This is a genomic window from Hymenobacter mellowenesis (genome assembly GCF_030581005.1).
In the GTDB taxonomy this organism is placed as follows: Bacteria; Bacteroidota; Bacteroidia; order Cytophagales; family Hymenobacteraceae; genus Hymenobacter; species Hymenobacter mellowenesis.
The window spans coordinates 1-55,047 of sequence record NZ_JAUQSX010000005.1 but is presented as its reverse complement, the minus strand read 5'-3'; the positions used below and the strand labels follow the sequence as shown (position 1 = coordinate 55,047).

Below are 55,047 nucleotides of genomic sequence, written 5' to 3'. Positions count from 1 at the left end.
CCGGCCCAGCTCATGACCACCCAAACCGACCGCAAGCTGGCCGAGGAGCAGCGCAAAACCTACGAGGTGCAGCAGGCCGCCCAAACCCAACGCCAAGCCCTGGTGCGCGAAACCAGCATCGCTGACATCCAGAACTCGCTTGTGCAAAGCGAACAAGGCGTGAACATCGCCGAGCTACAAGCCAACGCCCAGGTGAAAAAAGTGCGCGGCGAAGCCGAAGCCGCCAAGCTGCGCGCCGGCGGCGAGGCCGAAAGCACCCGCCTCCGCGCTATCGCCGATTCCGAAGCCACCCGCCTGCGCGGCGTGGGCGAGGCCGAAGCCATCCGGGCCATCGGCAACGCCAAGGCCGAAGCCTACCGCGTGGGCGTGGAGGCCCTGGGCACCCGCGAGTTCACCGGCCTGCAGCTGATGCAGATTATCGGCGACCGGCAGGTGAAAATCGTGCCCGAGGTGCAGGCCAACGGCGGCGGCACCGGCGCGGGCGGCGGCCTAGTGGAGGCACTGATTGGCCTGCTGGCCCAGCAGCAAACCGCTCAATTGGGTGCCCCGGCTCCGGTTGTTCCTCACACCGCACCGGTCGACGCGCCAGAAACGCCCACGCCGCCTGCAGCGGTTTAGGCACTTAAATTAAGAACGTCATGCCGAGCGTAGCCGAAGCATCTCGCGTGCAGTAGTAATCCATTCGACAGGTTTACTATAGCACGCGAGATGCCTCGGCTACGCTCGGCATGACGTTCTTTTTTACTAGGCCAGGCCAGCGCTTAGGTCAGCTGCGTGGGGCGGTTCACTACTTCCTCCAGCGAAATGAGGGTTTCGGTGCGCTCGATGCCGTCGATGGGCTGAATGCGGTCGTGGAGCACGTCGCGCAGGTGCTGGGTATCGCGGCATACGAGGCGAGCGAATACGCCGTAGGCGCCGGTGGTGAAGTGAATGCTCACCACCTCCGGAATTTCCTTCAGTTGAGTCACCACGCTGGTGTATACTGAGCTCTTCAGCAGGTAAATGCCCAGGAAGGCACTCACGCCGTAGCCAAGCTTCTGGTAGTCAATGCGCAGGGTGGCACCCTGTACAATGCCGATTTCTTCGAGGCGGGCCATGCGCACATGCACGGTGCCGCCCGAAACGTTGACTTTGCGGGCAATTTCCGTGTACGGCATTTTGGCATCCTGAATCAATAGATTCAGAATGTTCCGGTCAGTGTCATCAAGTTCGTAATTTCTAGCCATTTTTTGCAGGAGTGTATTGAATGCATTACAAAATTAAGGTGTCAATATTAATTTTATTGCAAATTTTCAGTTGAACAACAAAAATATTTGCACCACCTCACTTCTCCTCTTACATTTGTCACAATCCAAGGCAGAAGGCCACGGCGCAAACGTTGCAAAAGATGAGCTCGCAAAGAAACGGAGGATATCCGGCCTAATTGCAAGCTTGCCACCTCAATGAGGACGGGTTATTTTCGCAACTGCCGTGGTTGGATACGAAGGAGAAGAGGGGAAAACGAGGCAGCGCATCTGGGTGGGTGCGCGCCTCACACAAGTGAGAGGCGACCTCTGGGTGGGGGTCGCCTCTTCGTGGTTTAAAACGATTGCGGAAATAAACACCTTCTAAAAATCAGCGGGTTAGCGCGCTGTATTAGCGGGCCGCCACGGGGGTGCGTTGGCTCTGATATTGTTTCACACCTGCCCGCAAGAACGCGCTGAACTGTGCCACGTTGGGCTCGTAGGCAATGGGCGTTACGAGGGGCTTACTGGTAGTAGCGTCGGGGTCGAGCAGCACGTAATATGGCTGAGCATTAAAGCCGTAGCGCGTAATTTGCAAGTCGGCGTTTTGCTTGCCGAGCGTTTTTTTCACCTGCTGGTCGTGGGCGGAGGTATACCATTCTTTCTCCGGCAGTTCGGTTTTATCATCTACGTACAGGGCCACCACCACGTAGTCGTTGCGCAGTTGTTCCAGCACCTGGGGGTCGCTCCACACCGTGGCTTCCATCTTGCGGCAGTTCACGCAGGCGTGGCCGGTGAAGTCGATGAAAATGGGCTTGTGCTCCAGCCGGGCTACGCGCTTGGCCTGCTCCAGGTCGAAGTAGCCGTTGAGGTTGTGGGGCAGTTCCAGAAACTCGCCGAAGCGCGGTGCCTCGCGGCCGACGCTGGCCGGCACCACGGCGGCACCACCGGCGCTGGCCAGCGAAAAATCGTGCTTGCTCTGGGGCGGCAGGTAGCCGGCCAGCAACGGCAGCGGCGCCCCAAACAGGCCCGGCACCAGATACACAGTGAAAGCGAAAGCCAGCACAGCCATTAGCAGCCGGCCCACGCTGAGGTGGTCGAGGGGCGAGTCGTGCGAGAGGCGGAACTTGCCCAGCAGGTAGAAGCCCAGCAGGGCCGAGAGCACCACCCAGAGCACGATGTACACGTCGCGGTTGAGCAGGTTCCAGTGGTAAGCCAGGTCGGCGGTGCTCAGGAATTTCAGGGCCAGCATCAGCTCCACGAAGCCCAGCACCACCTTCACGGTATTGAGCCAGCCGCCGGAGCGGGGCAGGCTTTTCAGCCACGAAGGGAAGATGGCGAACAACGTGAACGGTAGCGCAAACGCCAGCGAGAAGCCCAGCATGCCCACGATGGGCTGAATGCGCTGCCCCCGCGCCGCCATGCCCAGGATGCTGGCCACAATGGGCGCCGTGCACGAAAACGATACCACCACCAGCGTGAGGGCCATGAAGAAGATGCCGGCCCAGCCGCCTTTATCGGCCTGCGCATCTACCTGGTTCACAATCTGGTGGGGCAGCGTGATTTCAAACAAGCCCAGAAACGAGAGGCCGAACACCACGAACACCACAAAGAAAATCAGGTTGGGCAGCCAGTGTGTGGCAATCAGGTTCGGGCCGTCTTCGCCCAGCAGCACCGATACGAGCACGCCCATCAGCACGTAAATACCGATAATGCTGGCCCCGTACACCAAGGCTTTAAAAATGCCGCGCTGCCGGCTGTCGTTGCCGCTCGTGAACAGCGAAACCGTCATTGGCACCATCGGGAATACGCAGGGCGTGACCAGCGCGGCCAGCCCCAGCGTGAACGCCAGCAGCGCAAAGCCCCACAGCCCGCCGGCTTCCTTCACGGGGTCTTGGGCCGTGGCCACGGCGGCGCTGGCGGGCGCGGCGGCTATTTCGGCCGGCGCCACAGCAGCTTGCACGGTAGCGGCTGAATCCGTCACTACAGTAGCCGCTGTGGCTGGGGTGGTGGGAGCTACAGTCGGAGTGGCTGCTTCGGTCGGAGTGGCTGATGAATCGGCCGCCCCCAGAATAACCGGCGCGATGCCGCGAACGGGCTTACCCTTATCAGGTGGCGCCACGGCACCGGTGGATTTGGCCGGGGCAGCACCCGCCGCGCCCGTCACGGTGAGGGGGCCGAAGGTGATGGTTTCGTTGCCGGGTACGCAGCGGCCGTCGACGGTGGTGCAGGACTGGTAGTCGGCAACGCCACTGATGGTGAGCGCGCCGGGCTGCAAAATCTTAATACGCTGGCGTAGCTGGCCGGTTTTTTCCCAAAACGCCACTTCGCCTTTGAACACCTCGTCCTGCTCGTGGTGCGACTTCACGGACTGGAGCTTGCCCACCAGTGCGTAGCCCGGGCCGGGCTTAAAGGCCATGGTGAAGACCACGGGCCCGACTTCGTCGCTGAAATCGGAGGCGTAGAGGTGCCACTTGTCGTCGATGCGGGCGTTGATAATCAGCTCTACCTCCTCGCCCACTTTGGCGGTGGGCTTGCTGAGGGCCGTGGTCAAGTGCGTGGGCGTGAGGATTTGGGCGCCGGCCGACGTAGCCAGCCCCAACCAGAGCAACAAGAATTTAAGTATCCGGGAAGTATTCATTCGTGCTAGATAGCCGGCCCCCAAGCGGGCGGGGCGGGGTGGGTAATAACCGAAAAAGCTCGGTCCTCGTTGCAGCATTCGCCTCTGAGGTCCGGAAGCCGCCGCCGCAACGGGTGGCCGCAAGTCTGCTTTAGGCTTCACAAAATAAGGTTGGCCTGATGACAAATGGATGAGCCAAAAGTTCATCAAGCCAACTACCTGCGCCAAACTGCGTACTTTTGAAGCACAATGGCCCCCAGACCGACCGCGTCGCGGGGGCCGCCAACATGGGTTTAAAAATACTAATCACCATTCTGCTCGTTTTGCTGAATGGCTTTTTCGTCGCCGCCGAATTCTCCCTCATCCGGGTCCGAATGTCGGCCATTGAGATTAAAGCGAAGGAAGGCAGCCGCCTGGCCAAGCTGGTTCTGAGCATTCTGCACAACCTCTACGCCTATCTGTCGGCCACGCAGCTGGGCGTCACCATCGCCTCCCTGATACTGGGTGCCGTGGGCGAGGAGGTGACCACGGAGCTCATCAAGGGCGCCGTGGAGAAATCGGGCTTTACCATTGCGCCGGCCGCCGCGCACACGCTGTCGGTGGTTATCGGCCTGATAATCATTACTATTCTGCACGTGCTGTTTGGCGAGCTGTTCCCGAAGGCACTGGCTATTCAGCGTTCCGAATCGGTGAGCATGGCCCTGGCGCTGCCGCTGCGTATATTCTACTACGTGACGCTGCCGCTGACGTGGTTTTTGTCGAAGGCCTCCAATTTCATGCTGGGGCTGGTGGGCGTTACCAACCTGCACGGTACCGAGGCGCACACCTCTGACGAATTGCGCCTGCTGCTGGACCAAAGCAAGGAAAGCGGTGAGATTCAGGACTCCGAGCACGAGCTGATTGAGAACGTGTTTCAGTTCAACGACCGGATGGTGAAGCAGATAATGGTGCCCCGCACCAAGCTCTCGGCCCTGGACGTGAACGCGCCGGCCGACCAGATTCTCGACATTATTTTCAGCGAAGGCTACTCGCGCTTGCCGGTGTACGAAGGCAACATTGACAATATCGTGGGCGTGCTCAACGTGAAGGACCTGCTGCCCATCATCCGGCGGCAGGAGCCCGTGGACCTGGCTCGCATCATGCGCGCGCCCTACTTCGTGCCCGAAACCAAGAAAATCAACCGCCTGCTACGCCAGTTCCAGCGCAAGCACATTGTGATGGCCATTGTGAGCGACGAGTTCGGCGGCGTGTCGGGCATCGTTACCATTGAAGACATCATGGAAGAGCTGGTAGGCGAAATCCAGGACGAGTACGACAACGAAGTGCCCGTGGTGGAGAAGGTGGCCGAGGACGAGTACCGCGTGAACCCCGCCACGCCCATCTCCGACGCCAACGAGTACCTCCCCTACCCCCTGCCCGAGGGCGAAGACTACGAAACCGTGGGCGGCTTGCTCAACGTCATCTACGGCAGCATCCCCGAGGTGGGCGACGTGGCCGTGCTCGACCCCTACGAATTCCGGGTGCTGCAACGCTCGCGCCGCGCCGTGGAGCTGGTGCAACTGCGCGTGACCACGCCCACCGAGCGCGAAGCCCCACGCGGCGAGCTGAGCGACGAGCTGTAGGCCGGAACCGCCCCGCTTTTCTCCAGGCCCCAAACAGCCGTTTCTGCTCAAACCAAAGTTGCGGTTGGCCGGAAACGGCTGTCTTTTTGCGGCATTGGAATTGAAATAATCCCGCAGGGGGCCGGCCGGTTTATTCCGACTCCTAAAAAACCGATGATTTGAGCAACCTGTTATTCCCGGCGCTTGAGTTTGCCTTGCAAAATCCGAACGGCGTCGACCAATACGTGCAGGTAAGCGTAGCCCAGACCGGCAAAGCCGGCCACCAGCAGAAAAAGAGCAACTGCAAACCCACCCAGCGCACTGCTGATAAACGCCGCGTTTGCCAAGGGAATGGCAACGAGACACAGCGCAACGCAGACCAGCGTGAATAGCAGGTAGTGCCAGGCATCGTCGTTGCGCCCAAGGTAGAACTGGTGTGCGCCAAGAAGCCCCAGCACCACGGCCAGGGCGAAGGCGACGCCCTTGTGGTAGGGCTTAGGGTCGTCTAGCGCGGCCAAGACAGGTGCTGTTTTTTCAGAACGGCGCGAAGCCAAGGCCAGCAGGTGGTGCTTTTTCGCTGCGGTGTCGGCCGTGGCAGGCCGCCACGCCGCCGGATGCACACGCCGCCGGCCAGCCCGCAGCGGTTCGGCCGCCGCCCAGGCCAACGGCCGAATCGCAGCCGTGCCGACAGCCTGAAAGTCGCGTCTTGCAACAGTGGTATCGACCGAAACGTTGGCGTTGGCTGAAACAACGGCCGCTGGCCGCGCCTGGAATGAGTAACCGGCCCGCTGGCATCCAGTCAGCAACCCCATGGCAAACACCAGCCCACTGACCAGGTATTGAATCGTAAAAAGAAAGCGCATAAATAGGGCGTGAAGTGTAAGACAGGCCAGGACGAAGAGGGCAGTTGGCCAGCGTCTACCCAAATCGAACTTGTCGGTTTAAGGACATCGGTTGGAATAATTGCCCACAATCCGCCGGCTCTACCGGCTATCAGTCAGTGATATTACCGGCCAACCAGCGGGTGCAAATCGGACTTTACCGGTTGGCATCGGCCGGTGCAAGCCAGCTGGCGTAGGTCTGGTAATTGGCCGCCGTGCGCTTCAGGCCTTCGCGCTGCTCCTCCGTCACGGGTTTTATTTTCTTAGCGGGCACACCAGCGTAGAGAAAGCCGGGCTCGCACACGAAATTTTCCAACACCACCGCCCCGGCCGCGATGATGCAGCCGGTGCCCACCACGGCATGGTCCATCACGATGGCGCCCATGCCGATGAGCACATCATCTTCTACGGTGCAGCCATGCACCAGCGCCCGGTGCCCGATGCTCACACGGCTGCCGATGCTGAGCGGGGCCTTTTGGTAGGTGCAGTGCAGCACCGCACCGTCCTGGATGTTGGTTTCATCACCAATGCGGATGCGGTGTACATCGCCCCGAATGACAGCCGTGAACCAGACGGTGCATTTCGCGCCCAGCACCACGTCGCCGATGATGGTAGCATTATCGGCCACGAAACAGTCGGCTGGAATTTGCGGAAAAATGCCGTGAACAGGTAATATAAGGGCGGGCATGACGATACAAGAGTTGGTTCGGCCGTAAATATGCGGCGGTTTATGGTTCACCCGTTTTCTATCGACTCATGCTGTTTCAGGAACGTCAGGTTTTCATCCGCCGCTGGTGGCCGTTGCTGCTGGCGCCCGTCATTGTAGTGGGCACGCTGGTTTGGCTGGTGCCAGCCAAGCCCTTCCACGCCGACTGGCCCGCTGTCGTGGCTGGCGTGGCGGTGGCCCTCGGCATTGCCCTGCTGCTCACGCTTCGCCTCGAAACCCGCCTGGACGACGCCGGGGCACATTACCGCCTTTTCCCGCTGCAGTGGAGCTGGCGGCTCCGCCCCTGGACGGAAGTAACCCAAGCCTACGTGCGCGCCTACGACCCGCTGGGCGAGTACGGCGGCTGGGGCCTGAAGGGCCGAAGCAGCAACCGCGCCCTCAACATCTCCGGCGACCAGGGCCTGCAACTGGTGCTGCGCGACGGCAACCGCCTGCTACTGGGCACCCAGCGTCCGGCTGAAATCACGCAGGCGCTTGGGCAACTAGCGGTGTCCGGCCTGAGCACGGTGCCGCCCGTCGGCTAGGCACTCGGTTAGAACGAAGTAGGGGGCGGGGCCTGCCCCCGCCCGTCGTTGAACGGAGCTGTTCAGGCGGCGCGTACGTCCGGGCGGGGGCAAGCCCCGCCCCTACGCTCCAATCAGCCGCTTCCAAGTGCCTTTCTCCCAGTTATACTTGAGCGTACTGGGTAAGGCCTGCCAGAAATATTTGCTGGTTTCGACTGCGAAGCTGGGCTGCATGTAGCAATTGATGGTGCAACCCTCACAGGCAGGCAGGCGGCCTTCGAGCGCGGCCAGGCGCTGGGTTTCGGGGGCGTTGTAGAGGTCGAACAGCTTGCCTTCGATGGGGAATTTCTGCTCGCCGAGGTGGTAGCAGGGCAGCACCAGTTCGTTCGAGGGCGAAATGACCAGCGTGGTGCTGGCGGCCCGGCACACCGGCGCGGCCACGTGATTGCCGCCGTCACGCCGCAGTTGGATGAAGGCCTCATTCAAATACACGCCCTTGCGCTTGCCGAAGGCCGAGAGGAAGTCCAGTTCCTTGGGGGTAAGCTGCTCGCCGGTTTCCACGTCGCCGTACTCGAAGGCGGGATTGAGAATGAGCACGAGGCCGTTGGGCTGGGTAATGTCGCGGTACACGGCCTCCAGGTCCGCCAGGTTTTTGCGAAAGACGGTGAAGAGGATATCCGGCCGCTCGCCCAGCTCTTTGGCCACGCGAATGCTTTCGAGCACAAAATCGTAGCAGGCCACGCCGCGGCCCAGGTCGTGGGTGTCGCGGTCGGCCGAGTCGAGCGAAAAGTGCAGCATATCGACCTTGCCGCGCAGCTTTTCGGCATTCTTAGGATAGAGCAGGCCGTTAGTCGTCACGGTGGTGATAAAACCCATCTCGCGCGCCAGCCCCAGAAACTCGGGCAGTTGCCGGTGCAGCAGTGGCTCGCCGCCAGTGAAATCGATGACGGACACGCCCAACCGCTTGAGGTCGCGTAGGTTCCGGGTCACGTCTTCGAGCGTGATGTAGGGCGAGGGCTTCTCCCAAATATCGCAAAACGCGCACTTCGCATTGCAGCGGTAAGTCACGTAGTAATTGCAGAGGACGGGGTGCTTGACGAGGCGCATAGCGGTAGCGCGGACTTTTAGTCCGCGCATGAACTGACTTTCAACCGCGGACTACCTAGCGCGCGCCTGAATAGTTTTCAACTCGCGGACTAAAAGTCCGCGCTACAAAGCTAATGCGGCAGCTTGCCCCAGGCGGTGGGGTCCCACTGCGTAGGCGTGGCCGCCAGCGCTTCAGCAGTGGCCTCCCCGTGGTGCTCCTGGTAATAATTGCAAAAGCCCTTCAACGGACAGCGGGTGCAGTTCGGCTTCAGGAAAAAGCAAATCTGCTGGCCGTGCCAGTAGTTGTGCTTGTGGAAGTTGAACAGCGTTTCTGCATCAGCCGGCAACAGGGCCAGCAGCACGCTATGCGCCTTCTCTACCGATACTTTCGGCCCCAAAAAGCCCACCCGTTGCGCCACTCGGTGCACGTGTGTGTCGACGGGCAGCACCGGCTTGTGGTAGTTGAAAAGCAGCAGCAGCGATGCCGTTTTCAGGCCGATGCCGGGCATATCCGTGAGCCAGGCCATGCCCTTTTCGGTGGTCCAGTCGCCCAGAAAATCCAGGTCGAACGGCCCGCCGGTTTCGGCCTGAATACGGCGCAGAATCTCCTGGATGCGGGGCGCCTGCGTATCGGGCCAGCGCGTGGTTCGGATGGCGTGGGCCAGTTCCTGGGTGGGCGCGGCCTCCACGCCAGCCCAGTCGCCGAAGGCTTCCAGCATGCGGTCGTAGGCCAATTCCTCGTCGGCGTGGGTGGTACGGTGCGACAGGACCGTCGAAATCAGCTCGCGCATGGGCGTGCGGCGCGGCTCCGGCGGCAGGTGGCCGTAGAAGTGGTCGAGAATCTGATGGTCGGCCCAGGCTTTTTCGGCGGCCGATGAGGTGTAGGTAGCAGTGGGAGAAGGCATTTTGATTGTACCCAAGGCCCAGTCGCAAGGTTGCTTTGGCGCGCCAGTTCGGCCCCCACAGCATAAAAAAAGGCTGCCCGGTTGGGCAGCCTTTTTTAGTTGAATACCGGCTGCGCTTACCGCAGCCGGCTTGGTCTTACAGCTGGCCTTTTTTGGCGGCCTTCTGCATTTTTTCGTTGGCGAAAATGGCTACTTCCACGCGACGGTTGGCGGCTTTGCCGGCCACCGTGCTGTTGTCGCCCACGGGCTGGCTCGAGCCGTAACCTTTGGCCTGAATTCGGCCAGAATCAACACCTTGCGCCTGAATCTCGTTCGACACGGCCTGTGCGCGACGCTCCGATAGGGGCTGGTTGATGGCATCCGAACCCGAGCTGTCGGTGTGGCCTTCGATGATGACGTTGGTGTCGGCGTATTTCTTCAGCGTGGCGGCCAGTTGGTCGATGTTGCCGGCAGCTTCCGGGGTCAGGCTCGACGAGTTGGTGCCGAACAGAATGCCCGAAGCGAAGGTGATTTTGATGCCCTCGCCCACGCGCTCTACCGTGGCGCCTTCCAGGTCGCGGCGCAGCTCAGCGGCCTGCTTGTCCATTTTGCGGCCGATGAGGGCACCACCGGCACCACCCACCACAGCGCCGATGATGGCACCTTTGGCCGTGCCCGACTTGCCACCGATGAGGCGGCCCGCCACGCCGCCGGCCACTGCGCCACCCAGGCCGCCGATGAGGCCGCCTTTGAGGGTTTTGCTCATGCCTTTCGGCTTATCCGTCGAAACGGTAGAAGTTTGGGCCTGCGCAAAGTTGTTCAGCAACAACAGCAGCGCAAACATAAATGCGAGGGACGAACGAAGAAATTTCATGTTTAAAAAAGGGTTTGGATAAAAGAGGCCAGCCACAAGCGCAACTGGAGCAATGAGGCGGCAAGTACGCCATTTGCAACCACCTTGCCAAACTCTACAACTGTGCCGGGCCCGGCATAAAAAAAGGCCCTGCCGCAGAGGCAAGGCCTTTTTAACAGGTGTGGCGCGGGCGCCACGGCCCCGGTTACTTCTTGCCCTTGTAGTTATAATAGCGGGCCGGGTCTTTTTTCTTGTCCTTGTTGCGGCCAATCAAGCCACCGCCTACCACGCCAGCGGCACCGCCAATCAGGGCACCCTTGCCGCCGCCAATCACGGCGCCGGTCACAGCACCGGCACCGCCGCCGATGGCCGCGCCTTTGGCTTTATTGCTCCAACCTTTTTTAGGCGTCTGGGCCTGAGCGGCCGAACCGGCCAGCATCAAAAAGGCCATTACCAGCAGGAAATATATTTTGAAAGTCTTCATGACAACAGTTGAGTTTGGATTGAAAAAAAACAGAAACAACGGGGATTAAACGGAGGCATGGGCCCGCAGGTTTTGCTGCGGTTAGTCTAATCGTTGCCAACCAGAAAAAACCAAAAAAAAGCCGCCCATTCGGGCGGCTTTTTTAATTTCAACCTAAGCTGCCGGGCAGCTTGAGTGTCGATTGATGGCTTACAGACGGCCTTGTTCGGCAGCCTTTTTCATTTTTTCGTTGGCGTAAATGGCAATTTCTACGCGACGGTTGGCCTGACGGCCCTCCACGGTGGTGTTGTCGCCCACGGGCTGGGTCGAGCCGTAACCATTGGTGGTGATGCGGCTGGCAGCCACGCCTTTGGCCATAGTAGAAGTAGCCACGGCTTGGGCCCGGCGCTCCGACAGGGGCTGGTTGATGGCGTCTGAGCCGGTGTTGTCGGTGTGGCCTTCAATCAGCACGTTGGTGTCGGGGTATTTCTGGAGCACGGCGGCCATCTTGCTGATGTCGCTTTCCGAAGCCGGCCGCAGCGTGGCCGAGTTGGTGTCGAAGAGAATGCCCGAATCGAAGGTGATTTTGATGCCTTCGCCCACACGCTCTACGCGGGCGCCTTTCATGTCGGTTTGCAGTTCTTCGGCAGCTTTGTCCATCTTGCGGCCGATGATGGCGCCGGTGGTGCCACCCGCAGCAGCGCCCACAATGGCGCCAATGGCCGTGCCCTTGCCGCCGCCCAGCAGGCCGCCCACTACGCCACCCAGCACTGCGCCGCCACCAGCGCCCAGCAGGCCGCCTTTGGTGGTTTTGCTCATGCCCGTTTTGCGGGCGCCGGTGCCGTTGTTGGTCGAGAGGTCGGGCTGGGTGCTGGCTTGCTGCGACGTGGCGCAGGAGCTAAACAGCAGCACGAAGGCCATCAGGACAGAAAGGAGAGATTTGGAGGTGTTCATGAAGTGAAGAATTGGTGAGTATTTGGCCTTATACGGGAAAAGCCCGTTCCGGTGTCGGAATGGGCTTTTCAAGAAGTGTGCCGAAAGCAAAAAACTGCGCTGGCGAGGCACTAATGGGCTTTTGTGGCGGTGCGGCGGGCTTCGCGCTGCTCAGGAGCGGCGGCCGAAGCGGGGCGGAGCATGCCCAGCAGGTCGGCCAAGCGCTGCTTCATCTCGCGGCGGTCCACAATGAAATCGAGGAAGCCGTGTTCCAACACAAATTCGGCGCTCTGGAAGCCCTTGGGCAGGTCTTTGCCGATGGTTTCCTTTATGACGCGCGGCCCGGCAAAGCCGATGAGCGCGCCCGGCTCGGCAATGTTAAAATCGCCCAGCATGGCAAACGAAGCGGTGACGCCGCCCGTGGTGGGGTCCGTCAGGAGGCTCACGTAGGGCACGCCGGCTTCGCTAAGCAGGGCCAGTTTGGCCGAGGTTTTGGCCATTTGCATCAGCGAGTAGCCGGCTTCCATCATGCGGGCGCCGCCCGAGCGCGAAATCATGAGGAAAGGCGTGCGGTTTTGGCGGGCGAAGTCGATGGCACGGGCAATTTTTTCGCCCACCACCGAGCCCATCGAGCCCCCGATAAACTTAAAATCCATGGCCGCCACCACCAGCGGCTGGCCCGCCGACACGCCATGGGCCGTGCGCACGGCGTCTTTCAGGCCAGTGTTGCGCTCGGTCGCGGCCACGCGCTTCGGATACTCTTTGGTATCGACGAAGTGTAGCGGGTCGCCGGACGTCAGGTTGGCGTCGAGCTCGGTATACTGGCCGCCGTCGAACAGAAACTCGAAGTAATCGGCGGCGTCGATGCGGTCGTGGTGGTTGCAGTTGCTACACACGAACAGGTGGCGCTTGTGCTCGGCCATGGTCACCACGGTTTTGCATTCGGGGCATTTGTGCCAGAGGCCGTCCGGAGTTTCTTTTTTCTGTTCGGTGGGGGTCACAATGCCCTTTTCTACGCGCTTGAACCAGGCCATATAGTTAGCTTTTAGCTGTTAGCTGATGGCTATTAGCTTTTAGTTTTGGGGAGGATTCGCCGATTTCAGGCCGGCGGCAACTGATGAAACAGGGCGTCAAAGATAAGTCAAACGCGGCGCCTGCCGGTGCGGGTTTGGCAAAAGGCCGAGGCCGGGCAACTGTTTACGCGCGTCCGGTTTTTTGGTCGAAGTACGCGGGGCCAAACTCCGGGCCGCCCGGCATGCCGGCAATACCCCTGATGGTTTCGGGACCTCGCAGGCAGACAAATATAGCCCAAACAGGTAGGCAAAACCGCTTTTTGGCCGGCTTGGCCGCGCATTAAGCGCTACCTTGCCCTGCCAACGCGGCCGGGCAGTCCGGCCGCCGATGGCTTGGCCCCGCGCCCCCTTCTGCCCGTGAAACGCTTCTCCCCTGCCCTGCTGGGCCTTTCGCTGCTCGCCGCTTCTGCCCTCAACGGCTGCGTGACAGCCCGCAAATACGACGACCTGAGCGCCCGCCAAAAGGCCGACGCCCAGGGCAAAGAAGCCGCTGATCGCCAGCTCCGCAGCACCACCACCGAGCTGCAAAAAGCCTCCGACGAGCTGGCCCAGCTGCGCCTCACCCAAAAGCGCCTCGTGACCGATTCGGCCGAAACCGGCGCCGCCTACCGCAAAACCCGCAGCCTCTACAACGAGCTGAACAACAGCTACGACAAGCTGCTCAAAAACAGCGACCGGGAGCTAGCCAACAAGTCTTCCGACTACAACAAAGTAGCCAAGGACCTGGCTCGCCGCGAAGCCGAGTTGGGCAGTCTCGAAGTGAACCTGCAAAAAAGCAAAGCCGACAACGACCGCCTCGCCGCCGACCTCAAAACCCGCGAAGCCCGCCTCGCCGAGCTCACCCAGGCCCTGGCCGACAAGGACAAAGCCGTGGAAGACCTGAAGGCCCGCGTGAGCAAGGCCCTGCTCAGCTTCAACAGCAGCGACCTGCAGGTGAAGCTGAAGGACGGCAAGGTGTACGTGTCGCTCTCGGAGCAATTGCTCTTCAAATCGGGCTCGACGAAAGTGGACCCCAAAGGCCAGGAAGCGCTGAAAAAGCTCGCCACCGTGCTCCAGGAGCAGAAAGACGTGAACGTGGTGGTGGAAGGCCACACCGACAACGTACCCATTTTGCGCGGCACCGCCGGCATGACCGACAACTGGGACCTGAGCGCCCTGCGCGCCACCGAAATCGCGCGCCTGCTCACCACCAGCGGCGTTTCGCCGGAGCGCGTCACGGCCTCGGGGCGCGGCCAGTACGTGCCCGTGGCCGCCAACGACACGCCCCAGAACAAGGCCATGAACCGCCGCACCGAAATCATCCTCACGCCGAAGCTGGACGAGCTGTTTCAGATTCTGGGCAGTAATTCGAGCACGTCGGCGCCTGGAAAATAAACGGCCGGCTCGGGCAACTACATTATTTGCTGTTAGCCATTTGCAATTAGATTTGGGGGCTGTCGGCCCCGCCGATGGTGCTGTCACCTTTGCCGTCCTCTTCTCAGCCGATGCTCCGCTTTTCAGCTTTTCGCGACATTCTGCTTCTTTTTTTCTGTCTGGCAAACGCCCTGGCGGCCCACGCTACGCACATATTGGGGGGCGACCTTACCTACGAGTACGTGGGCACTGCGGCTTCCCCAAACCTCTACCGCGTGACGGCGCGCATTTACAGTGACGGCAGCGGGGCGGTGGGCGTAGGTGCGCCGCCCACGGGGGTTTCGCTCGCGTGCAGCCCGAACGGGTGCACCCTGCCCACCATCTCCACCACGCTGACGCGGGCGGCAGGCCAAACGGTTGCTACCTCGTGCACGGGCACCAGCGAGTCGGTCATCATCACCACTCTGCAAGGACTGGTGACGCTTCCTCCCGCCCAATGGCAATTAACCGTCGGCATGGCGTCACGGGTCGCCGGCATCACCAACATAGCCCAATCCGGCACGGTCGGACTTTCCCTGAACGCCGAGCTGGATAATTCGACGGGCCTGGTGAACTCCTCGCCCCGATTCACCGCCTCGCGGCCCGTGCACCTCGTCAGCGCCCAGGCCCAACGGTACAGCCTCAGCGCCTTCGACAGCGAAGGCGACTCGCTGGTGTACGAAGCCGTGCAACCCCTGACGGGCAATTCCCTTCCTACCACGACATGTCCTCCCGCTACCACGGGCGCCGCCGCCCCGCACCTGCAGCTAAACGCCGCCACCGGCGAACTGCTGAACGTGGCCGGCGCGGCCGGACAGCTAGGCATTTACGCCCTGGGCGCCCGCGTGAACGAGTACCGGCGCGTGAGCGGGAACTGGCGAAAAATTGGCAGCGTGATGCGGGAACTGGATTATTATGCCTCGGCCGGCACCAACCTAGCACCGGCCTTCACCCGCGTGGCGTTGGCGGCTGCTCCCACCGGCCAGCTGCTGGGCCAGGAAATCCGCATTGCCGCGGGCCAAACGGCCACGTTGGTTTTCACCGCCACCGATGCCGACGCCGGCCAATCGGTGACGCTGAGCAGCGAAGTAGCCGGGCTGGTGCCCGGAGCCACCTTTCAGCCCCTGGCCAACGGCCAGGGCCAGCTCACCTGGCAAGTGCCTGCCACGCTGCCGCAAGGCCGCTACCAACTCACGGTTTCAGCCCTCGACAATGCTTGCCCGCTGCTGGGCCACAGCGTACTTACGGTGCTTTTTCTGGTCACGCGCACGGGCTTGGCCGCCCGCCCGCGACAGGCGTTGGCGCAGCCGCCTTTCCCGGTGCCATTCAGCGAAGTTGTACAGTTCCAGTTTGCCGGACAAGGCGTGCAGCCCGTCACCATCACCGATGCCCTAGGCCACCAAGTAGCGCAGCTCAGGACGTCGGCCGATGGCCGCGTGGTGTGGCAGCCCACCGCTACCCTGCCCGCCGGCCTCTACTTTGCCCGTAACCCGGCCGGCACGCAAGTGGCCCGGCTGCAGTACAGCGGCAATTAGCGCACGTCTGAACGAGGTACGACCTCGCCCCTACCTCAAACAAAAAAGGCCCTTCAGTATATTGAAGGGCCTTTTTCGTCTCAAAACTGAAATGGTTAGAGCGTGAAATTCACGCGGCCGAAGTAGAAGGCGCCATTAAAGCCGAACTGGTTGGAGTTGTACTGGAAGCGGCCGCGGTTGGTGGCATCCAGGGTGGTGTAGGCCAAGCTTTGCTCGTTGTTGTTGGGGTCCTGGTAGAGGCGGTCGGGGTAGACGTTGAACAGGTTGTTGACGCCCACACTCAAGCCGATGTTCTTGATAACCTGCGCGCTGATGGTCAGGTCGGTCACCCATTTGGCCGAGAAAGTCTGGTCGATGAAGGAGCGGGTGGGGTCAGCGTCCTTGGTCTGCACCTCGCCGAAGCGCACGGTGCGCAGGTTCACGCCGAGGATTTTGTAGCCGTAGTCGGCGCTCAGGTTGATTTTGCTGCGAGGCTGGCCGTTTTCGAGGCGGGCGCGCTGGGCACGGTCAAACAACGTGTTTTGCAGGCTGGCGTTGTTGTCGATGAAGGCCGAGCTGTTGAAGCTGCGCACCAGTGTTTCGTTGAAGTTGGCGGCGGCGGTCAGGGTCAGGCGGCTGTCGGGGCCCAGGGTCAGGCGCTCGTTGGCCACGATGTCGATGCCTTGGGTGCGCGTATTCACGGCGTTGGCGAAGAACTGCACGCCCTGCACCGGGTTCTGGCCGGGGCGCGGGTTGGCGGTGAGAATGCCCGCTACCACAGCATTGGCGCGGCTGAACTGCGAGCTGAGCACAATTCGGTCGCGGATGTCAATCTGGTAGGCATCCACCGTCAGCGTGATGATTTTGAACAAGCGCGCCGTGAGGCCCACGCTGTAATTAGTCGATTTCTCCTGCTTCAGCGAGCCAATGCCGAAGGCCTTGGTGATGGGGTCATCGTTGTTGGTGGTCAGCACTTCGCGCAGCTCGCCGCTGGTGAATTGCGTGCTGGAGTTGGTGAAGTAGCGCTGCTGCAGCGAGGGCGCCCGGAAGCCGTTGCTGAGCGCGCCGCGCAAGGCCAGCCCGTTGAGGATGCTGTAGCGGGCGGCTACTTTGCCGCTCACGTTGGAGCCGAAATCGCAGTATCGTTCGGCACGGCCGGCCACGTTCACCAATAGCTTGTCGGTCAGGTCGCTTTCCAAATCAATGTAGCCCGACACGTTGTTGCGGCTTTGGTTGAGGGCATCGGAGGGCCGGTAACCAGCAAAACCCTGCGAGCCCGCGGCGGCCGGCGTTCCGTTCACCAGGCGCGACCCGAGAATGTAGGAGCCTGATTCGCCGGCGTTAATCTGGAAATTATCGACCCGAAACTCACCGCCGAAAGCCACGTTCAGCGTGGCCAGCGGGCCGATTTCGGTGAATTTGCGCGAGAAGCCCAGGTTGGTGGTGTTCTGCTGGAAAGCCAGCTGGCCGGCATAAAAGCTGGTGGGGCTGGTGCCCGCCGGCAATGAGGCGTTGAGGGTGTTGGTGATGTCGTAGTCCAAGGCATTGCGGCCGTAGGTGTTGCTCAAATCAGCCGCGAAGCCCAGCACCCGGCCGCGCAGGCCCACGATGGCCGAGCCGTCGTTCACAGTGCTGTTGATGAAGGGCAGAAAGCCATTCGGGTAGATGCTGGCGTCGGTTTGCGTCACCTGCGTGGGCAGCCGGTAGAGCGCGCCCGAGCGGCCCGTGCGGCGCGTGAGGCCGCCCGCAAAGTAGGCTTCGAGGCCGATACTGGGGGCCAGCGTGTAGGCCGCGTTCACGAAGCTGCCGTAGGTGCGGGTGTCGGCGCTGCCCACCCGGATGTCGCGGCGGTTAAAGCCATTCTGGGCCACCAGGGCATTATCGCGGGCTTTCAGGTCGAGTTTCTGTACATCGGTGAGGCCGGCCGGGTAGTTGCCGGCGGTGCTGCCCAGGTAGATGAGCGGGGCCGTGTCGAGGCCGCTGCGGTCCACGAAGCTGCGGTTCGAAAACTGGCCGCTCACGTTCACGAAGCCCCGACGGCCCAGGCCGAAGCCTAGGTTGGCATCGGCCTGAAACAGTTGGCCGTCGCTCTTGCTGGTTTGGCCGGCGGTGCTGCTCACGCTCACGCCGGTAGTGTCGTCCTTCAGCTGGATATTGATGACGCCGGCAATGGCGTCGGAGCCGTACTGGGCCGCCGCGCCGTCGCGCAGCACCTCAATCCGCTTGATGGCAGCAGGCGGAATCACGTTCATATCCGTGCCCACCGAGCCGCGCCCGGGCGTGCCGTTGATGTTCACGAGGGCCGAAGTGTGGCGGCGCTTGCCGTTCACCAGCACCAGCACCTGGTCGGGGCCGAGGCCGCGCAGGGTGGCGGGGTCCACGAAATCGGTGCCGTCGGTCACGGTCTGGCGCGTGCTCTGGAACGAGGGCGCGATGTAGGTCAGAATCTGGGTAACGTCGGTCTGGGCGTAGGCCTTGATTTCGCGGGCCGAAATCACGTCTACCGGCGAGGTGGTTAGAATGTTGGAACGGCCCTCCGTAGCGCGCGAGCCCGTCACCACCACTTCGTTCAGCTCGGTCTGGTTGGCGGCGAGGCGGATTTCGAGGCTGGTGCGGCCGTTCAGCGGCACGGTTTGGGTGAGCGAGCCCACGGCAGAAAAGACGAGGGTTGCCGTGCCGGGCACGTTGCTGAGCAAGAAACGGCCATCGCCGTCGGTGCTGGTGCCGTTGCTGGTGCCTTGCTCCAGCACGGTCACGCCGGGCTGGCTCTGGCCGGTGGCGTCGAGGACGCGGCCGGTAACGGTGAGGTTCTGGGCCCAGGCGGCGGCCGTGGTCAGCCACAAAAGCAGCGCCAGCAGCCCGATTCGGGTAGTTGTGGGGTGTGTCATAACAAGAAAAAGAGGGAAATGAAGCGGGATTCCGGCGGCCACACGGGCGTTTCAAACCGGATAATCCCAGAAAAAAGAAAAGCCCAGGCGGCCGTTGGCCGGAGCCCGCCATGCGGCCGCCCCGACGCCAACCGGCGACCTATAAAGCCAATAAATGATTATACCAGAATCAGCCCACAGGCCATAGCGCAGCTACCCGACGGTGCGGCAAGTGGCACCGGGGCAGCATCCCACTTTTTTTCTGGTCTGGCATTCAGCCGGGAGAACTTTCGTTCTGCCCACCGGCTAACGCCCTATCCTAACCACAACAGCAACAGCACCCTACCACAGCCGAGCACATGGGCGCGGACAGGCTGGCAAGGTTCGGGGAAAAGCTGGTGGAAGCCAGCCGATTTCCCAGGAAAGGAGCGGCTGCGGGGGTTTGTATCACGGGGCAAAGATAAAGTCGGATGCCGGGACCACGACTGCGGGCCGGCATCGAGCGGATATAAGCGAGCCGCCGGTCGATTGTTTAAGGCCGGGCTTATTTTTTATTCCCACCAACGCGAATTGAGCGGGCCCGCCGCCACATCCACGCGCTGCCCGGGGGCTGGCAGCAACAGCGGCACCTCAGTTCCAGCTGCTTCAATTAAACGCTGCACGGGCTGCCGCCAGGCATGAAACGCTAGGTTGAACGTGCCCCAGTGCAGCGGCAGCAACGGGCCGCCGCCCAGCAGCCGGTGCGCCGCCAGGGCGTTGTCTGGGCCCAAATGAATGTCGGCCCATTCGGGGTCGGAGGCGCCGATTTCGAGCATCAACAAGTCGAACGGCCCGTAAGCCTCCCCTATCTGCCGGAAACCTTCGTCGAGCGGCCCCGAGTCGCCGCCGAAAAACACTTTATGCGTAGGCCCCAGCAGGCACCACGAGGCCCACAGTGTATCGTTGCGGGTGAGGCCGCGGCCCGAGAAGTGCCGGGCCGGCGTGGCCACCAGCGTGAAGTCGGGCGCCAGCGCCGCCGATTCCCACCAGTTCAACTCGGTGATTTTATCACTGGCCACGCCCCAGCGGCGCAGGTGTGCGCCCACGCCCAGCGGGCAAAAAAACGGCACGCCCGTGCGCCCCAGCACCCGAATAGCTACTGGGTCGAGGTGGTCGTAGTGGTCGTGCGAGAGGACGACGGCGTCCAGCTTCGGCAGCTTATCGAGCGGCAGCGGCGGTGCGAAGAACCGCTTCGGCCCTAGCAGCTGCGAGGGCGACGCCCGTTCGCTCCACACCGGGTCGGTAAGGATGCGGCGACCGTCGATTTCGAGCAGCACCGTGCTGTGGCCCAGCCAAGTGGCGCGCAATGCAGCAGCGGGCACGGGAGCGGCCAGCGCGGCGGCATCGGCCCGGAAAGGACCGAGCGGTTTTGAAGGCTCCCGCTCGGCTTTTTCAAACAGCCAGCGTTTCAGCAGGGCGCCGTAGCCGGAGGGCGGGCCCACGGAAGTGGGGATGGCGTTCTGATAAACTTTGCCGTTGTGGAGGGCCTGAAGCTGCATGGAATAGTTGGCTGAAAAACCGCCGCGTTGGGCGGCTTATCAGCGCAGACGCAGCGACGGCCCACATATTTTGCCCAAGCCTAGCGCAGCCGGTAGGCCAGCCCCAGGCGCAGCACGCGCGCATACACCTTGGGGCTGGCGCCCAGCAGCCCGCTCTGGTAGTTGAGCAGGCCGTGCGAGTAGCTGGCGTTCAGGCCCAGCCGCTGGTACCACACCGTGGCATCGGCCCGCAGGCGCGCATCGAAGCGGTTGAAGGCACGGTGGTCCAGGTCGGTGCTCCAAGACGTGCTGCCATTGTAGGTGCCGCTGCCCTTTTCGCGGAAGCCAAAGACGTAAGCCGCTTCCGGCCCCGCCAAAGCATCGATGCTCAACTTACCAGCGCCGAAGCGGTGGCCGATGCCCAGAAAGGTGGTCAGGTTGTGGGTTTGCATGGCGGTGCTGCCGTCGGCCTCGTAAGGCCCGGCCCGATAGGAGCTGTAGAGAGGGTATGAGATGGAAAGCGCCGTGATGTTGGTGCGGCTTTGCAGCCACTCATATCCCAGGTCGAACGCCAGCAGGCCATTGCCTGCGCCCACGCGCTCTACGCGCCCGCCCAGTGACACGCCCGCGCCCCAGCGGCTGCCATACGGGCTATTCGTGTAGTCCAGGTCCGGGGTGTCGGTGCGATTGACGAACGAGGTGCTCCGGGCATCCGGCCCGCCAAAACGGGATAATCCCACGCCGGCCCGAGCCTGGATTTCAATTTGCTGGGCGGCCACCGGTGCCGCCAGGGCCAACAGAGGCCCCAGGAGTAGATACTTTTTCATCAGAAGGGAAAGGAGTTGGAAACGCCGCTGCGCGCGCCGTACCTCTCCATGACCGGCTCCCTCGCCCGGAAGTTGCGTGGCATCTTCCTCTGCATGGTTCGCAAACTCAAACGGCCCTGACGCTCCGAATGAGCGGCGGGGCCGTTGGGCATGGCTGACAGGTTAGGACAGCGGAAGATTAAAAATCGGCTTTCACGCCCAGCGCCAGCGTCAGTAGCTGGCTGAAAGCGAGGCCGCCCTTCTGGTTATTGAACCAACTGGCCAAATACAAATCGTTGCTACCCAGCTCGTAATAAACCGATATTTTGCGCGGCTGCCCGGTGGCAGCTACCGGCGGCGCCAGAAACGTGAGGCGGCTGCCCAGCAGCGGGCCGTAGCGCGTATCGGTCGAAAACCAGTAGTAGTCGGCCGAGTACTGGCCCTTCAGCTCGTCGTTGATGGTGCCGTGGGTGTAGCTGAAATACGCCCCCACCGTGAGCGGCACCACCTGCAATTTCTCACCTACGGGCAAGTGAAAGGGCGAATACATGAACTTCAGCGAAGCCAGGCTGAGCGTGGAGCCCGCGTAGTACTTGGGAACGTAGCCGATGAGAATATCGGTTTCGAGGTGGTTTTTCGCGAATTCGTAGCCGGCGCCGGCGGCCACCATGCCCAGGCCGCCGCCGGTTTGCAGCACTAGGTGCTTGGGGCGGAACCACTTGCGCTCGGAGGCGCCAGCGGGCGGGGTGTCGGCTTTCACTGGGGAAGTGGTAGCCGTTGTATCAGCAGGTGCGGGGGCCGCTTTGGCACCCAGGGCGGCCAGCAGTAGGGTCGGGAGAAGAAGCTTTTTCATTAGAACTTGACCCGTTTAATGCGAAACTGCTTGTCGCCCCACACCGTCACCACCATGTAGTGCCGCTCCGAAAACGCGTCGGAATTCACGTAGGTCACGCCGTCTTTGTAGGGCTGGGTGATGCTGAAGGAATGGTTGTGGCCGTTCATCTCAAACACCAGGTTCGGGGCTTCGGCCAGGGCCCGCACGTAGGGCGTGCGCAGGGCGGGGTCGAAGTCGTCGTTGGTGGGCGGCACGTGGCTGATGACCACCTGCCGGCGGGCGCCGTCGCGGTTGGCCAGTTGGGGGCGCAGCCAGCCCATGTCGGGCGCCGTGCCGTCGAAGTTGTATTCGCGGCCGTTGGTGTCCACCATGATGAACTTGGTGTCGCCGTACACAAACGAGTAGTTGTAGGCCCCGAAAATGTGGCCGTAGGTGGGGCGGCCGTTGCCCACCAGGTCGTGGTTGCCGATGACCGTGACGTAGGGCACGGTCAGGCGGCGCAGCTTTTCATCCACCCACTGCATTTCGCGGGCCAGGCCGAAGTCGGAAATGTCGCCGGCCACCACCAGAAAGGAGATGCCGGGCTGCTGGTTGGCACTGGCCACCAGAGCTTCGGCTTCGTCGTAGAACTGCTGCGAGTCGCCAGTGAAGATGAAACGCAGCGTGTCGCCGGCAGCCAGGGGCTTGGCCTTCAGCTTGGCCAGGTTTTTCTCGGTGAGGTTGGTGAATTCTTCGGGGACGCGGTGGTCGTTGGGGCTGAACTCGATGAGGTTACAGCCGCCCAAACCCAGCAGCGCCACCACGGGCACTACCCTCGCCCGGCGATACAATTTGGTAAAAGAAAGCATAGCAAAAAGCCTATCACGGAAGGCCGATAAAAACCAGAATTAAAACAGAATCATGCCTTAAACCGTCGCTACGCAGTCAGGGTTGGCATTTAATCCGTTTTTAATTCGTTTTCAGGCCGATAGATTCGACACATTGCTCAGTCCGAAGGCCGCTCGCGGTGCGCGGGCCGGGGCGCCCGTCAGCCCATTACGGCCACCAGGCCCAGAGCGGCTTTTGCCAGCCGCGCATCGCCGGCCAGCTGCACCAGTGGCTCGGCCTCGGCCGCGCTCAGGCCCTTGGTGAACACCCGCCACGCCACGTCGGGCGGGAAGGTGATTTCGGCCGTGGGCGCAGCGGCGGCAGGCGGCATCAGCTGCCAGGCGTCGGTGGTTTTCAGCAGTTCCCAGGTGCCGCCCGCCTCAATGCTAACCCGCACCCGCGTGCCCGCTGGCGCTGCCACCGCGCGATAGGCGTGCGGCAGCCCGCGCAGCAGCGTGGCCATGAACGGCCGGAACAATGCTGGCGTCATCAGCGCCGCCGTCTGGCCCACGGCCTCACGGATTTGCTGCTGATGGTGCCACTTTTCAGTGTAGTCGCGGGCAATGTGAAACCAGTTCAGCGACTCCGCCTCGCCGGCCCAGGCCACCGAAAACGTGGCCGGCGCCCACGGGTCGAGCGTGTGCAGGTAGGCCGTGTATTCGGCGCCCGACTGGGCCAGCAGCTCCGTGAGCACGGCCGGGCTCAGGCGGCGGGCGGCCCGCACCCAGTCGGCGTTCAGACGGTTGAGGTAGGCCACCATGCCGGCATAGGAGAAGTCGTCGGGCGTTTCGGCAAAGTAGCCGTCGCGCAGCATGGATAGGGTGCGCAGGTTGCCATCGAGCAGGTGGACGGCCACGTCCTTCACCGTCCAGAGCCGGGCCAGGGTGGGCCGCTGCCAGTCCTCAGGCGCTAGGGAACGCAGCAACTCCAGCAGCAGGCGGTCAAGCTCGGCGAAGAGCGGCCGGGTTTCGATGGGTGGCGTTTGGGGCATAATAGCGAATGATTGCGGCTAAGCCGGTACTATTTTATTTCAAACACCAGGTCATACACGGCTTTCACATTGATTTTGCGCAGTGTTGGGCGTTCATCCTCTGCCGTCGTACCCTGGCTGCTGACACCGGCCAACGACATTAATTTATACCGCGACTGTAGCCATTCGGGGCGCGGACTATCCGGTATCACTTCCACCAGACTCAGCACTGCTCCAAGCTGTTGGCCGGTTGCTTTGGCCGCCACCGTGGCTTTTTGGCGGGCATTGCTCACGGCCTGCGTTATCAACTCCGCCTTGACCGTTTCCAAACGGGTATTTTGCAAGTGTACCAGATGGACATTATCAGCACCGGCCTGCACCAGCTGTGGCAGCAGCGTATTGAGCAGCTGCGGACGCTCCAACGTGAGGCGGTAGGTTTTCGTCAGCGCCACGGTGGCATTATTTACCTTGGACAAACCGCCGTAGCCGCTGGCGCTCAGGTCTTCGAGCACCAATTTTTCGGGCGCGATGCCGGCCTGCTTCAGCACCTGTTGCAGGGCTTGCTCCTGTTCCTGGTTGCGGCCGTTTTCCTTCACGTTATCCGAAAACCGGTAGGTTATCAGCAGGTCCAGCTTCTCGGGCTCCAGTTCCTGCTCGGCCGTGCCCCGCACCAGAACGGTGTGTGGCAGAGGCTGCGGAATGGGCGCCTGAGCAGCAGCGAAACGCGTGAGCGGCAGCAGAAAAAGGAAGTAATAGCGCATGGAGTAACTGGCTGAGCGGATGCGGGGTTAAAAATAAAAGCGCCGGGCGGCCCACAAAGGCAACCCGGCGCTTCCAACGAAAAAATCGCGGCTGCTAATATGACCTACCCAATGGCTTGGGCCAAATCGTCAATCAAATCCTCGGCATCCTCAATGCCCACGCTCAGGCGAATGAGCGAGTCTGAGAGGCCCGACTTACGACGCTGCTCAGCCGGGATGCTGGCGTGCGTCATGGTGGCGGGGTGGCCGCTGAGGCTTTCCACGCCGCCCAGGCTTTCGGCCAGAGTGAAGTACTTGAACTTCTCCAGCACGGCAATGGCATCTTCCTGCCGGTCGCCTTTGAGCACAAAGGAAATCATGCCACCGAAGTCGCGCATCTGCCGGGCCGCCACGGCGTAGTTGGGGTGGTTTTCGAAGCCCGGCCAGTACACTTTCTCCACTTTGGGGTGCTGGCGCAGGTACTCGGCCACGGCACGGCCGTTTTCGCAGTGCCGCTGCATGCGGATATGCAGCGTTTTCAGCCCGCGCAGCACCAGAAAGCAGTCCTGGGGCCCCGGCGTGCCGCCGCAGGCGTTCTGGTAGAAGCTCAGGCGCTGGTGCAGTTCGTCGTCGTTCACCACCAGCGCGCCCATCACGGTATCGGAATGGCCGGCCATGTACTTGGTGAGCGAATACATCACGATGTCGGCCCCGAGGTCCATCGGGGTTTGCAGGTAGGGCGTGCTGAAGGTATTATCCACGGCCAGCAGGGCGCCGCACTCCTTGGCCACGGCCGCGGCGGCGGCAATGTCGATGATGTTGAGCAACGGGTTAGTGGGCGTTTCCACCCAAATCAGCTTGGTTTTTTCGCTGGCCACGGCGCGCACGGCAGCCATGTCGTGCATGGGCACGAAGTGGAATTTGATGCCGAACACCTCGTACACTTTCGTGAAGAGGCGGTAGCTGCCGCCGTAGAGGTCGTTGGTCGAAATCACCTCATCACCGGGCTTCAGCAGCTTCATCACGCAGTCGATGGCCGCCATACCGGAGGCGAAGGCGATGCCGTGCTTGCCGTTGTCGAGGACCGCCACGGCGTCCTGCAGCTGCGAGCGGGTGGGGTTGTGGGTGCGCGAGTACTCGAAGCCCTGGTTTTTGCCGGGCGAGGTCTGCACGTAGGTCGACGTCTGGTAGATGGGCGTCATGATGGCCCCGGTAGCGGGGTCCGGGTGCACGCCGGCGTGAATGGCTTTGGTGGCGAATTTCATGGTGATGGTGGGATTTTAGCTGAATTGGACCCGGCGCCGGGCAACGTTTGGGCGCCTTGGGCCGGCAAGTTACGGACGCCAGCCAAGGCAGGGCCGAAACGCACCAGGAGTGGCCCGACTGCTATCCGGCTGCTACTGCTACCGGCAAACGCCTGCTTTCAGTCATTAGGCCTATCTAAAAAAAAGCGTAGCCCCCGCCCCTGTCGGCGCGTAAAGACAACCCACCGGCCGGGCTCCCCCACGCGGGTCCTTACCTTCACTGCCTATGAAATTTCTGCGCGAGCTTTTTCAGAAGAACTTCTCCACGCTGCTGTCCATGGTGCTGCTGGTGGCCGTGCCGCTGCTGGGCAGCGCGTCGCTCACGGGCGTGCTATACAAAAACAAGGAACTCCTCGAAAACCTCACCACCGCCCAAAGCCTGCTCTACTTCGTCATTGTGGGCGTGGCCATGGCCTTCTCGCTGGTGAACACCACAGCCGTGGTGCTGATAACGGGCTTTTACCTGGGTTGGCACGGCTTTCCGGGCATGGTGGTGGCCTACGCCCTGGCCGCACTGGTGGGCTACCAGATTGCCACCATGCTCGACCATGGCAAGATGCTGGCCTTCCTCAGCCACTTCCCCAAGGCCGACGCCGTGATGAAAGAGCTGAAAACCGACTCCTGGCAGCTGATTTTCCTCACCCGCGTGTCGCCCGTCACGCCTTTCGCGCTGATGACGTTCATTTTGGCCATCATGCGGGTGCGGCGCGGCCCGTTCCTGTTTGCCTCTATCGCGGGCATGCTGCCGCGCAGCCTGTTCTTCTACTGGCTGGGCACGAAGGCGCAGGACGTTTTCACCCTGCTCAAAGACCCCGGCACCGGCACCACCGGCAAGCTGCTGCTCCTGGCGTTGGTGGCCCTGTCGTTCTTCGGCCTCTACTACATTTTCAACCACGCACTCAAACGGGCCCTCAACAACAGTGCAGCCGAGCCAAAAAAGCAGCCTTGATTCTGAGCGGCTTGCGTAAAAATCGAAAAATTATTATCAAAAATCTCGCAGCAGGCTTGTGAAGCCGGTTTTTCTCCGCTTACCTTTGTGCTCCCAACACGGGAAAAGGGTTGTGTAGCTCAATTGGATAGAGCATCTGACTACGAATCAGAAGGTTTAAGGTTCGACTCCTTACACGACCACAAAAAAGGCCCTCAGCACACGCTGAGGGCCTTTTTGCTTCTAGTCTGTGGCAGTTTCTGCGGCAGATTTATCGAATGGAAAATCCGTCGCGCGTCTGCTGGCGCTCCTTCAGGGCGTCCTCCACGTTGGCCGTGTCTTCGCCATCCCAGGCGATTCTCTGACGCGACGGCAGCTCCCGCACGGCCTGCTCGATACGGCCGATGGCCTGCACCACGTCCTGGCTGCCAGCACCAGCTGCGCCACTCGCACTAGGTAGCGGACCGCCGGGCGTGCCCCCGTCGGCGTAGAACCCGCCGCCATCACGCCGGCGCACCGGTGCCCCGCCCCGGTGCAGGCTCGTGTCGAGCAGCGCATCCACCAGCTCGCGGTTGTTAGCGTAGGTGTCGCGGCTCAGAATCATGTAGGGCTCGCCCCGCTCCCACTCGCCCAGGTGCTGGCCCGTGGCGCCGTCCACCATCCGGATGCCGCCGCTGTGCAGCTGGCCGACCGATGGCACGCCGGCTACGGGGTTGATGCCGCCACCGGTGGCGAAGCGCCGCACCCGGTCGCGCCACGTCGACTTCTGCCCGCCGGTAATGCCGCCCTTGGCAAACTCGGGAATGGGCGTGGCAATGATTTTGGCAACGCCTGCAGCGGCCGCAATACCGGCAGCAATCGCCGCGGGCGGGTTATCGAGTAGCTTTATAACGGCCAAAGTGCCTGCAATAATGGCCTGCGCTACGTTATAGGCCTTTTCTTTCTCGGCTGCCTCCTTCCTAATGCGCCGGGTTTGCGCATCGTAATTGGCTTCAATAGCCGACTTCTGCGCCTCATACGAATCCTTTGCAATGCGCCCGGCCTTGTACTCAGCATCAAGCTGCGCCAGCCGCTGCTTCTTGCTTTTATCAAGGCGTATTAGTTCTTTATCTGTCTCAGCTTTAGACAGGTCGGCTAGTAACTGAACGCTGGTTTGGGCGATTGCAAATTTAGCATCCCGTAAATCTTCCTCAGCCTTCATCTTCTTCGCCATTTCAGCATCATCATATTCATTGATGATAGAGGCCTCATCTTCTTTAAACTTTCGAATACGTGCGAGCTTTTGAGCATCGTTCAGGTCCTGGCTATTCAACTCCTCCAGCAGTTCGTCATTTAACTGCTCCAAACGGGCATTCTTTTCCGCTTCGGCTGCGGCCGAAGTATCCTTATGAGCAGTTGCAAGCTGCTGCCTCCGACGAGCGGCACGGCGCACAGCCAGTTCATCATCAATGGCCAGGATGTAGTCTGCGATGCGTTGCTGCTTTTCCACGCGGTCGGTTTCCAAAGCCACGAGGTCGCGCTGGAGCTTCTCCTGAATGAGCCGGCGCTTCTCGGCCGCGTTGCGGTCGGTGTCGAGCACCTTCAGCAGCTCGCCGGCGGCCGCGGTGCGCAGCTCTGCCGCCCGGCGCTGGTACTGGTCGACAATGAGCCCGTTGCGCTGCTTCTCAATGCTCAGCTCCTCCTCGGCATCCTTCTGGGCCCGGGCCCGCCGCAGCTCGGCCACGTCCACAGCCAGGTTCGCATCAAGGAGCTTTTTCTGTTCGGCAATCTGCTCGGCCGTGCCTTTGGCCGTGGCCTTTTCCTTTTCAGCGGCTGCCTGCAGCTGGAGTATTTTTTTCTCGGTTTCGTCGGTGAGCTGCGCGGCCTTCAGCTCGGCAATCTTTTTCTCGACGTCGGCCTGCTCTTTGGCCCGTTTCTCGGCCGCATCCTTGGTTTTCTTGTCGTACTCGTCCTGGAGCTGGCGCAGGTCGCGCAGGGCCTCGGCCACAAGCACCTTCTTGTCGCCGGCGGTTTTCTTGGCATCGAGCAGCTCGATGTCGCGCGTGGTGGTCACCTGCCGTTTCTTCAGCCGCAGCTCCTCGGCCGAACCGGCCTCCACCAGGGCCAGGGCCGCTTTGATGTTGGCCAGCCGGGCCTTGAGGCTTTCTTCGTCGTTTTGGGTGTCCTGGGCCTTTCTGTCGGCGGCGGCCTGCTGGGCCTGGGCTTTCTGCTTAGCCTGGGCTTCGGCGGCCAGGCTCATGCGGCGGTTCAGCTCGGCCGCGTAGTCGTCGAACCGTTTGGTCTGGGCGGCCTTCGCCTGGGCGCCGTCCTGCCCGGCGAGGGTGCTCAGGATGGATTTGGCGTTGGCTTCCGTGTTCTGGCGAAACTTATCGAAGGCCCCGTTGTCAATCTTGAAATCCGCGCCAAAGAAATTGGCCACGCGCTTGCCCGTTTCGAGCAGGATGCCGAACGCATCGACGGCCAGCTGCACGTTGGTCACCACCAGCTTCAGCGGCAGCACCACCGAGAGGGCCATGATTTGGCCGAACAACTCCAGCGGCCCTTTGCCGGCGCTGAAGCTGCCAAACAACCGCCCGAGTTGCGCCACCAGCGGCCCGAGGGCCGTGCCCAGCGAGCCGAGCAGCGCGCCCAGGGGCCGCAGCATGACGAAGAGGCTGTCCACGGCCGCGCGGAAGGATTCGCTGCGGTCGTAGAGCTGCTTCAGCCCGAAGGCAAACAAGGCCAGCAGCGTAATAACGATGCCGATGGGGTTGGCCGTGAGGGCCGCATTCAGCCCCACCTGCGCCCGGGCCTGCAACTCGGTGGCCGTGATGAGGGCGTACTTGCCCTCCACTTCCGTGAGCACGCCCAGGGCCACGAGTTTTTGCAGGGCCAGGCTGCGCAGGGTGGTGGCCTGCGCTTTTACCTGCTCGGCGTTGAAGGCCAGCACGGCCAGGGCCAGCAGCCCGAAGGCCGTTTTGTTCTGCGCGACGAACGAGGGCACCGCCTTGAGCACGTCGAGCAGCAGGCCCGCGTACTGGAGGAATTTGATGTAAATCGGAATCAGCAGCTCGCCCAGCTCCTGCCGGAACTGCGCAAAGCCCTTCTCGGCCTTGGCCACCTCAGCCGCTGCGTTGGTGTTTTTCTTGTTGAACTCGTCGGTGAGACCCGTGCCCTTTTCAAACTCGGCGCTGGCCAGGGCCTGCTTCTGCCGCACCAGGTCGGTTTGGGTGGCCAGCAGGCTAATGACCTTCGTGGCCTCCTGCGACTTGATGCCCAGCGCATCGAGCGTATTCACAATTTCGGTGTTGCTGGCGCCCTTCAGGCTGGCGGCCAGGCGCAGCAGCACCTCGTTGGGGTCGGTGTTGATGAGGTTCGTAAACTCGTCGGCCGTCAGCCCGATTTGCTTGCCGAAGCCGGCGGCGTCCTTCGAGGCGGTGAGCAGGATGTTGCTCAGGCCACCGCTGGAAATATCCGCCGGCAGCCCCAACTCCTGAAAGGCAGCGCCCAGGCCCAACACCTCCGTAATTTCGGGCGAGAGGTCGCCGAGCTGGCCGATGCGGGCCGTAAACTCGGCAATCACCGGCGCGGTGGCCGAGCCGTCCGCGCCCAGGGCGTTCAGGGCCGAGCCGATTTTGGTGATGGCCACGTCGGGTTTCTGGTCGGCCGTTTCCTTGAACAGCTTCTGCAGCCAGCCGATGCTCTTGGTCACCACTTCCACCCCGCCGGAGAATTCATCGCCCAGGGCCACGTTGGCCTGGTCAACGGACTGCGTGAACTCGTCCACGTCGGCCGCGGCCACGCCCAGCTGCCCGCCGGCCACGGCGATGCGCTCCAGGTCGGCCTGGGTGGTGCGCGTGTCGGTGCCTTCCAGCTGCTGGCGCAAGGCCTTGGCCCCGGCCGTGGTCAGGTTCAGGCTCTTTTCCATGTCGGCAATGGAATCGCTGCCCTGCGCGGCCGCGTCGATGCTTTCTGCGCCCAGCTGCTTGAGGCCGCTCACCGCCGCCTGAATGCCCAGCTGAATGCCCACAAAGCCCGCCGCTTTCTTGATGAAGTCGAGCACCCCGCCGCCGGCGTTGGCCAGCTCGTCCTTCACCCCCTTGGCTTCGAGGCACACCTGGGCCAAGCGCGCGTCCACGTCGGCCAGCTCCTGGGCTTTATTCAGGAAGGATTCCGTGTTCGGGGCCAGCTGCCCCAATTCGCGGTTGAGTTCGCGCGACTTGGCCCGCAGCTGGTCGCTGGTGAGCGAGGTCAGGCCGATTTCCTTGCGCAGCACCTCCATCTGGCCCCTGACCTGGCTCAGCTCCTTATTGGCCGCTACGTACTCTTCCGAGCCCTTTTTGAGCAGCTTCATGCCGTCTTGCAGCACTTGGGCCTTGCGGGTGAGGTTGTCGAGTTCGGTGCGCGACTGCGAGCCGTCGATTTCGAGCTTAATCTGGACGTTGTCCTGTCTTACTTGTCCCATTAGATGCGGATGCGGGCGGCGATGTGCGTGCCGGTTTGGGCGGCGTAGCGGGTGGTCACGGCGTCGATGAAGCCGTTGATGCTGGAGTAAAAAGTTTTGGCAAACCAGGCCTTGGACTTCACCTGGCTGTTGTCGCGGAGCTTGGCCCGGGCGATGCCCCAGGCGATGCGGTTGAGGGCCACGGCCTTGGTGAGCGGAAACTGCCCGTATTTGTAGCCCGGCACGTAGTTGAACTTGTCAATGCCAACCTTTTCCACGTAGGCTTCAATCTCCTCCAGCGGCGGGGCCTTCGAGCGGTTGATGCCCTTCATGTCGCGGATGCGGCCATACTGCTCGAAGGCAATGCCCATGCCGGCCACGTGGCGCGCGGAAGCGGCTACTACTTCCGACCGCAGCGACTGGAGCAACTCCTCGGTGAACACCAAGCCCTTTTTCTGGATGGCATCTGCCAACGCGGCCAGGGCCCGGGCGCTGTAGTTGCCCAATTCCTCGTCGAGGATGCGCTGAAAATCGGCGGAATACTCACTCATGCCCTCAAGATGTGGGCACACGCCGGCGGGGCATAGGACGAAAAAAGCCCCGCCGGATGGGCGGGGCTTAACTGTATATTTGAACTACCGTTTACCTGAACCGATGTGTCGTGGAGCGGCACGCAAGCTATTCTTTTGCATTGCCTTAGCAACAGCAACCCTACCTCGCCATGACACTCGACGAACTGGCCCAACAAATCCCCCTGATTCAAGCGCAGCACGGCCTGTTGGACGTGAACTTTGACACGGAGTGCATTTACTATCTGGGCGACCTTTCCGCGCTTTTGCAACGCATCGCGGACGAATGACTGCCCGAGCTTTCGATGCGCATTCAGGAAGAACTTTCCGCCGACGAGACGCAGTTTGTGGCCACGCTAACCTCGGACGAGGCGTCCGTCGTGTTCCGGGCCCCCACCGACGACGATTGGTTGCCCGATGGCTTCTTTGAACAACTTGAAACCCTGCCCGCCGCTTTTGGCTCCGACAAAAAGCTCTACAGCATCAACCCCGCCATTGGCTTAACGGGGCAGGAGGCGTGGTTCTTTTGCGGGACCGAGGCGCAGCTCCACGCGGCTCAGCAAGCGGGCTTGCCGCTGGTATTTCCAGGAGAAGACTTTATGGAAACCGACGAATACCGAAAGTACAATGACGAGTAATCCTCTATCCGCCCGTCGTTTCCACCCTTTGCGCGAACCTCTTACTTTGATGCATGGAAGCAGAACTACAGTCTTTCCCCTTTGGTCAGAAGGGCATTATCATCAGTGGCGAACACCCTGGCTGGAGTGTAGAGATTATCGATGATACTGCTGGAGAAACGGGCGGCTATTTCATTTATATTCTAGACCCTGATCCAGAATCAAAAGACTTCATGGGGTTTGATTGGTGGTTTGAGCACGCCGCAAACATTCCGGGATTCATTGAAGACATGGATTGGCAGATTGAGTGGTCAACTGCGAGTTAATCCCTCCTTTCTGTTTTTCCGACCGTTTTTGTGGACCGACCAATCTAGGCGATGAGTAATTCTTGCTAGTCCTAGTCTACCTTGGTTCCACTCCGCTATTGCTTCGTTCCCGGTATGAAAATCCAGTGCATCACCCACGACCACACGGTTGAGATTCCCGGGGCTACGTACGAGGGCATGGTGCTGGACCACCAAGAGCTGCACCGCGCCTTGCTCAACAAAGTCCACGCCCCGCGGGCCTCGTTCCGGCACGCTAACCTGCGCGGGGCGTTCATGGCCGATGCCGTATTCGACGGCAGCGACTTTACCGCCGCCAACATTGTCACGGCGTTCCTAGACCGCTCTTCGCTGGTCGGATGCTGCTTGCAGGACTGCGTGGCGTTCTCGTGCTTTTTTATGCGAGCGGATTTGCGTGGCGCGGACTTGACCGGAGCGCAGGTTCACGGGGCCGAATTTAACGGCGCCCAGTTGCAGGGTGCACGCCTGCTATGCAATAGTCTCGAATACGCCACCTTTGACGGAGCCGTGTACGACGCGCACACCGTGTGGCCAGCGGGGTTTAACCCAACCGCAGCCGGGGCTCGCCTCTTGGCGGATTCTTAAATGAAGTACCGTTCAAATAGACAACGGGGCAGTGTTGATGGCGGAGTTTATATTCCCCTCCCCATTATTGAAGTCACTGATTCCTTCCCTTCGTACCATGCCCGCTATTACTTCGCTGGAATCGTTAGACCGTGCCATTCAGCAAGTGAGCGGTACCCACAAAGTACTCGAAGCTTTATGGGAGGGTGACACCCAGGGCTGGTACTTGTGCTTGAGCGTGTACGCGGAGCAGGGCATATGGCCCGTTAAGCGGACCGTGTGCCACCCGCTGGGCACCGTGACGCTGGGCTCCGACCTTCGGCTCTTCACCGGGCAGGTGCCGCCCTGGCCCGAAGCGGAGTTGGTCAAAACGTTCGTGCAGCAAACGCAGCGAACCTACGGCCTGACGCTGTATTTGCCGTCGGAAGAACCCGACGACGAATGCCCGCGGTGGACCGAGCGGGCGCACGCCCGGGCCTGTGCCGATTGCGGCAAACTCGGCTTTCCCTCCGATAGTCCGTACCTGCCGAAGGACGTTTGCTATCGCTGCCACCTGCGCCGGGAGCAGAACGCCCGCATCCGAAACGAGGCGGCCTGCGACGACGGCGTGAACCTATACGTCTACAAAGACGGCGTGCACCGCTCGTTGGGCTACGCGACCCATTTCGACAGCTTCGCCATTGCGCCTTACGTCGACCCTGCGCGCTTGCCGGCTCCTTTGCCGGGCGGTGTCCACGTCGTGACGCTGGAAAAGGAGGCGCTCGTCGACATTCACGCCCGTTTGACCGCCGACTTAACTGAGCAGTTAAGCTCGTACGAGCCGGCGGAAAAGGATGCGCGCAAGAGCCATTTTTACCATTTTGAGGAGATTAACTACCAAGGGGTGGCCTACGAGTTGGAAGTAAAGTTGCACCGGCTGCACCGCGACATCAGCCGCGTCTTTCATGCCTGGGCCGGCACCCAGCAGGCAATTGCCGACGGCGCCAGTTACTGGATCTATTTCAAGCGGGGCATCACCCACCGCGACGATGCCGTGCTGCGGTACCTGAACTACCCCACGCCAAGCCCCAAGCGCATGGACCAGGTGGTGCAGCATTACCACGGCATCCTCACGGAGCAGGAGGTTAGCCGCACCCTTGCCAAACTAGAGGCGATGCACTGCCTGGAAAGAGTGGGCAGGGACGTGACCATCTCACAGACTGGTTCAAACATCGTATAAGCCCCCGGAAGAAACTGTAGCTGGTAGATACCAACTCAGATGTTTCTATTGGGACCGTTTCTTTAAACCTGTTAGCCAGTTCCTATCGGGTAGCTCAGCTGTTAATTCTCTCTCGATGGAAGTAGTCGTTGACCACGGACAGCTGTTGCTCGCGCTGACGCCCCCAGAATGGCAAGAAACCTTTCGCAGCGGCCGGCTCCTGGGCCGGGCCATTTCGGACACTTTTCGCCGGAGTTCCACCGAAGCGCTGGCCTACGCGGCGCGATACCCGGAACTCGCCGTGTACGTCGAGGACATGGGACGTTTTTTCTTCGTGCTCGTCGTGGTGCAACAGGACGGATACGCCCAACGCGTGTTCCTGGAGCGCTTGACGTGCGCCACGTGCTCCTGGTCCGGGATGAGTGCCAACCCGTTGTGCATCGACCAATACATCGGCTTGCCCGCCGAGGTGCGCACGGATTTGATGCGCAACGCCCTGGCCTTGCCCCAGACCCCTTGCCCCCAATGCAACACCGCGCTTCCCCGACAGTCCATCTGGACAGAGCACCAGGGCGCATGAAAGGGCTAAATCATATGCTCGTTTAAACGATTGGGACTGTTTAAGCGAACGCCAAGAAGTACATCTACACAATACTTTCGTGGCATGTGGAGCGACCTGCGAACTGAAATTGACCAAATCCGCCAACGGCTGGAGCTCTCCGAACAGGACTTTACGCCCTTGCCTTTCACAACCAATTGGGCGAAGTTGGAAGACAACCTCTACCACGCGTTCTGCCGCTTGGACCACCCCACCGCGCGCCCGCTGTGGTTGTGGGAACGGTTTCGGCCTGGCGCCGTGGTCTTGGTGTGCGACGACGAACCCCGCAACCACCTGACCTCTTTTGTGAACCCGGAAGAAGTGGTCTGGCTCGTGCTGAACGAAACAGTCAACATGGGCGATAAATTCTGGTTTTACCAAGGAACGCCTCGCGCCATCGGCCGCGTGCTGGACGAGTGTTGCTACCTGGACGAGATCTACTTGGTATCGAAAAAGTATGCGTGGCTGCTGTGCATGAACCACCACCGCGTGCTCTTCGGCATTGGGTCCCCGATGCAGGAAAGGCTACTGGCCGGCAGAGCGCAGCACATTACTTGAAACCCTCCTTTTGCTGTTCGGACCCTTTACCTAAACTATGAATACGTTGGGTGCCTACCTTCAGGCATCCGTGTATTCGTTTACCCAAGCTCCTTGTTTTAATCGCATGGCTACCAAAAGAATGACTCCCACCGAACGAGTGCAGCGGTTGAACGAACAGCACCGATTGGTACATGCTGCGCTGGACTATCTAAGTGGACTGGTTAAGGCCGAATCAGTCGAGTCGGGCGCGCACTTCGAGCGGATGCGCACCGAGGCCCGGACCCATTTTGAGCAGGGCAAATTGGCAGTGCTTCAGAAGTATTTCCGCGATGTGGCTGCCCCGTCTCTGGTCCACGACGGCACCGCCTTCGCGGCCTACATTCAGCAAACGACGGGCTTGACGGTGAACGTGCAGAGCGACTTCGAAAAACGCATTGCCCGCGTGTGCAAACGCAAGCGAATCCGCACCGATGCCGAGTTTTACGACGTGCGCGACATGATTGACAGCGTAGACCCAGAAGATGAGCAGCAGCAGGCCCAGTTGCAACTTCTTTATGATTTGGTTGCGGAATACGAAGGCTTTTTGGACGTTAAAGACGTCGGTAAGCCCCGCCCAGCCAAAAAGAAGTGGCAAAGTACCAGCAAGGAAGTCTTACGTCTGGTCTCGCCAGACGGCCGCGCTGTCCTCACCGTGACAGAGAGCGTATACGAGGATGAGGCAACTTGGCCTCCCCGCACACAGCTGATGCTGCTGAATCCCGAAAACGACTCAGGTTCCGGAATTTATCACGCTAATCAGGTCAACGCTGACATAACTGCCCAGTGGGACAGTAATACGCGCTTAGTGGTAGACGTAGGCCGGTCTGATTTTAATGAGCAATACCCCCTAAGGTCTGAGCACGGGCCAATGAACAACAGGATAGAGGTCGAATTGCTCACGCTGCCACAAAATCCTGGTTGATTACGAATTGCCAAACCACCTTCAACTGAATCACCGCGTTCAATCCACGACCCTTTGCGTGAACAGCTGTCCTGAACTTAGCGTCCTAACATCACTATTAGCGTCCTAACATCACTATGGAAGCGTACCGAGAGGAGTTGCACACCCTGCGCCATCGCACCGCCATTGGCGTGCGGCACGGGCTGGTGCTGTTAGGGCAAACCAACGGCGATGTGGCGGCCGCCGAAGCCCTGTTTCAGCAGGAACTTACGCAGCTGGTGGCCCGGCAAGCGCAGGTACCCGAAGCCGCGGCGCGCCACGCGCTGGAACAGGCGGGCTACGACGTACCGCGGGCCTTGCAGCAACTGGAACAGGCCCGGTATTCGCTTACCCAGCGCATCCTGCGGCGCTACCGCGCGCCCGACGAGGCCGTGCGCCGGGTGGCTGACGCGGTGGAGCAGGCGCACCACGTGCCCCGCACGTATTGGCTCGACCTCGAGGCCGCCCGGTTGTTGCCGCCGCCCGTGGCCTGTGTGCTGGTGGTCAGCGAGTGGCTGGCCTACGAAGACTGGGAAGGCTTGGACGCGGCTGTGTACTTCCACCTCGAAGCGGTGCTGGCGTACGTCGACCAGCCGCTGGCGCTCCCGCAGGTCAGCCAAGTGCTGCGCCGGGTTGCCGCGCTCGAACAGGCGCAGGCCGAGCCCCGTCGCCGCCAGCTGGCCCGCACGGGGTGCTACAGTCCTACGTTAGAATTTGAGGCAGCCAGTGCAGCCTTTGAGGCGCTGCGCTCGCACATCGTACAGGGCCTGTACGAGTTGATTGAACAACATATCGCGCTCTTTCCGTAAGCAAATGCACCCTTTTCGTGAACGAAGGCTCCTTATACTTTTGCGTTTTAGCATTACTTTTCGTTCATGCCAGCATCGTACCGCGAGCTCTGCCGGGTGCAGTTTCGCCACACCTATTTTGCGGACCACATCTTGCGGGAGATGCGTGCCTCGCCCACACCCGCCACGGCGGCCCGTATGCGGCGCGGCGGCCTGCTGCTGAAACCCGCCCCCAACGGCTTCGTTTTGCTTGCCTGCGCGGCTCCAGACCCCGCGGCCTCGACGGCCCTATTTCCCCTGCTCTTTACCTTGCAGCCTCCCAACCCGGCGTTTCTGCAGTACACCGACCTGCCCTGGGACGCGGGCCCCGATCAGGTGTACTGCTGGCGCCCTGCCCCCGACTCCCCCGCGCCCATTGCCGGACTTCCCGCCACGACCGCCGCGCGGGAGCCCGGCCGCGGCCGTTACGAGCAGCGCTTGGGCGCAGGAGGCCCCGATGGCATCCGGCACGACGCCTGGGGCCTGCTCGAATTGGGGACCGACCTGCTCGCCGCCGCGCCGGCCGTGTACACCCTCTGCTTTAGCGCCCGCCCGACGATTTGGCGTTACCACCTGCAGCCGCGCGGGGCGGCCTCCTTGGCTGGGGCCCGCATTCAAACGGGCACCGGGATAGACTTTGCTCGCCGGCCCGTACCCGCCGAGGCGACCGGGCTTTGTTTCGAAGCCAGCGTCCCGATTCCCTTGGCCGAGCGCTATGCCTTCCCCCCGTTTCGCCTGGTCATCGCCGCTCGCGGCGGCTCCGCCCAACCCGTACTGCTGGCCCTGCCACCGGCCTCCCCGTCCGGCGTGCGCTGTGAAGGCGTGGGCGCCGAGGCGGCATTCGTTTCCGACATCTACGTGTATCTGTAACGTCCGCGCTCTTTCGACCGTTTGCCTGAACTAGCTCAGTGCTGTGGAGGAGATGGCTTCATTGATTAATTACCCCTTCTCAGACCCATCCGATGCGGCACCTCTTTTTGCTTTGCCTGCTGCTTATGTATGCGGGCCACTCAGCACGGGCACAGCCCAGCGGCCCCGTACCGGCTGTCCCCATGCACGGGGGCGTGTACAGCCGGCAGGACAGCGTCACGGGGGTGCCCAGGGCAGAGCTGCGTTTCTTCAGCTGGACAGACTCGGCGGGCGCATGCCGCGCCACGACGGGGCCCGCCGGGCAGTACCGGCTGGCCCTGCCCGGTGGCCGCACCTACCGCGTGGACGTGTTCCGGGGCGGGCACCGGCTGGCGCGCCAAGACGTGCGCGTGCCCGTCGCGGACTCCACCTGGGCGAGCTTTTACGTCGACTACCCCGTGGAACCCGGCATCCAGGAGCCTCCACCCGCCGCGTTTTTTGGGGTGCGCCAAGTCGCCTTGCGCCCTTGGGACCGAGAGAAATTCGCCCACCTGAGCCGCTTGGTGCGGAACCACCCGCAGGTGCGCGTGCGCTTGGAAGGCCACGCGGACGCCCGCGAAGCGCCGACCCACCACCCCGACCCGGTGGGCTACCTGCGGCGGCTTGGGGCGCAGCGAGCGCAAGCCCTAGACGCCTGGCTGCGCGCCCAAGGCGTGCCGGCGTCGCAGCTGGTGGTCGTGAGTTACGGCGCCGGCCGGCCGGCATCTTCCAGCAACGCCGCTGAGGACCGCCAATTGAACCGGCGAGTGGACCTGATATCGGACCCGACCAAACCGTAAATACCCCGAAAGGACGGCACCGAAAGCCTCATTTAGACAAACGGGGAAGCAGTTGTTGGGCCTGTTGGAGCAGTTTCTCTTGCAGTAAGCCATTAGTAGGCGTCAGGGCGACGAGGCGCAAGGTTTTTTGCAATTCAACCAAGGCCCACATGGGCGTTTGCGGGCGCGGGGACCACGTCTCGCCGCCTCGCATGCCAATGCCGAGTTGGAAAGCCGTGAATGTGTACTGCGTACCGTCCATCCCGGACTGGCTGCCCGCTGCGGGGTAGCGGGACTGCCTGATGGCGGCATTGAACGCCTGGGCCACGCCCAGGGCCACGGGCTGGCGGAGTGGAACCCGGCTCGAGTGAACGGGGACCGGTCGGCGGTTTTTTTCGGCTAGGCCCACCCAGATACTGCGGCGGCACACGCGATAGGTCAGGTAATAGCGCCGGTCCTTTTCTTCGAGCGAGAGCACGTATTCAGGCTCAAACGAGCGCCGCACGAACACGCGCGCCAGCGGGTCATCCGGCAGCCCCGCGCACAACACGTCTCGAACGGCTTGGTAATAGGTGTGCTGGAAGTTGTAGCTGTCAAAATAACTCGGCGCGGGTTCCAAGTGGTCGTAACGGGGCCGGACCTGCCCAGCAAGCAAACCGCACCGAAGAATGCAACAGGTCAGGACAACCAAGCGAAGCCACATGCGTCAAGTGAAATGAAAAGAGTGTTAGCAAGAACGCTACGATAAGCTTGCTATTGCCTCGTTATTCAATTCGGACCCTTTGCCTGAACTGAGCCGAGGAGCCGTCAAGTGGTGGGCCAACTCGTCAGTAAGAATGAGGTTTCCGCTCCTATCCGGATAAAGTGGTCGTCCTCCACTCGAAACAACATATGCACCGGGCCAACGCCAGGTTCCAGCATCCACGAGTCGGTATCAAGGTCTCCCGGCTCTTTGAACCCTATTTCTTGAACGCTAGTAGGCAGCGGCATCCCTTCGCTAACCTGGAAATGGGACACTTGCTCAAACGCCACGGCCAGATGGGAGGGGTCGGCCCCCTTCACCCACGCAGCCGTCCGTTTTACAAAGTGGAGGTAGCCGCGGTCCCCATCGTGTAGGGCGCTCACGAGCTCGTAGTTATTGTGCAAATCAAAGTAGCCGCCACCACTTTGTAGGGCAATCATCTGGTCAAGGGTGTAGGCCAACTTCATCACGCGCAAAGAAAGGCCCGTTACCCTTTGCGTGAACTTACGCACACGGATAAATCACCACTTTGTCTTTGTAATAAAAAGTGGCAAAGAGTTGCTGCTTCCAATGCGGGGTTTGCGCAAACCGCCGGTTCACTGCGCGCTGCCACTCTGACCCGAAACCCGGCAGGTGCTCCACCAGCCCCCGCTGAAGGGCGGCATAGGCTTCGGCGTTTTCCCACGTGCTATCTGTTTTGAGAACGATGCCCTGGGCGTGAACGAAAAGGTAGTAGGTGTTTTCGTTTATTTCATCGCCCCCGGCGAGCATTGCCGCTTCCACCCGGGTGATTGCTGACCAGCTGGCCAGGCACCTGCAGTTGGGCAAATGAATGCCGGCGGACGTGCAGACGTAGGAAGGGCGGGGACAGCACATCGGAATGGCAAATGTTTGGTAAAACTATTGCCCCTTATTTCATTCAGACCCTTTCGCTGAACTGTATTGACCTACTGATTACCTGCTTATAAACAGCCGAGCGGCAGTGCTCCGAGTAGTGAGCCTTTAGATGTAGAAGTGCTTCTCAAACCATACGTCCTCGTCAGTGGTGAGGCAGCAGTCGACGATTTTAACCTCCGCCGGGAAGAGCGAATCGATTGCCTGAATATACTTCGCATAGTAGGCGTACATCTCGTCCATATCAAACGCTTTTTCACCTTTGTAAATGGGGTTGAAGTAGACAACCGTCGTTGCTTCACAGAAAATCTTCAGCAACTGCGGGGTTTGCCGGTGCTGAAACGTCACGTCCAGGTAGCCATACTTGACAAAAAGCCCTTTGATGTCCTCCTCTTTGGTTTGCAGCGCATACTCCGCGTCAAGCTCCCGGAGCTCCCTTCTAAGAGCCGCTTCTATGCTGGTGTAATCAGGAAGCAACAGCCGCTTTCCAATGGCATAAGCGATGGTTTGTTCGGGGTTAGGCTTCGGCATCGTGAGTGGTTACGGAAGCGACTGTATACCGGTTCCTCTGGGTGAACGGCCTTCTTGACCATTCGACCATTTTGCTGAACAGGCGCCGGTCTGGGTTCATCGCGTGGCGGTGGTTGTGGTAATAATACGGAGCGTGTTGTTGTAGTTCTGATCCGTCTGCACGAGCACCAAGCGGGTGGCCGAGAGCTCGGTGACTTGCGCGCTCACCGGCCCGATGACGGGGAAGGTCGTGGTCAGGGTGGTGCCGTTGAGGGCATACGTTGCGCCGGGAGAGAACGCCACGCCGTTGACCAAGCCCGAATACGTGCCGTCGGCCGCGTAGGTCACGGTGGCGTTGGCATAAGGCACGGTGTTGTCCGCATTGGTGCCAGCGGCCCCGTTCAGGACCACCTGTTGCTCGCGCCGGGACTGCAAGTTCCAGGTGCCCACGATCGAGGCGTTGGCAGCGGGGGCGGCATCATCCTTTTTGCCGCAGGCTGTGAGCTCGAGTAGGACGAGGAGCAACAGGGAGCGGTTCATTCCAGCCAAACAAAGGGAAGCGTGGTGGTGCAGGCATGCGCAGCGCCTGACGCGTGAGGAAACGCAACCGTCGCCACAAAGCATGAAGTGAAAGTACCACCGTTTTTGTGAACTGCAGCGTGGGTGTCATTTTTTAGTCACCTTGGTGCTTTTGCGAGGCGGTACGAGCTGGTTATGTTGGTAGTTGAAGACCCGGATGACCTGCCCACGTTCATTATAGTGGACCGTCTGTTTCAGTTCGCCGAATGACCAACGGCTCATCTGGTAGATGCTGCCCGTGGGATAGAAAATATAGTGAAACCCGTGGGGGACCAGGTGGCCGTTGGCGCCGGCCGCGGGCGCAATGCGCCGCACCACGCCGCGCGGTGAGTAGGTCGTCTCCACCTTGGCTTGGTTCCGGTTGTAGACCACCACTTCGGTCACGGTGTTTCCCTCCACGCCGACGCGGGTGACCGTGCTGTCAAAGCGCACGCGAAAGCCGGGGCTAAGGCTGGGAACGGTTTTAAAGGAGATAGTGCTGTCTCCTGAGCTAATTTCCACGGAAGATAGGGGCAGTTGTGCGTGCGCAAGCCCACCGCAGCACAGTAGGAACAGCACAAGGAAGAAGCTTGGAGGCATCGGTGCCGGGGGGGACATGAACGGAGGCGAAAGGGCGCGCCAAGAGAAGGGCGCGGGCCGAGGCAATCAACACGGCCACGTGCCCAATATTGCAAAACGGAAGGCAAAAAGCATGTTCCTTTCGTTAGATTGGACCCTTTCACTGAACGGGCGTGCCATTGCCCCCCCCGTACTTACTTGCCCGTCCGTGCGGTCGTTGTTGGGCGTGCCTGTTTTCCACGTGGCATAATGCTGACTTATTCGGTGGCCGAAGTGCCATGCCAACCCAAACCCATCCGGTACCTGAAAGCGGGCAAGGTCACCCCATACCAACAGCAGCTGGACCTGCTTGGCGCGCTGCAGCGCCAAGACGCCACGTGCATCTGGGTTCTGCTGCACGGGGCGCACCACATCAGCGCCGCGCTCTCCCCCGAGGACGACGACGCGCTGCTGGAGTACTTGCAGTCCCCTGCGTTCATTACCGAACGCCTGGTGTGGACCAAACAAGTCTTTGACCACAGATAGGACCGTTTAGTTTGACTAGAAAAGAACTTACTGTTTGCGGTCGAACCGTCCCTCGGTCACCGTGAGGGTCTTGGCCGGGTCGAGGTTGCTGACGGCGGTGAACTCGAAAGTGCCCGCGGCAACAAGTTGGTTAGGCGTTAAGTCCGCATGGGTCACCTCTACTTTTCCAGTGTGCACGTTGTCAGTGCAGTATAGCTCTTGCCTGTTGTCGTTTGGGAAGAATACCGCGTAGTTCTTACACTGATTCGGACCCGCAGCAGGCATAACGGGCGTATTCTGATTCAATGGGTACACCTTCCGCAGGGGCAGGCTCGTTTTTCTGGGAACGCTATTCAAAAAGAGGTGTAGGCTGCCTTCGCGGTCGCCGAACTTGCCGTTCAGGCGCAGGTAGTACGCGCTGTCGTAAGCAAAGCCGCCGCCCATACCTTCGACTTTGCTCAGGCCGCTGCCGTAGCCTGAAGCCACGAACACTTGCCCGTTAATGCGGCAGCCGGCGGTGTTGGCGCCCGTGTGGGTGGCGGCGGGCAAGCCGGCCGCGGGGTCGTCCTTGGAGCAGGCGGCCACGGCCAGCAGCAGGAAGCAAAGCAGTTGTCCTTTCATGGGGGGCCGTTTGGGGAGGGGTGAATAAAGGTAACGCCCGGCCTGCCAAGGCCAAAGACGAATTATCCGCTTTGCAGACTTTTAAAACGGAGCGATAACCACCCCTGCCTACGCCCTGGTGGCGGTAGGCGCAGCGCTTAGCCCTGAAATGAAGCCGAATAAAGGACTTTATGTGCTGCTCGTACTCAAGTCCGTACTAGCATTTAGAGACGGCCGCAAAGCTTAACGCTCCTTTCCCTGAACCACTAAACGACACAGTCTGCAAGTTGCGTTAAGGCATGGGACAGCCATCCGGGGCCTATATCAAGTTTAAGAAACTCGTCTATCATTCAAAGTTTACGAAACGCCGTTAGGAGATGAGTTTCGTAAACTCCTCCGCATGAAGATTGGCTACGCCCGCGTCTCCACCCGCGACCAAAACTTGGAACTTCAACTCGATGCCCTGACCCAGGCCGGCTGCGAGCTCATTTACCAAGAAAAAGCGTCGGGCGCGTTGGCCGCTCGGGTCGAACTCGACAAACTCTTGCTGCAGGTGCGCCCGGGCGACACGGTTTATATCTACAAGCTCGACCGGCTGGGCCGCTCGCTTAAGCACCTGCTCGATCTGGTGGCTGACTTCCAGCGCCGTGGCATTGGCTTGATTTCGCTGACCGATGCCATCAATACCGCTTCCGCGCAGGGCCGGCTCGTGCTCAACCTGTTTGCCTCCCTGGCCGAGTTCGAGCGCGAGCCCATCCGCGAGCGCACCCTGGCCGGACTGGCCGCCGCCCGCGCCCGGGGCCGCGTCGGCGGGCGCAAGCCGGGCCTCTCGGAAGAAGCCCAGCGCACGGCCCGCGCCGCCGAGTTGCTTTACAAGGCCCGCGAGCTGAGCGTCGACGACATGGCCCGCAGCCTGCGCATCTGCAAGGCTACGTTTTACAAGTACCTCCACCACCGCGGCGTGGCCCTGTACGCCCAGCCCTTGCCCAGTCCGGTGGTCGTCCCCGCGACGTGACCAGGCCGCGCTTCAGCAGGTGCGGAGAATAGGCGGTATATTCGCCGCAGATTATGCGGAGATTAGCCCCCTACATTCACCAACGCCCGGGCTGGCCGTCCTTTACCTGGAACCCGGCGGCCCTGGAAGCGTTGTTGGGCGCGGTGCGCCACCGGCAGGGCCGGCTGTTGGGCCGGTTGGAGGCGCTGGGCGTGGACCTGCGGGCCGAAGCCACGCTGCACACGCTCACGCTCGATGTGCTCAAGTCCAGCGAGATTGAAGGCGAGCTGCTGCCTCCGGCCTCGGTGCGCTCCTCCATTGCCTGGCGCCTGGGGCTGGAGCAGGCCGCCTTGCCGCCCGCCGACCGGCGGGTAGAGGGCGTGGTGGCCATGCTGCTCGACGCCACCCAGCAGGCCGCGGCGCCGCTGACGGCGGAACGCCTGTTCGGCTGGCACGCGGCCTTGTTTCCCACGGGCTACAGCGGCCTCTACCCGCTGCAGGTGGGCGCGTGGCGCACCGGGCCCATGCAGGTCGTGTCCGGGCCGCTGGGCCGCGAGCGCGTGCACTACGACGCGCCCCCGGCCGAGCAATTAGCGGCGCAGATGCAACAGTTCTTGACCTGGTTCAATGCCGGCCAAGGCCTGGACCCCGTGCTCAAAGCAGGGCTGGCCCATTTTTGGTTTGTGACGATCCACCCCTTCGACGACGGGAACGGGCGTATCGCCCGGGCCATCGCCGATTTGCAGTTGGCCCGCGCCGACGGCACGGGCCAGCGCTGCTACAGCATGTCGGCGCAAATCCAGGCCGAGCGCCAGGCCTACTACGACCTGCTCGAGGCCAGCCAACGCGGCCCGTTGGACGTCACGCCGTGGCTGACGTGGTTCCTCGGGTGCCTGGGCCGGGCCCTGGAGGCCGCCGAACAGACCTTGGCCCAAGTGCTGGCCAAAGCGCACTTCTGGGAGCGCCACCGGCAGACGGCCTTCACCGAACGGCAGCGCCAGTTGTTCACGCGCCTGCTCGACGGTTTCGAGGGCAAGTTCACGACGGCCAAGTGGGCCCGCATGGCGCATTGTTCCCAAGACACGGCCGGACGCGACATTGCCGACCTGGTGGCCAAGGGCGTGCTGGTGCACGAAGGCGCCGGCGGGCGCAGCACCAGCTACCGATTGGCTTCCGAAGCGTAGCCCCCGGCAGTGCTCGAAGCAGGTAAGAGGGATTCTAGTAAAAGGAGAGTTTCACTGTCCAGTTTCAGCAAGAGCACACGTCCGGTAGGCTGCGCCACGCGCAGCCCGTTGCGGCTACTGCACTTTGCGGTAACAGTTCTGCCCTTCGTGGTCTCCCACACAAAATTGGATGGCACGCTGCTGCGTTTCAAAATAAGTATTGATGAACATGTATTCGTCCGCAGATTCGCTGATGTTGGACGACAAGTCGCGGTCCAGGTTTACGTAAAAATGCTCGAAGACCAGTCGGTGGTTCTTTTCCAAGCGCCACGTGCCTTGGGTGTGGAGCCGCCGCTGCCGATTGCGGTTGTATATACTTCGCTCGTACGTCCCGTTGGGCCGCAACCGAAGCGTATCAAAGCTATGTACGTAGCCCACCGGGGCGTAAGCGCCGCAGACTTCTTCGGCGGTAAAGTGCTCCACGCACGAAGTCAGCAAGCAGAGCGAGCAGAGTAAACACCAGATTTTCATGGCGCTAGTTACCACCTTTCCGCTGGCCTGGTCGCAGTGACAGTTACGAAGAAAGGTATTCAAGAAAACGGTCCGAAGGTAAACCAAGTCCTTAAGAATACTCGTATTTTTCACTCCAGACCCACTGGTCATTGGTCATGCAGCAGTCGATGATGTTAACCTTAGCCGGAAAAAGGGGCTCAATGTGTTTGAGGTATCCAAGTACATAAGCCAAAAACTCGTCAAAATCATGCTTGATTCCCGTCTTTTTCAGATGGTTAAACCACCCCCTATCATCCGCTTGACAGAAAATTTTCAAAAACTGCTGCGTTTCGTTGTGCTGAAAAGTCACATCCAGTATGCCGTATTTGATGAACGGTCCTTTGATGGATTCTTCATTAGCATCAGTAAGTAATTGATAATCTGCCTCAAGTTCTGGGATGGTATTACGTAGCGCTGCTTCTAAACCAGCATACTCTGGGATTATAATGATTGCTCCAATGACCTGGGAGATGGTTTGCTCTGTGCTAGATGCCGGCATGTGAAGTCGGGAGGGTGTGAGGCGAACGGTTGCGGCGGAAGCTTTTCGCTGCGGTGTGCAAACGGAACGTATCGACCGCCGAAAAGTGATTGGCTACCACTGCCTACGTTTTTTAAGTAGGAATAGCGTTCACTTTAACGGTCGGAAAAGGAAAAGGAGCTAAAGAGTACTAGGGCCGTAAGTAAGCGTAGAGGCGCAAGTTATCGGCTGATTCCTCCACCCGAAACTGTCCAATTTGGGCTAGTTGCTGCTGTAACTGTCCTAGTTTCTGCTCTGCACCTGCTGCAAATTGGGGAAAATCGAGCCATTCAATCTCTTTGTACGCCACCCAGCCCCCCAACCGGGGGCTGCCGCTCACCATGGCTTCCATGGCGGTGGCGTAATAGTTGAATGCGTAGCTCGTGTTCTCGTCGAACAGCAGCCCTCTTTCGACGCGGGCCTCTTCCCAAATGAGCTTGACTGGCACACTTTGATGGCAGGCCAATTCTTCACCAAGGTACTCAGCAGCTTCACCCACTTAGCATTGCTAAGCAGCGGCTGCAGCCGGGCCGTTTGAATGAGCTTATCCAATGCTTCGTTGTCGCGCCGAATGGCAAAGTGGCTACTCATGGCAGGGGTGGGCTGTGGAAGGTGCTTACAAAACTAGAAAGCCCGTTCATCTAAAGGGTCGGAATGGCAAAAGGCACACTTTATTCGCACAGGCACAGAGACATCAGCCTAAACGCGTTAGGCCCTTCGGCCATTTCTGCTGCTAGCTCGTCGGGGGGCGTAAAGGACAAGCGCAGGCCGCTGCGCAGGCGCAGGCCGACGCCCAGGGGGCCGGTTTGCTTTTCATAATCGATGCCTTCCGCATTCAGCTCGCGCAGCACGTACAGCAGGGTTAGCTGCTCAACGTGCGCGAAAATCCAAGGCTTGACCTGCAAACGAGTGTTGTGCGGCAGTTCGGCGAGGTAATCGGTGTAAATGGCGGTGAGTCGGTTATCGGCATCGAAATGAAATTCGAGGCGGTCGTAGGTCCAAATGGGCCACCGGGGGCTGAGCATGTCCGGCGTAAAGTCGTCGGGGTCCAGGAAATTGCCCAAAATCCACGCTTTGGTCTGGCCTAGTTTGACAAAGTCAAAACGGCCGGATTTACAAAATACCAACAGGTCAATGTCAATGGGGTGCGGCAGGTGCATGAAGCAACAGGGAAGGGTTCAGCGAAATAAGCGCCGGCTGTGCGATGCGGCTTCAATCTCAGTTAGTGGCGCACAGAATGTTCAGTCAAACGGTCGGAATCGCTAAAACGAGTATAATCGCACCCGCACCTGCCAATAGACCACTTCCGATTTAACATTCTCATTTGTGTCAACGATCCCGCCCGATAACCGTCTGCAAGGTGGCGGTGGTGCGGCGTCCGTTCTGATAAGCTGGGCCCCACGGGGGCGTATTGCGAACAGCTGACTCGAGTGCTTGGCGCCCAGCGTCATCCAGCGTGAGTTGACCACCGATGGCTTTCACCCGTGCGAAACCCAACGCATCGACTGCAATCTCCAATTCTAGCGTCGCCCCCCGCTTCAGTTGCTGCCGTTGTGGCGCCGCCGTCAATACCTTTTCCAAATACTGGGTGAATTGAAAATTGTCGTACGCCATAAATTGTGGGGCACGGTCCGTCGGTGCGATGCCGGTGGGCTTAGCCACAAACGTCGTCGGCATTTTCGCGGCCACGCGCTTGGCTGCGCCACCAAAAGCGCCTTGCTGGGAACCGAACAGGGCGGTGGACTCACTGGCCGCAAACCACACGTGGTTTAAACTATCGCGCACGGCAAACGTGACCGTTGGGAAGCTACCGGCCTGCTGGTAGCAGACGACATCGGCGTAGAGAAAAGGAAAACCGGCCCGCTGCTCCAGCAAATGCGTCAGGGTATCCTGCTCCGTCGTAACGCGGTAGCCGTTGGCTTGCAACTGCTGCCGCAACGGCGCGAGTACCGCGCTAAAATCCTTGGTCGAGTTGATGAGTAACGGGCCCGCCGGGTTGGATATGCTGAGGTAAACCACCGGCCGTTGCGCGTGGGCTTCCGAGGCGAGTAGCGCGAAAACGCTGATTAGCATCCCGCGTGCCCCTTGATAAAGGAAGGCAGGAATTCTTTTTGGTAGGAGCATGGTGTGATTTATCAACAGAAGGCGGTGGCAGCCGGACGATTGGGTTTCTTGACTTGTTATGGTTAAAAGGAAATTGGGTTCAAGAAAAGGGTAGCAAAGTAAACGCGGCAATTCAGCTGAAGGAATGTTTACTAGCTGTCTTCTACGACCGCCTCGTGTTTGAGTAGATGCCTTTATTTTGAAGTCATGGACCAGACCAATGGCGATTTTTATAGTGGATTGGGGGGGGAAGAGGGGATAACCTTTACGCTAATGGGCCCTTCCGGCGGTTCCCTCAACGTATGGGGGCTACATCCATGCTGTTTTCGAGGCTATTCCACCGGGACCGCAGGGGTTATGGGAGGGGTTGCTCTTGGATTATCATCTGTGTACCGGCTGCTGGGGTGACGAAGTGGAAAGGGCCGTCGACGATTTGCCCTTGTTCGCAGCTCAGTTGGCCGCTGTTGATGCGTCCGGCTTTGAGCCGGAAACCCGCCGTTTTCACGAGGCACTGCAGGCGATGGTCCATCAGGCCGTTACGGACGGAAGAGTGCTGCGTATTTCTCGCTTTTGATTGTTCAGCGAAAGGGTGGAAAACCGGGGCGCATGACCCGCCGCAGCGGTATGGGACCGGCTCGCCGGCACATACTAAAGGGCGCTCTAAGCGTTTGGTGATCTTATGCTTTACATTCTGTCCGATGAATCGATTGCTTTGCACCGCACTGGTCGGGTTGGCCGGCGGGCTACGGCCCGCCGACCTGTTGGCCCAGACCACCTTCTCGTGGGTCGCCCGCTTGGGCGGCACCCTGGCCACGCGCCACTACTTCGACGACAATACCCGCGTGGCTCCCGGCACGTACCGGCCGGGGTTCGAGGCCGGTGTGGTGGGGCAGCTGGGCGGCACGGGGCACTGGGCCGGACGGGCCGGCGTGCTCTACACGCAGAAGGGCGACTGCGTGCGCCACGCCAACACCGACTTATACCACAACCACAACCTGCCCAATTACGGCGACTACACCCTGGCCCTGCGCCTGCATTACCTGACCCTGCCCGTCTCGGCCGTGTACGCCCCGCGGGGCATGGGACGGGGCTTGCAGCTCTCGTTTGGGGGCTACCTGGCGGCCTGTTTGGGCGGGAACTACGCGCTGACCAACACGGCCCCCGATGCGCCGTATGTGGGGACTGAGACCATTGTCCCGGTCTGGCGAGTATCGACCCGCTACGTCCTTACCCGCGTGGTCGACGCCGGGGCGCAGGCCGGGGTGGGCTACCGGCGCGGCGCGTTTTTGGCCCAAGCCGAGTACAGCCTGGGGCTGGTACCCGTCGCCGGCCTGTACTTCGGCCGGCCGTATTACAACGGGACGGGGCACCTGTCCCTCGCCTACTGGTTTGGGCCCAAGGGATAAGGCCGGCGCACGCGGCAATCCACCGCGCGCAAGCCTCGTGCAATATTCAAGAAAAGGGTCCCAAGGTAAACGCGCTCCGTTCAATCGAAGGAGCGTTAGTTAATCAAGTGCGTAGCTTTCGGCTATGGCCATTGGTATCCGTTACTACGAAGTACGCTTTCTTAACCCGCCTACGCCGGCTCAAGTACTTGCTGCTTTACAAGTACTAACGGGCCTCCCGATGGGGTAGCGGCACAGCAAGAAGGATACATCGAGCTATTTCATCCGGAAAAGCCCAGCTGGAGCATTGAGGTCAATTGGTCCACCGACCGATTGCTAAAGCTGCAACGCATCATGGAAGCCGTACTGGGGCTACCCGTCCCGCCGTTTCCCACCTATCCGCATAGCATCAGTTTATCGCTGAACCCGCGCCCGTCTCCCCGAAGCTATCAATATCTGGAAAGCGCTCTTCTAGTCGTTTTACAGCGTTTTGGAGGGCAATTGGAGCACATGCCTCCGCTTCCGGACTGGACGGAAACGAAGTGGGCTGATATGCCGCCCATGGGCTTCTGGGAAACGGCTAAAGACCGCTGGAAATAAGGCCCCTTTATGTTCACTCAAACGGTCCAGATAGCAAAAGAAGCGTTTTTTCATCGCTCCGCTACCTTCGCGTGATGACGCTTCCCTTCATCTGTTGCAGGGCCTTGCTTAGTGCGGTGCTGTGCCTGGCGACAACGCCTTTGCTGCGGGCGCAGGAGGCGACCCAGCGCGAAAAAGACGACGCCACCATGCGGCAAGCCGCGCTCATTTTTGAGGGAACTCTAGTCCGTACCGTGCACTACGTCAATGCGGACAGCAACCGCCTGTTCCGCTCCAGCGAAGTGCGGCTTACCAAAACGTTGCGCGGGCGCCTAGCCCCGGGCACGGTGCAAGTGGCGTACAAGGGCTTCCGCTTCAGTCATAAGCAGTGGGACGAGGACCGGGGGGAAATGGTCTACCGTTTGCTGCCGAACACAGGCCATGTCCGGGGAGACGGATTCGGCCCGACCCTGCCGCCGGCGACCACCATCCTCTTTTTTTGCCGGCCCTTGCCGGCCACGTACGAGGCCCCGCCGCCGGTCATGGCCACGAACAATGCGGGCGTTTGGGAAATCGTCGGCCTCGCTTACTACCTCTACGGGGCAAATGGGCCGATTCAATCCGATGTCGGCGGCGAATTTCCCAACCAGCAGGCACTCTACCGCTATTTAGCGGATACCTATCACCTCCCCAACCGGGCGGAAACCCTCAATACCCATTGACGGATATGTTTACTCAAAGGGTCAGAATCGGAAAACGAGGGTTCACGGAAATGGTCAGCAGGCTCCTTACCTTGGCTGTGTAGATGTACTGCCTATGGCCCTTTGGCACCTAAGTTCTTCGTCTCGTACCCGATTGTTACTGTGGCGGACCGCGGGCCCCGCCTTCCGGGTCATGCAATACGACCAACCTGTCGATGTGCTGACCAACGTTGATTACATCTTGTTCGATAACAAGTACGAGCGCGTGCTTCGGCAACTCGGAGACCAGGTGCAACTTCGCGCCGCGACGGTGGCGGATGGAGTCCGAAAACTGGTGTGAAACAACTATTTGGACGTGTGTATCCAACACGAGGCATCCGACAGCACGGTGACCACGCGTACTACCGACGAGTGGGAAATATACCGTGTTGGCGAGAACAGTGTTTTCGTGACGGAAGCCCTAATGGAAGAGCTGAAAAGACTAAGCGGGCACCAGTTAGAATTCAGCCTGGCGTTTTCTCGATTTGCTGCTTAGGCCCTGCTCATTTACCCAAACGGTCGTGGCTTAAACTTAGGCCCGTTAATCTAAAGGAGGACTACTTTCGCTCCATGACTTTGACCCGACACGGCTGCAATGTTCTGGCGTCGGCCCTCCTGTTTCTGGGCTACGGGTACAGCACCTTCCTCAATTACTTCACCCGCGAAGGCTTCTTTGCGCCGCACCTGCCGCCCCGTACGTTGCTGGTGTTGCTGGCGAGTGTGCCCGTGGTGCTGGGGCTTTATTACCTGATTGGCCGGGGCAAGCGGTGGGCCCAAGCGCTGTTTGTCGCCCTCTATTTGTTGTCGCTGGGGGTAACGGTGTGGCAAGACGCCCATCGCTTCCCCGTGCCCGCCTTCCGGGGGGAGTTGCACCTCGTCAACGAGTGGGGGCAGTACCTGCTGCACGGGGCCGCGGTGGGGCTTCTCTTGCTGAGCTTTTTCAAGCAGGCGCCAGCCCAGGAGACAGCCAGATGAGAAGGGGAAATAATGGTTTATTGAAAGGGTCCGAATCGCTTCAGCTGGGGATTCATTATGAGGGGAAGCGCCTGCCGTTCGGAAAAGAAAGGGACGCCCTTAATGGAAACTACGCAACGGGGCTGTGGGCTGAAATTGCGGTGGAACCCCGGGCAGCGCGTTGAGGGCGCGAACGAAGGTGCGGCCCTGGAATACGTAGTACCGGGCGTGTTCCAAGCTGTCCGGCAGCGGCTGGCCCTGGCGCAATTCGGCCTGAAACAGGCGCGCATACTTCTGGCAGTAGTCCGACCGGTAATAGGGGTGGTTGATGGCCAGCAGCGGGCGTTGCAGCGGGGGCTGCAACTTGATTTGCGCCAGGTCGGCGTAGTACTCGGCCACGGCTTGGAACCGGTAGCCCTGGCGGCGGCAGTCCGCTTCTACGCCTTGCAACGAGGCACACCCGCGGCCGTGGCAATGCGGCGCCCACAGGTACACCAGCGTGGTTTCGCCCACGGGCAGCGCCTGGAGCAGGCTCTGCGCAGTGACGGCGTATAGGTACCCGTCGGCGGTGGCGGGCCAGGGCGCATGGGCCGGCAGAAAGCGGATTTTTTCTTGTTCGGCGGCCGGCAACCGACGGTAGCCGCTGTGGAAGCCCGGCGAGTGGGTAATAACACAGCCGGGTAGCAGCAGGGCTAGGGACAGGAGCGAGCAGAGCAGAAGCCTCATGGCAGCGAAGCAGACGGAGTACGGGCGAGAACAGACAGGGACGCATGGCCTCCCAACGGCAGCAGCACCTTGGCAAGGGCTGTGCGGCGGCGACAAGGTACAGCCAAAACTAAGACCTGCGCTAAAGCTCTTTAAGTTTGCGCAAACGGTGAAAATCGGAAAACGAGCGTTATTTTGAGCGTCGCCCAGGCTATCTCGCCATGAAGTATCTCTTGTTATTGGCCGGTCTGCTCACGGCCTGTTCTCCCCGCCAAACGCCCCCCTCCGTCGGCATCGAAGTGCTGGAGGTACGGGTCGAGTTGCCCCGCTTGGATACCGACGAGTACTTGGAAAGCCCGGCCCTAGGGGTTCGATTGAAGATGACGAACCTGACCGATGGCCCGCTCGTGTTTGATGCGAGCACCCGTTGCGCGGCGCGGCCCTCCACGCTGGTGCTCGAACACCCCAACGGGCGGTTGCGCCTGCACGCCACCCTCCGCGGGTGCGGCCCGGACCAGCTCACCTTGGCCCCCCACACAAGCCTCTACCCCATTGTCTTGGCAAATCGCCGGGAGTTTGCGGAGGCCTATGATTTCACGGAGGCGTCTTATGCGACGCTGATGGCCTTTAAACAGGCGTTTCACTTGGTGTACGTCCAGCCGGACGGCGAAGCAATTGGGAAAGTCGGCAGCTTTACCCTGAACTACCGACGGCACCCCTAAGTCGCTACGCTCTATCGCTGTCCGCAGCCGTTTCACCCAGTTCAAGTAAAGGGTCCGAATAGCAGGGGCGGGATTACATACCAAACCAAAGCGTAATTTTAAAGCCCATTGGGGCTCCTGGCCAGCGTCTGCCCCGCCCCCTGCATGCCCCGAAATCCTCCCGTTGCGCCTCGCTGGCTCCTGTATTCGAGCATCGTTCTGCTGGCCGTGGCGGTCTTTTTTGCGGCACAAGCCTGGCAAGCGTTTCGATTCGCCGACGCGTTGCGGCGCGCCGGCGTGCGCGCCGAGGGCACGGTGGTCGACGTTTCCCGCCCTGGGGGGCGGTACCCTTCGACGGTGTACACGGTGGAATACACCGTCCGGCGCACGCGCTACCAGCTCACCAACCAGTTCACAACGAACGACCAGCGTCACCGCCTAGACGAGCGGGTCCGGGTACTCTACGCGCCGGCGTCGCCCCAAGTGGCGATGCTCGACGAGGCCCTTGAACGGAACGTGTGGGCCGTAAAGGCCTTCCTGTCGGTGGCCACTTTGGCATTTAGCGGACTTTTTTACAAGGGGTATCGCGCCGCAGGCAAAGCTTCTACCCCTTAAGCAGCCGTCTAGGAAAAGGGTACTATGTTGAACGCGCTCAATTTAGAGAAACGAGGGTTTACTCTTGGTCCATGACCGCGTTATAGGAAATGTAGGGCGAGTGATAATGCGCATGGCGCAGGAAGGCTTGCCATTGGAGCCCGTGGGCTTCCAGGATGCTGTCGGGCACGGACAGGTCATACAGGAAGTCGTTGCCAGCCGGGTCAAAGACGCCGTAGTGCACCACGTACCACTCCCCCACTCAGGCCTTGCCGTCCCACGCCCGGCCGCCGTTGCGGCGAACGCCCGCCACTTCGTCCCAGTAACTAAGGCACATCTCCCCTTGCCGCTGCAGTACACCTCGGCGACGTGGGCGATGCCCTAGTACCAGCAAGCCAACAGGCTGATTTCGGCAGCGCTGCATTTCACCAAGACCAGGGCCATTAAAAACCCGAGGGTGATTCACAACCAGTTACTGGGCTTGGCAATTCTCTACTTCATGTGATAGGCAACGTTTCGACTTGTTTCGCGGCAGGCAGGCGGCCTAGAGTAAGACCCCAGAAGTCTGCTATTCGAAACGGGTCACTTCAACGGTGATTTAGATAAGACAACCCTTTTACATTCTGCAATCAACGTACTTCAGAATGTAAATAATCTGTCGCCCTGTAGCTCAAGAAGGCGCAGTGGCTGTTGCAGAACTCATCGTCCGTTTCGCTGCCCACCTTCAACCGGCGAGTGATGCCGGTGGCGCCGCTTCCAG

At 60.7% G+C, this 55,047-nt stretch carries 59 protein-coding genes and 1 tRNA gene (1 of these 60 only partly in view); 27 read left to right on the top strand and 33 right to left on the bottom strand.

Features of this window, described 5'->3' with window-relative positions:
• Positions 1-618 carry the 3' end of an SPFH domain-containing protein gene (locus tag Q5H92_RS10875; RefSeq protein WP_305011550.1) on the top strand. The gene continues 1,314 nt to the left of window position 1, outside the view, so the window shows 618 of its 1,932 coding nt (coding positions 1,315-1,932); the start codon falls outside the window, past its left edge; the stop codon is at positions 616-618.
• A gap of 143 nt (positions 619-761) precedes the next feature.
• On the opposite strand, the gene Q5H92_RS10870 is transcribed toward Q5H92_RS10875, so the two are convergent.
• Entirely contained in the window at positions 762-1,226 is a 465-nt protein-coding gene (locus tag Q5H92_RS10870; RefSeq protein ID WP_305011549.1) for an Lrp/AsnC ligand binding domain-containing protein, read from the bottom strand.
• Positions 1,227-1,635: 409 nt separating this feature from the next.
• Entirely contained in the window at positions 1,636-3,864 is a 2,229-nt protein-coding gene (locus tag Q5H92_RS10865; protein ID WP_305011548.1) for a protein-disulfide reductase DsbD family protein, read from the bottom strand.
• Positions 3,865-4,082: 218 nt separating this feature from the next.
• Between Q5H92_RS10865 and Q5H92_RS10860 the strand changes: the two genes are divergently transcribed.
• Positions 4,083-5,465, top strand: coding sequence for a hemolysin family protein (locus tag Q5H92_RS10860; protein ID WP_305011547.1), 1,383 nt, complete (start codon positions 4,083-4,085; stop codon positions 5,463-5,465).
• 170 nt (positions 5,466-5,635) lie between these two features.
• Here the strand turns inward: Q5H92_RS10860 and Q5H92_RS10855 are convergent, their stop codons facing one another.
• Both Q5H92_RS10855 and Q5H92_RS10850 read right to left on the bottom strand, forming a co-directional pair.
• Positions 5,636-6,307: a TM2 domain-containing protein gene (locus Q5H92_RS10855; RefSeq protein WP_305011546.1), complete on the bottom strand. Its 672-nt coding sequence runs from the start codon at positions 6,305-6,307 to the stop codon at positions 5,636-5,638.
• A 175-nt stretch (positions 6,308-6,482) separates the two neighbouring features.
• Entirely contained in the window at positions 6,483-7,013 is a 531-nt protein-coding gene (locus Q5H92_RS10850) for a gamma carbonic anhydrase family protein (RefSeq protein WP_305011545.1), read from the bottom strand.
• Positions 7,014-7,081: 68 nt separating this feature from the next.
• Here Q5H92_RS10850 and Q5H92_RS10845 point away from each other — a divergent pair, with 68 nt between their 5' ends.
• Positions 7,082-7,576, top strand: a complete 495-nt coding sequence (locus tag Q5H92_RS10845; RefSeq protein ID WP_305011544.1) for a hypothetical protein — start codon at positions 7,082-7,084, stop codon at positions 7,574-7,576.
• Between the two features lie 102 nt (positions 7,577-7,678).
• On the opposite strand, the gene Q5H92_RS10840 is transcribed toward Q5H92_RS10845, so the two are convergent.
• From Q5H92_RS10840 to accD, 6 genes are all read right to left on the bottom strand, one after another.
• Entirely contained in the window at positions 7,679-8,662 is a 984-nt protein-coding gene (locus Q5H92_RS10840) for a radical SAM protein (protein WP_305011543.1), read from the bottom strand.
• A 110-nt stretch (positions 8,663-8,772) separates the two neighbouring features.
• Positions 8,773-9,546, bottom strand: coding sequence for an endonuclease III domain-containing protein (locus tag Q5H92_RS10835; RefSeq protein ID WP_305011542.1), 774 nt, complete (start codon positions 9,544-9,546; stop codon positions 8,773-8,775).
• A 136-nt stretch (positions 9,547-9,682) separates the two neighbouring features.
• Positions 9,683-10,399, bottom strand: a complete 717-nt coding sequence (locus Q5H92_RS10830; RefSeq protein WP_305011541.1) for a YiaD family glycine zipper/OmpA-like lipoprotein — start codon at positions 10,397-10,399, stop codon at positions 9,683-9,685.
• A gap of 184 nt (positions 10,400-10,583) precedes the next feature.
• Positions 10,584-10,862: a YMGG-like glycine zipper-containing protein gene (locus Q5H92_RS10825; protein WP_305011540.1), complete on the bottom strand. Its 279-nt coding sequence runs from the start codon at positions 10,860-10,862 to the stop codon at positions 10,584-10,586.
• Between the two features lie 189 nt (positions 10,863-11,051).
• Positions 11,052-11,795: a YiaD family glycine zipper/OmpA-like lipoprotein gene (locus tag Q5H92_RS10820; RefSeq protein ID WP_305011539.1), complete on the bottom strand. Its 744-nt coding sequence runs from the start codon at positions 11,793-11,795 to the stop codon at positions 11,052-11,054.
• Between the two features lie 110 nt (positions 11,796-11,905).
• Complete coding sequence (accD, locus tag Q5H92_RS10815; RefSeq protein ID WP_305011538.1) at positions 11,906-12,808, bottom strand: acetyl-CoA carboxylase, carboxyltransferase subunit beta; 903 nt, start codon at positions 12,806-12,808, stop codon at positions 11,906-11,908.
• A gap of 396 nt (positions 12,809-13,204) precedes the next feature.
• On the opposite strand from accD, the gene Q5H92_RS10810 reads away from it, so the two are divergent.
• Positions 13,205-14,221 carry an OmpA family protein gene (locus tag Q5H92_RS10810; RefSeq protein ID WP_305011537.1) on the top strand — a complete coding sequence of 339 codons (1,017 nt, stop codon included), beginning with the start codon at positions 13,205-13,207 and terminating at the stop codon, positions 14,219-14,221.
• Positions 14,222-14,331: 110 nt separating this feature from the next.
• The gene (locus tag Q5H92_RS10805) at positions 14,332-15,774 is read left to right on the top strand and encodes a hypothetical protein (RefSeq protein ID WP_305011536.1); all 1,443 of its coding nucleotides are present in this window, start codon (positions 14,332-14,334) and stop codon (positions 15,772-15,774) included.
• Positions 15,775-15,869: 95 nt separating this feature from the next.
• On the opposite strand, the gene Q5H92_RS10800 is transcribed toward Q5H92_RS10805, so the two are convergent.
• From Q5H92_RS10800 to Q5H92_RS10765, 8 genes are all read right to left on the bottom strand, one after another.
• The gene (locus Q5H92_RS10800) at positions 15,870-18,641 is read right to left on the bottom strand and encodes a TonB-dependent receptor (protein ID WP_305011535.1); all 2,772 of its coding nucleotides are present in this window, start codon (positions 18,639-18,641) and stop codon (positions 15,870-15,872) included.
• A 530-nt stretch (positions 18,642-19,171) separates the two neighbouring features.
• Complete coding sequence (locus tag Q5H92_RS10795; protein ID WP_305011533.1) at positions 19,172-20,158, bottom strand: MBL fold metallo-hydrolase; 987 nt, start codon at positions 20,156-20,158, stop codon at positions 19,172-19,174.
• 80 nt (positions 20,159-20,238) lie between these two features.
• Positions 20,239-20,964: an outer membrane beta-barrel protein gene (locus tag Q5H92_RS10790; protein WP_305011532.1), complete on the bottom strand. Its 726-nt coding sequence runs from the start codon at positions 20,962-20,964 to the stop codon at positions 20,239-20,241.
• 178 nt (positions 20,965-21,142) lie between these two features.
• On the bottom strand, positions 21,143-21,796 hold the full coding sequence (locus tag Q5H92_RS10785) for a hypothetical protein (RefSeq protein ID WP_305011531.1): 654 nt from the start codon (positions 21,794-21,796) through the stop codon (positions 21,143-21,145).
• On the bottom strand, positions 21,796-22,626 hold the full coding sequence (locus Q5H92_RS10780; protein ID WP_305011530.1) for a metallophosphoesterase family protein: 831 nt from the start codon (positions 22,624-22,626) through the stop codon (positions 21,796-21,798). The genes Q5H92_RS10785 and Q5H92_RS10780 overlap by 1 nt, the downstream gene beginning before the upstream one ends.
• A gap of 179 nt (positions 22,627-22,805) precedes the next feature.
• Entirely contained in the window at positions 22,806-23,636 is an 831-nt protein-coding gene (locus Q5H92_RS10775) for a maleylpyruvate isomerase N-terminal domain-containing protein (protein ID WP_305011529.1), read from the bottom strand.
• Positions 23,637-23,665: 29 nt separating this feature from the next.
• Positions 23,666-24,376, bottom strand: coding sequence for an SIMPL domain-containing protein (locus Q5H92_RS10770; protein ID WP_305011528.1), 711 nt, complete (start codon positions 24,374-24,376; stop codon positions 23,666-23,668).
• Positions 24,377-24,480: 104 nt separating this feature from the next.
• Complete coding sequence (locus Q5H92_RS10765; protein WP_305011527.1) at positions 24,481-25,620, bottom strand: cystathionine gamma-synthase; 1,140 nt, start codon at positions 25,618-25,620, stop codon at positions 24,481-24,483.
• A gap of 265 nt (positions 25,621-25,885) precedes the next feature.
• Here Q5H92_RS10765 and Q5H92_RS10760 point away from each other — a divergent pair, with 265 nt between their 5' ends.
• Both Q5H92_RS10760 and Q5H92_RS10755 read left to right on the top strand, forming a co-directional pair.
• On the top strand, positions 25,886-26,608 hold the full coding sequence (locus tag Q5H92_RS10760) for a TVP38/TMEM64 family protein (protein WP_305011526.1): 723 nt from the start codon (positions 25,886-25,888) through the stop codon (positions 26,606-26,608).
• 108 nt (positions 26,609-26,716) lie between these two features.
• A tRNA-Arg gene (locus tag Q5H92_RS10755) sits at positions 26,717-26,790 on the top strand.
• A 68-nt stretch (positions 26,791-26,858) separates the two neighbouring features.
• Here Q5H92_RS10755 and Q5H92_RS10750 read toward each other — a convergent pair.
• Together Q5H92_RS10750 and Q5H92_RS10745 are read right to left on the bottom strand one after the other, a co-directional pair.
• The gene (locus Q5H92_RS10750; RefSeq protein ID WP_305011525.1) at positions 26,859-31,031 is read right to left on the bottom strand and encodes a phage tail tape measure protein; all 4,173 of its coding nucleotides are present in this window, start codon (positions 31,029-31,031) and stop codon (positions 26,859-26,861) included.
• Entirely contained in the window at positions 31,031-31,561 is a 531-nt protein-coding gene (locus Q5H92_RS10745; RefSeq protein WP_305011524.1) for a hypothetical protein, read from the bottom strand. Before Q5H92_RS10745 ends, Q5H92_RS10750 begins: the two co-directional genes overlap by 1 nt.
• A 170-nt stretch (positions 31,562-31,731) precedes the next feature.
• Between Q5H92_RS10745 and Q5H92_RS10740 the strand changes: the two genes are divergently transcribed.
• From Q5H92_RS10740 to Q5H92_RS10690, 11 genes are all read left to right on the top strand, one after another.
• A complete protein-coding gene (locus tag Q5H92_RS10740) occupies positions 31,732-31,869 on the top strand; it encodes a hypothetical protein (protein WP_305011523.1) in 138 nt (45 codons plus the stop codon).
• Positions 31,870-31,884: 15 nt separating this feature from the next.
• Positions 31,885-32,217 (top strand): hypothetical protein, encoded by a 333-nt coding sequence (locus Q5H92_RS10735; protein ID WP_305011522.1) that lies wholly within the window; start codon positions 31,885-31,887, stop codon positions 32,215-32,217.
• A 53-nt stretch (positions 32,218-32,270) separates the two neighbouring features.
• Positions 32,271-32,522 (top strand): hypothetical protein, encoded by a 252-nt coding sequence (locus Q5H92_RS10730; protein WP_305011521.1) that lies wholly within the window; start codon positions 32,271-32,273, stop codon positions 32,520-32,522.
• 114 nt (positions 32,523-32,636) lie between these two features.
• Positions 32,637-33,125 (top strand): pentapeptide repeat-containing protein, encoded by a 489-nt coding sequence (locus Q5H92_RS10725; RefSeq protein WP_305011520.1) that lies wholly within the window; start codon positions 32,637-32,639, stop codon positions 33,123-33,125.
• Positions 33,126-33,222: 97 nt separating this feature from the next.
• Entirely contained in the window at positions 33,223-34,323 is a 1,101-nt protein-coding gene (locus Q5H92_RS10720; protein WP_305011519.1) for a hypothetical protein, read from the top strand.
• A 115-nt stretch (positions 34,324-34,438) separates the two neighbouring features.
• On the top strand, positions 34,439-34,882 hold the full coding sequence (locus tag Q5H92_RS10715) for a hypothetical protein (protein ID WP_305011518.1): 444 nt from the start codon (positions 34,439-34,441) through the stop codon (positions 34,880-34,882).
• Between the two features lie 84 nt (positions 34,883-34,966).
• Positions 34,967-35,458, top strand: a complete 492-nt coding sequence (locus Q5H92_RS10710; RefSeq protein WP_305011517.1) for a DUF6756 family protein — start codon at positions 34,967-34,969, stop codon at positions 35,456-35,458.
• Between the two features lie 121 nt (positions 35,459-35,579).
• Positions 35,580-36,401 (top strand): hypothetical protein, encoded by an 822-nt coding sequence (locus Q5H92_RS10705; RefSeq protein WP_305011516.1) that lies wholly within the window; start codon positions 35,580-35,582, stop codon positions 36,399-36,401.
• Between the two features lie 116 nt (positions 36,402-36,517).
• Positions 36,518-37,228, top strand: coding sequence for a hypothetical protein (locus Q5H92_RS10700; protein WP_305011515.1), 711 nt, complete (start codon positions 36,518-36,520; stop codon positions 37,226-37,228).
• Between the two features lie 66 nt (positions 37,229-37,294).
• Positions 37,295-38,116, top strand: coding sequence for a hypothetical protein (locus tag Q5H92_RS10695; RefSeq protein WP_305011514.1), 822 nt, complete (start codon positions 37,295-37,297; stop codon positions 38,114-38,116).
• 92 nt (positions 38,117-38,208) lie between these two features.
• Positions 38,209-38,934: an OmpA family protein gene (locus tag Q5H92_RS10690; protein ID WP_305011513.1), complete on the top strand. Its 726-nt coding sequence runs from the start codon at positions 38,209-38,211 to the stop codon at positions 38,932-38,934.
• Between the two features lie 28 nt (positions 38,935-38,962).
• Here Q5H92_RS10690 and Q5H92_RS10685 read toward each other — a convergent pair whose 3' ends face one another.
• The 6 genes from Q5H92_RS10685 to Q5H92_RS10660 all read right to left on the bottom strand — a co-directional run bounded on the left by Q5H92_RS10685 (position 38,963) and on the right by Q5H92_RS10660 (position 42,196).
• The gene (locus Q5H92_RS10685; protein WP_305011512.1) at positions 38,963-39,568 is read right to left on the bottom strand and encodes a hypothetical protein; all 606 of its coding nucleotides are present in this window, start codon (positions 39,566-39,568) and stop codon (positions 38,963-38,965) included.
• Positions 39,569-39,720: 152 nt separating this feature from the next.
• On the bottom strand, positions 39,721-40,122 hold the full coding sequence (locus tag Q5H92_RS10680; RefSeq protein ID WP_305011511.1) for a hypothetical protein: 402 nt from the start codon (positions 40,120-40,122) through the stop codon (positions 39,721-39,723).
• Between the two features lie 37 nt (positions 40,123-40,159).
• A complete protein-coding gene (locus Q5H92_RS10675; RefSeq protein WP_305011510.1) occupies positions 40,160-40,438 on the bottom strand; it encodes a hypothetical protein in 279 nt (92 codons plus the stop codon).
• 219 nt (positions 40,439-40,657) lie between these two features.
• Entirely contained in the window at positions 40,658-41,080 is a 423-nt protein-coding gene (locus Q5H92_RS10670; RefSeq protein ID WP_305011509.1) for a hypothetical protein, read from the bottom strand.
• A 96-nt stretch (positions 41,081-41,176) separates the two neighbouring features.
• Complete coding sequence (locus Q5H92_RS10665) at positions 41,177-41,599, bottom strand: hypothetical protein (protein WP_305011508.1); 423 nt, start codon at positions 41,597-41,599, stop codon at positions 41,177-41,179.
• Positions 41,600-41,725: 126 nt separating this feature from the next.
• Positions 41,726-42,196, bottom strand: coding sequence for a toxin-antitoxin system YwqK family antitoxin (locus tag Q5H92_RS10660; protein ID WP_305011507.1), 471 nt, complete (start codon positions 42,194-42,196; stop codon positions 41,726-41,728).
• A 249-nt stretch (positions 42,197-42,445) separates the two neighbouring features.
• Between Q5H92_RS10660 and Q5H92_RS10655 the strand changes: the two genes are divergently transcribed.
• Positions 42,446-42,721: a hypothetical protein gene (locus Q5H92_RS10655; RefSeq protein ID WP_305011506.1), complete on the top strand. Its 276-nt coding sequence runs from the start codon at positions 42,446-42,448 to the stop codon at positions 42,719-42,721.
• 27 nt (positions 42,722-42,748) lie between these two features.
• On the opposite strand, the gene Q5H92_RS10650 is transcribed toward Q5H92_RS10655, so the two are convergent.
• Entirely contained in the window at positions 42,749-43,321 is a 573-nt protein-coding gene (locus tag Q5H92_RS10650) for a Riean_0653 family protein (protein ID WP_305011505.1), read from the bottom strand.
• 379 nt (positions 43,322-43,700) lie between these two features.
• Here Q5H92_RS10650 and Q5H92_RS10645 point away from each other — a divergent pair, with 379 nt between their 5' ends.
• On the top strand, positions 43,701-44,315 hold the full coding sequence (locus Q5H92_RS10645; RefSeq protein ID WP_305011504.1) for a recombinase family protein: 615 nt from the start codon (positions 43,701-43,703) through the stop codon (positions 44,313-44,315).
• A gap of 53 nt (positions 44,316-44,368) precedes the next feature.
• Positions 44,369-45,478: a Fic family protein gene (locus Q5H92_RS10640; protein ID WP_305011503.1), complete on the top strand. Its 1,110-nt coding sequence runs from the start codon at positions 44,369-44,371 to the stop codon at positions 45,476-45,478.
• A gap of 114 nt (positions 45,479-45,592) precedes the next feature.
• Here the strand turns inward: Q5H92_RS10640 and Q5H92_RS10635 are convergent, their stop codons facing one another.
• The 5 genes from Q5H92_RS10635 to Q5H92_RS10615 all read right to left on the bottom strand — a co-directional run bounded on the left by Q5H92_RS10635 (position 45,593) and on the right by Q5H92_RS10615 (position 48,650).
• Complete coding sequence (locus tag Q5H92_RS10635; protein ID WP_305011502.1) at positions 45,593-45,940, bottom strand: hypothetical protein; 348 nt, start codon at positions 45,938-45,940, stop codon at positions 45,593-45,595.
• A 139-nt stretch (positions 45,941-46,079) separates the two neighbouring features.
• Positions 46,080-46,508: a hypothetical protein gene (locus tag Q5H92_RS10630; protein ID WP_305011501.1), complete on the bottom strand. Its 429-nt coding sequence runs from the start codon at positions 46,506-46,508 to the stop codon at positions 46,080-46,082.
• A gap of 169 nt (positions 46,509-46,677) precedes the next feature.
• Positions 46,678-47,025 carry a hypothetical protein gene (locus Q5H92_RS10625; protein WP_305011500.1) on the bottom strand — a complete coding sequence of 116 codons (348 nt, stop codon included), beginning with the start codon at positions 47,023-47,025 and terminating at the stop codon, positions 46,678-46,680.
• A 172-nt stretch (positions 47,026-47,197) separates the two neighbouring features.
• Positions 47,198-47,686 (bottom strand): hypothetical protein, encoded by a 489-nt coding sequence (locus Q5H92_RS10620; RefSeq protein ID WP_305011499.1) that lies wholly within the window; start codon positions 47,684-47,686, stop codon positions 47,198-47,200.
• Between the two features lie 169 nt (positions 47,687-47,855).
• Entirely contained in the window at positions 47,856-48,650 is a 795-nt protein-coding gene (locus Q5H92_RS10615; protein ID WP_305011498.1) for a hypothetical protein, read from the bottom strand.
• Between the two features lie 677 nt (positions 48,651-49,327).
• On the opposite strand from Q5H92_RS10615, the gene Q5H92_RS10610 reads away from it, so the two are divergent.
• The 4 genes from Q5H92_RS10610 to Q5H92_RS10595 all read left to right on the top strand — a co-directional run bounded on the left by Q5H92_RS10610 (position 49,328) and on the right by Q5H92_RS10595 (position 52,308).
• Positions 49,328-50,035 carry an outer membrane beta-barrel protein gene (locus Q5H92_RS10610; protein ID WP_305011497.1) on the top strand — a complete coding sequence of 236 codons (708 nt, stop codon included), beginning with the start codon at positions 49,328-49,330 and terminating at the stop codon, positions 50,033-50,035.
• A 653-nt stretch (positions 50,036-50,688) separates the two neighbouring features.
• Entirely contained in the window at positions 50,689-51,315 is a 627-nt protein-coding gene (locus Q5H92_RS10605; RefSeq protein ID WP_305011496.1) for a hypothetical protein, read from the top strand.
• A gap of 172 nt (positions 51,316-51,487) precedes the next feature.
• Complete coding sequence (locus Q5H92_RS10600) at positions 51,488-51,634, top strand: hypothetical protein (RefSeq protein WP_305011495.1); 147 nt, start codon at positions 51,488-51,490, stop codon at positions 51,632-51,634.
• Positions 51,635-51,903: 269 nt separating this feature from the next.
• Positions 51,904-52,308, top strand: a complete 405-nt coding sequence (locus tag Q5H92_RS10595; RefSeq protein ID WP_305011494.1) for a hypothetical protein — start codon at positions 51,904-51,906, stop codon at positions 52,306-52,308.
• Between the two features lie 99 nt (positions 52,309-52,407).
• Here the strand turns inward: Q5H92_RS10595 and Q5H92_RS10590 are convergent, their stop codons facing one another.
• Positions 52,408-53,013: a hypothetical protein gene (locus Q5H92_RS10590; protein WP_305011493.1), complete on the bottom strand. Its 606-nt coding sequence runs from the start codon at positions 53,011-53,013 to the stop codon at positions 52,408-52,410.
• A gap of 200 nt (positions 53,014-53,213) precedes the next feature.
• Between Q5H92_RS10590 and Q5H92_RS10585 the strand changes: the two genes are divergently transcribed.
• Both Q5H92_RS10585 and Q5H92_RS10580 read left to right on the top strand, forming a co-directional pair.
• Positions 53,214-53,714, top strand: coding sequence for a hypothetical protein (locus tag Q5H92_RS10585; RefSeq protein ID WP_305011492.1), 501 nt, complete (start codon positions 53,214-53,216; stop codon positions 53,712-53,714).
• Positions 53,715-53,858: 144 nt separating this feature from the next.
• A complete protein-coding gene (locus Q5H92_RS10580; protein WP_305011491.1) occupies positions 53,859-54,308 on the top strand; it encodes a DUF3592 domain-containing protein in 450 nt (149 codons plus the stop codon).
• Positions 54,309-55,047 lie beyond the last annotated feature (739 nt).

Bases quoted from the DNA above. Each gene is read 5' to 3' on its own strand.
- Q5H92_RS10870 (WP_305011549.1), bottom strand. From the start codon at position 1,226: ATGGCTAGAAATTACGAACTTGATGACACTGACCGGAACATTCTGAAT.
- Q5H92_RS10865 (WP_305011548.1), bottom strand. From the start codon at position 3,864: ATGAATACTTCCCGGATACTTAAATTCTTGTTGCTCTGGTTGGGGCTG.
- Q5H92_RS10855 (WP_305011546.1), bottom strand. From the start codon at position 6,307: ATGCGCTTTCTTTTTACGATTCAATACCTGGTCAGTGGGCTGGTGTTT.
- Q5H92_RS10850 (WP_305011545.1), bottom strand. From the start codon at position 7,013: ATGCCCGCCCTTATATTACCTGTTCACGGCATTTTTCCGCAAATTCCA.
- Q5H92_RS10845 (WP_305011544.1), top strand. From the start codon at position 7,082: ATGCTGTTTCAGGAACGTCAGGTTTTCATCCGCCGCTGGTGGCCGTTG.
- Q5H92_RS10840 (WP_305011543.1), bottom strand. From the start codon at position 8,662: ATGCGCCTCGTCAAGCACCCCGTCCTCTGCAATTACTACGTGACTTAC.
- Q5H92_RS10835 (WP_305011542.1), bottom strand. From the start codon at position 9,546: ATGCCTTCTCCCACTGCTACCTACACCTCATCGGCCGCCGAAAAAGCC.
- Q5H92_RS10830 (WP_305011541.1), bottom strand. From the start codon at position 10,399: ATGAAATTTCTTCGTTCGTCCCTCGCATTTATGTTTGCGCTGCTGTTG.
- Q5H92_RS10825 (WP_305011540.1), bottom strand. From the start codon at position 10,862: ATGAAGACTTTCAAAATATATTTCCTGCTGGTAATGGCCTTTTTGATG.
- Q5H92_RS10820 (WP_305011539.1), bottom strand. From the start codon at position 11,795: ATGAACACCTCCAAATCTCTCCTTTCTGTCCTGATGGCCTTCGTGCTG.
- accD (WP_305011538.1), bottom strand. From the start codon at position 12,808: ATGGCCTGGTTCAAGCGCGTAGAAAAGGGCATTGTGACCCCCACCGAA.
- Q5H92_RS10805 (WP_305011536.1), top strand. From the start codon at position 14,332: ATGCTCCGCTTTTCAGCTTTTCGCGACATTCTGCTTCTTTTTTTCTGT.
- Q5H92_RS10800 (WP_305011535.1), bottom strand. From the start codon at position 18,641: ATGACACACCCCACAACTACCCGAATCGGGCTGCTGGCGCTGCTTTTG.
- Q5H92_RS10795 (WP_305011533.1), bottom strand. From the start codon at position 20,158: ATGCAGCTTCAGGCCCTCCACAACGGCAAAGTTTATCAGAACGCCATC.
- Q5H92_RS10790 (WP_305011532.1), bottom strand. From the start codon at position 20,964: ATGAAAAAGTATCTACTCCTGGGGCCTCTGTTGGCCCTGGCGGCACCG.
- Q5H92_RS10785 (WP_305011531.1), bottom strand. From the start codon at position 21,796: ATGAAAAAGCTTCTTCTCCCGACCCTACTGCTGGCCGCCCTGGGTGCC.
- Q5H92_RS10780 (WP_305011530.1), bottom strand. From the start codon at position 22,626: ATGCTTTCTTTTACCAAATTGTATCGCCGGGCGAGGGTAGTGCCCGTG.
- Q5H92_RS10775 (WP_305011529.1), bottom strand. From the start codon at position 23,636: ATGCCCCAAACGCCACCCATCGAAACCCGGCCGCTCTTCGCCGAGCTT.
- Q5H92_RS10770 (WP_305011528.1), bottom strand. From the start codon at position 24,376: ATGCGCTATTACTTCCTTTTTCTGCTGCCGCTCACGCGTTTCGCTGCT.
- Q5H92_RS10765 (WP_305011527.1), bottom strand. From the start codon at position 25,620: ATGAAATTCGCCACCAAAGCCATTCACGCCGGCGTGCACCCGGACCCC.
- Q5H92_RS10760 (WP_305011526.1), top strand. From the start codon at position 25,886: ATGAAATTTCTGCGCGAGCTTTTTCAGAAGAACTTCTCCACGCTGCTG.
- Q5H92_RS10750 (WP_305011525.1), bottom strand. From the start codon at position 31,031: ATGGGACAAGTAAGACAGGACAACGTCCAGATTAAGCTCGAAATCGAC.
- Q5H92_RS10745 (WP_305011524.1), bottom strand. From the start codon at position 31,561: ATGAGTGAGTATTCCGCCGATTTTCAGCGCATCCTCGACGAGGAATTG.
- Q5H92_RS10740 (WP_305011523.1), top strand. From the start codon at position 31,732: ATGACACTCGACGAACTGGCCCAACAAATCCCCCTGATTCAAGCGCAG.
- Q5H92_RS10735 (WP_305011522.1), top strand. From the start codon at position 31,885: ATGCGCATTCAGGAAGAACTTTCCGCCGACGAGACGCAGTTTGTGGCC.
- Q5H92_RS10730 (WP_305011521.1), top strand. From the start codon at position 32,271: ATGGAAGCAGAACTACAGTCTTTCCCCTTTGGTCAGAAGGGCATTATC.
- Q5H92_RS10725 (WP_305011520.1), top strand. From the start codon at position 32,637: ATGAAAATCCAGTGCATCACCCACGACCACACGGTTGAGATTCCCGGG.
- Q5H92_RS10720 (WP_305011519.1), top strand. From the start codon at position 33,223: ATGCCCGCTATTACTTCGCTGGAATCGTTAGACCGTGCCATTCAGCAA.
- Q5H92_RS10715 (WP_305011518.1), top strand. From the start codon at position 34,439: ATGGAAGTAGTCGTTGACCACGGACAGCTGTTGCTCGCGCTGACGCCC.
- Q5H92_RS10710 (WP_305011517.1), top strand. From the start codon at position 34,967: ATGTGGAGCGACCTGCGAACTGAAATTGACCAAATCCGCCAACGGCTG.
- Q5H92_RS10705 (WP_305011516.1), top strand. From the start codon at position 35,580: ATGACTCCCACCGAACGAGTGCAGCGGTTGAACGAACAGCACCGATTG.
- Q5H92_RS10700 (WP_305011515.1), top strand. From the start codon at position 36,518: ATGGAAGCGTACCGAGAGGAGTTGCACACCCTGCGCCATCGCACCGCC.
- Q5H92_RS10695 (WP_305011514.1), top strand. From the start codon at position 37,295: ATGCCAGCATCGTACCGCGAGCTCTGCCGGGTGCAGTTTCGCCACACC.
- Q5H92_RS10690 (WP_305011513.1), top strand. From the start codon at position 38,209: ATGCGGCACCTCTTTTTGCTTTGCCTGCTGCTTATGTATGCGGGCCAC.
- Q5H92_RS10680 (WP_305011511.1), bottom strand. From the start codon at position 40,122: ATGAAGTTGGCCTACACCCTTGACCAGATGATTGCCCTACAAAGTGGT.
- Q5H92_RS10670 (WP_305011509.1), bottom strand. From the start codon at position 41,080: ATGCCGAAGCCTAACCCCGAACAAACCATCGCTTATGCCATTGGAAAG.
- Q5H92_RS10665 (WP_305011508.1), bottom strand. From the start codon at position 41,599: ATGAACCGCTCCCTGTTGCTCCTCGTCCTACTCGAGCTCACAGCCTGC.
- Q5H92_RS10655 (WP_305011506.1), top strand. From the start codon at position 42,446: ATGCTGACTTATTCGGTGGCCGAAGTGCCATGCCAACCCAAACCCATC.
- Q5H92_RS10650 (WP_305011505.1), bottom strand. From the start codon at position 43,321: ATGAAAGGACAACTGCTTTGCTTCCTGCTGCTGGCCGTGGCCGCCTGC.
- Q5H92_RS10645 (WP_305011504.1), top strand. From the start codon at position 43,701: ATGAAGATTGGCTACGCCCGCGTCTCCACCCGCGACCAAAACTTGGAA.
- Q5H92_RS10640 (WP_305011503.1), top strand. From the start codon at position 44,369: ATGCGGAGATTAGCCCCCTACATTCACCAACGCCCGGGCTGGCCGTCC.
- Q5H92_RS10630 (WP_305011501.1), bottom strand. From the start codon at position 46,508: ATGCCGGCATCTAGCACAGAGCAAACCATCTCCCAGGTCATTGGAGCA.
- Q5H92_RS10620 (WP_305011499.1), bottom strand. From the start codon at position 47,686: ATGCACCTGCCGCACCCCATTGACATTGACCTGTTGGTATTTTGTAAA.
- Q5H92_RS10615 (WP_305011498.1), bottom strand. From the start codon at position 48,650: ATGCTCCTACCAAAAAGAATTCCTGCCTTCCTTTATCAAGGGGCACGC.
- Q5H92_RS10610 (WP_305011497.1), top strand. From the start codon at position 49,328: ATGAATCGATTGCTTTGCACCGCACTGGTCGGGTTGGCCGGCGGGCTA.
- Q5H92_RS10605 (WP_305011496.1), top strand. From the start codon at position 50,689: ATGACGCTTCCCTTCATCTGTTGCAGGGCCTTGCTTAGTGCGGTGCTG.
- Q5H92_RS10600 (WP_305011495.1), top strand. From the start codon at position 51,488: ATGCAATACGACCAACCTGTCGATGTGCTGACCAACGTTGATTACATC.
- Q5H92_RS10595 (WP_305011494.1), top strand. From the start codon at position 51,904: ATGACTTTGACCCGACACGGCTGCAATGTTCTGGCGTCGGCCCTCCTG.
- Q5H92_RS10590 (WP_305011493.1), bottom strand. From the start codon at position 53,013: ATGAGGCTTCTGCTCTGCTCGCTCCTGTCCCTAGCCCTGCTGCTACCC.
- Q5H92_RS10585 (WP_305011492.1), top strand. From the start codon at position 53,214: ATGAAGTATCTCTTGTTATTGGCCGGTCTGCTCACGGCCTGTTCTCCC.
- Q5H92_RS10580 (WP_305011491.1), top strand. From the start codon at position 53,859: ATGCCCCGAAATCCTCCCGTTGCGCCTCGCTGGCTCCTGTATTCGAGC.